Annotated in this window: 43 protein-coding genes (1 of these 43 cut by a window edge); 19 read left to right on the top strand and 24 right to left on the bottom strand. The window is 63.9% G+C overall.

Features of this window, described 5'->3' with window-relative positions:
• Positions 1-109: 109 nt before the first annotated feature.
• The 8 genes from PQR32_RS02270 to phnS all read right to left on the bottom strand — a co-directional run bounded on the left by PQR32_RS02270 (position 110) and on the right by phnS (position 8,364).
• Positions 110-670, bottom strand: coding sequence for a phosphonate degradation HD-domain oxygenase (locus PQR32_RS02270; RefSeq protein ID WP_408221944.1), 561 nt, complete (start codon positions 668-670; stop codon positions 110-112).
• Between the two features lie 4 nt (positions 671-674).
• A complete protein-coding gene (gene phnY, locus PQR32_RS02265) occupies positions 675-2,126 on the bottom strand; it encodes a phosphonoacetaldehyde dehydrogenase (protein ID WP_408221943.1) in 1,452 nt (483 codons plus the stop codon).
• Complete coding sequence (phnA, locus tag PQR32_RS02260) at positions 2,123-3,406, bottom strand: phosphonoacetate hydrolase (RefSeq protein ID WP_408221942.1); 1,284 nt, start codon at positions 3,404-3,406, stop codon at positions 2,123-2,125. Before phnA ends, phnY begins: the two co-directional genes overlap by 4 nt.
• A gap of 56 nt (positions 3,407-3,462) precedes the next feature.
• Positions 3,463-4,197 (bottom strand): phosphonate utilization associated transcriptional regulator, encoded by a 735-nt coding sequence (locus tag PQR32_RS02255; RefSeq protein ID WP_408221941.1) that lies wholly within the window; start codon positions 4,195-4,197, stop codon positions 3,463-3,465.
• Between the two features lie 76 nt (positions 4,198-4,273).
• Positions 4,274-5,137 carry a 2-aminoethylphosphonate ABC transport system, membrane component PhnV gene (gene phnV / locus PQR32_RS02250; RefSeq protein WP_408221940.1) on the bottom strand — a complete coding sequence of 288 codons (864 nt, stop codon included), beginning with the start codon at positions 5,135-5,137 and terminating at the stop codon, positions 4,274-4,276.
• Complete coding sequence (locus PQR32_RS02245) at positions 5,127-6,071, bottom strand: 2-aminoethylphosphonate ABC transporter permease subunit (RefSeq protein WP_408221939.1); 945 nt, start codon at positions 6,069-6,071, stop codon at positions 5,127-5,129. Before PQR32_RS02245 ends, phnV begins: the two co-directional genes overlap by 11 nt.
• Entirely contained in the window at positions 6,049-7,149 is a 1,101-nt protein-coding gene (gene phnT / locus PQR32_RS02240) for a 2-aminoethylphosphonate ABC transport system ATP-binding subunit PhnT (RefSeq protein WP_408221938.1), read from the bottom strand. Before phnT ends, PQR32_RS02245 begins: the two co-directional genes overlap by 23 nt.
• 126 nt (positions 7,150-7,275) lie before the next feature.
• Complete coding sequence (gene phnS / locus PQR32_RS02235) at positions 7,276-8,364, bottom strand: 2-aminoethylphosphonate ABC transporter substrate-binding protein (protein WP_408221937.1); 1,089 nt, start codon at positions 8,362-8,364, stop codon at positions 7,276-7,278.
• A 373-nt stretch (positions 8,365-8,737) separates the two neighbouring features.
• Here phnS and PQR32_RS02230 point away from each other — a divergent pair, with 373 nt between their 5' ends.
• Positions 8,738-9,850 (top strand): 2-aminoethylphosphonate--pyruvate transaminase, encoded by a 1,113-nt coding sequence (locus PQR32_RS02230; RefSeq protein WP_408221936.1) that lies wholly within the window; start codon positions 8,738-8,740, stop codon positions 9,848-9,850.
• Positions 9,851-9,870: 20 nt separating this feature from the next.
• Here the strand turns inward: PQR32_RS02230 and PQR32_RS02225 are convergent, their stop codons facing one another.
• Positions 9,871-10,626, bottom strand: a complete 756-nt coding sequence (locus PQR32_RS02225; RefSeq protein WP_106286413.1) for a DeoR/GlpR family DNA-binding transcription regulator — start codon at positions 10,624-10,626, stop codon at positions 9,871-9,873.
• A gap of 185 nt (positions 10,627-10,811) precedes the next feature.
• Here PQR32_RS02225 and PQR32_RS02220 point away from each other — a divergent pair, with 185 nt between their 5' ends.
• The gene (locus tag PQR32_RS02220) at positions 10,812-12,371 is read left to right on the top strand and encodes an ABC1 kinase family protein (RefSeq protein ID WP_408221935.1); all 1,560 of its coding nucleotides are present in this window, start codon (positions 10,812-10,814) and stop codon (positions 12,369-12,371) included.
• A gap of 119 nt (positions 12,372-12,490) precedes the next feature.
• Positions 12,491-13,363 (top strand): DMT family transporter, encoded by an 873-nt coding sequence (locus tag PQR32_RS02215; protein WP_408221934.1) that lies wholly within the window; start codon positions 12,491-12,493, stop codon positions 13,361-13,363.
• A gap of 91 nt (positions 13,364-13,454) precedes the next feature.
• Here PQR32_RS02215 and PQR32_RS02210 read toward each other — a convergent pair whose 3' ends face one another.
• Positions 13,455-14,354 carry a L,D-transpeptidase gene (locus tag PQR32_RS02210; protein ID WP_408221963.1) on the bottom strand — a complete coding sequence of 300 codons (900 nt, stop codon included), beginning with the start codon at positions 14,352-14,354 and terminating at the stop codon, positions 13,455-13,457.
• Here PQR32_RS02210 and PQR32_RS02205 point away from each other — a divergent pair.
• Both PQR32_RS02205 and nadE read left to right on the top strand, forming a co-directional pair.
• Complete coding sequence (locus tag PQR32_RS02205; protein WP_408221964.1) at positions 14,266-14,556, top strand: hypothetical protein; 291 nt, start codon at positions 14,266-14,268, stop codon at positions 14,554-14,556. The two genes, PQR32_RS02210 and PQR32_RS02205, sit on opposite strands and share 89 nt — an antisense overlap.
• 214 nt (positions 14,557-14,770) lie before the next feature.
• Entirely contained in the window at positions 14,771-15,631 is an 861-nt protein-coding gene (gene nadE, locus PQR32_RS02200; protein ID WP_408221933.1) for an NAD(+) synthase, read from the top strand.
• A 117-nt stretch (positions 15,632-15,748) separates the two neighbouring features.
• On the opposite strand, the gene PQR32_RS02195 is transcribed toward nadE, so the two are convergent.
• The 6 genes from PQR32_RS02195 to PQR32_RS02170 all read right to left on the bottom strand — a co-directional run bounded on the left by PQR32_RS02195 (position 15,749) and on the right by PQR32_RS02170 (position 21,147).
• Positions 15,749-16,015 carry an RNA recognition motif domain-containing protein gene (locus tag PQR32_RS02195; RefSeq protein ID WP_408209259.1) on the bottom strand — a complete coding sequence of 89 codons (267 nt, stop codon included), beginning with the start codon at positions 16,013-16,015 and terminating at the stop codon, positions 15,749-15,751.
• 5 nt (positions 16,016-16,020) lie between these two features.
• Positions 16,021-16,179, bottom strand: coding sequence for a hypothetical protein (locus tag PQR32_RS02190; protein WP_408221932.1), 159 nt, complete (start codon positions 16,177-16,179; stop codon positions 16,021-16,023).
• Positions 16,180-16,458: 279 nt separating this feature from the next.
• Complete coding sequence (locus tag PQR32_RS02185) at positions 16,459-16,809, bottom strand: hypothetical protein (RefSeq protein WP_408221931.1); 351 nt, start codon at positions 16,807-16,809, stop codon at positions 16,459-16,461.
• A 106-nt stretch (positions 16,810-16,915) separates the two neighbouring features.
• Positions 16,916-17,569, bottom strand: a complete 654-nt coding sequence (locus PQR32_RS02180; protein ID WP_408221930.1) for a hypothetical protein — start codon at positions 17,567-17,569, stop codon at positions 16,916-16,918.
• A gap of 253 nt (positions 17,570-17,822) precedes the next feature.
• Positions 17,823-19,502, bottom strand: coding sequence for a S10 family peptidase (locus PQR32_RS02175; protein WP_408221929.1), 1,680 nt, complete (start codon positions 19,500-19,502; stop codon positions 17,823-17,825).
• A gap of 85 nt (positions 19,503-19,587) precedes the next feature.
• Entirely contained in the window at positions 19,588-21,147 is a 1,560-nt protein-coding gene (locus tag PQR32_RS02170) for a S53 family peptidase (protein WP_408221928.1), read from the bottom strand.
• A gap of 288 nt (positions 21,148-21,435) precedes the next feature.
• Between PQR32_RS02170 and PQR32_RS02165 the strand changes: the two genes are divergently transcribed.
• On the top strand, positions 21,436-21,945 hold the full coding sequence (locus tag PQR32_RS02165; protein ID WP_408221927.1) for a DUF1993 domain-containing protein: 510 nt from the start codon (positions 21,436-21,438) through the stop codon (positions 21,943-21,945).
• A 99-nt stretch (positions 21,946-22,044) separates the two neighbouring features.
• Here the strand turns inward: PQR32_RS02165 and PQR32_RS02160 are convergent, their stop codons facing one another.
• Positions 22,045-22,365: a YnfA family protein gene (locus PQR32_RS02160; protein WP_116121219.1), complete on the bottom strand. Its 321-nt coding sequence runs from the start codon at positions 22,363-22,365 to the stop codon at positions 22,045-22,047.
• Positions 22,366-22,497: 132 nt separating this feature from the next.
• Between PQR32_RS02160 and PQR32_RS02155 the strand changes: the two genes are divergently transcribed.
• The gene (locus tag PQR32_RS02155) at positions 22,498-22,671 is read left to right on the top strand and encodes a DUF1289 domain-containing protein (RefSeq protein ID WP_408221926.1); all 174 of its coding nucleotides are present in this window, start codon (positions 22,498-22,500) and stop codon (positions 22,669-22,671) included.
• A gap of 67 nt (positions 22,672-22,738) precedes the next feature.
• On the opposite strand, the gene PQR32_RS02150 is transcribed toward PQR32_RS02155, so the two are convergent.
• Entirely contained in the window at positions 22,739-23,380 is a 642-nt protein-coding gene (locus PQR32_RS02150; RefSeq protein WP_408221925.1) for a LysE family translocator, read from the bottom strand.
• Between the two features lie 154 nt (positions 23,381-23,534).
• Between PQR32_RS02150 and PQR32_RS02145 the strand changes: the two genes are divergently transcribed.
• From PQR32_RS02145 to PQR32_RS02130, 4 genes are all read left to right on the top strand, one after another.
• Positions 23,535-24,002, top strand: a complete 468-nt coding sequence (locus PQR32_RS02145) for an Lrp/AsnC family transcriptional regulator (protein ID WP_408221924.1) — start codon at positions 23,535-23,537, stop codon at positions 24,000-24,002.
• 66 nt (positions 24,003-24,068) lie between these two features.
• The gene (locus PQR32_RS02140) at positions 24,069-24,302 is read left to right on the top strand and encodes a hypothetical protein (RefSeq protein ID WP_012426650.1); all 234 of its coding nucleotides are present in this window, start codon (positions 24,069-24,071) and stop codon (positions 24,300-24,302) included.
• 883 nt (positions 24,303-25,185) lie between these two features.
• Entirely contained in the window at positions 25,186-25,401 is a 216-nt protein-coding gene (locus PQR32_RS02135; protein WP_408221923.1) for a hypothetical protein, read from the top strand.
• A gap of 123 nt (positions 25,402-25,524) precedes the next feature.
• Positions 25,525-27,183 carry an NRAMP family divalent metal transporter gene (locus PQR32_RS02130; protein WP_408221922.1) on the top strand — a complete coding sequence of 553 codons (1,659 nt, stop codon included), beginning with the start codon at positions 25,525-25,527 and terminating at the stop codon, positions 27,181-27,183.
• 60 nt (positions 27,184-27,243) lie between these two features.
• Here the strand turns inward: PQR32_RS02130 and PQR32_RS02125 are convergent, their stop codons facing one another.
• Both PQR32_RS02125 and PQR32_RS02120 read right to left on the bottom strand, forming a co-directional pair.
• On the bottom strand, positions 27,244-27,720 hold the full coding sequence (locus tag PQR32_RS02125) for an OsmC family protein (protein ID WP_408221921.1): 477 nt from the start codon (positions 27,718-27,720) through the stop codon (positions 27,244-27,246).
• Positions 27,721-27,810: 90 nt separating this feature from the next.
• Positions 27,811-28,143, bottom strand: a complete 333-nt coding sequence (locus tag PQR32_RS02120) for a hypothetical protein (protein ID WP_408221920.1) — start codon at positions 28,141-28,143, stop codon at positions 27,811-27,813.
• 160 nt (positions 28,144-28,303) lie between these two features.
• On the opposite strand from PQR32_RS02120, the gene PQR32_RS02115 reads away from it, so the two are divergent.
• The 6 genes from PQR32_RS02115 to PQR32_RS02090 all read left to right on the top strand — a co-directional run bounded on the left by PQR32_RS02115 (position 28,304) and on the right by PQR32_RS02090 (position 34,306).
• Entirely contained in the window at positions 28,304-28,948 is a 645-nt protein-coding gene (locus PQR32_RS02115) for an HD domain-containing protein (protein WP_408221919.1), read from the top strand.
• Positions 28,949-29,120: 172 nt separating this feature from the next.
• Positions 29,121-31,127, top strand: a complete 2,007-nt coding sequence (locus PQR32_RS02110; RefSeq protein WP_408221918.1) for a bifunctional DedA family/phosphatase PAP2 family protein — start codon at positions 29,121-29,123, stop codon at positions 31,125-31,127.
• Between the two features lie 354 nt (positions 31,128-31,481).
• On the top strand, positions 31,482-32,036 hold the full coding sequence (locus PQR32_RS02105) for a DUF3159 domain-containing protein (protein WP_408221917.1): 555 nt from the start codon (positions 31,482-31,484) through the stop codon (positions 32,034-32,036).
• Between the two features lie 156 nt (positions 32,037-32,192).
• Positions 32,193-32,336 (top strand): hypothetical protein, encoded by a 144-nt coding sequence (locus PQR32_RS02100; RefSeq protein ID WP_408221916.1) that lies wholly within the window; start codon positions 32,193-32,195, stop codon positions 32,334-32,336.
• Positions 32,337-32,639: 303 nt separating this feature from the next.
• On the top strand, positions 32,640-33,323 hold the full coding sequence (locus tag PQR32_RS02095; RefSeq protein ID WP_408221915.1) for a response regulator transcription factor: 684 nt from the start codon (positions 32,640-32,642) through the stop codon (positions 33,321-33,323).
• The gene (locus PQR32_RS02090; RefSeq protein ID WP_408221914.1) at positions 33,320-34,306 is read left to right on the top strand and encodes an alpha/beta fold hydrolase; all 987 of its coding nucleotides are present in this window, start codon (positions 33,320-33,322) and stop codon (positions 34,304-34,306) included. The genes PQR32_RS02095 and PQR32_RS02090 overlap by 4 nt, the downstream gene beginning before the upstream one ends.
• Here the strand turns inward: PQR32_RS02090 and PQR32_RS02085 are convergent.
• The 4 genes from PQR32_RS02085 to PQR32_RS02070 all read right to left on the bottom strand — a co-directional run bounded on the left by PQR32_RS02085 (position 34,269) and on the right by PQR32_RS02070 (position 37,850).
• The gene (locus tag PQR32_RS02085) at positions 34,269-35,273 is read right to left on the bottom strand and encodes an alpha/beta hydrolase (protein ID WP_408221913.1); all 1,005 of its coding nucleotides are present in this window, start codon (positions 35,271-35,273) and stop codon (positions 34,269-34,271) included. The two genes, PQR32_RS02090 and PQR32_RS02085, sit on opposite strands and share 38 nt — an antisense overlap.
• A gap of 71 nt (positions 35,274-35,344) precedes the next feature.
• Positions 35,345-35,626, bottom strand: a complete 282-nt coding sequence (locus PQR32_RS02080; protein WP_408221912.1) for a hypothetical protein — start codon at positions 35,624-35,626, stop codon at positions 35,345-35,347.
• A gap of 62 nt (positions 35,627-35,688) precedes the next feature.
• On the bottom strand, positions 35,689-35,976 hold the full coding sequence (locus PQR32_RS02075) for a hypothetical protein (RefSeq protein WP_408221911.1): 288 nt from the start codon (positions 35,974-35,976) through the stop codon (positions 35,689-35,691).
• Positions 35,977-36,461: 485 nt separating this feature from the next.
• Positions 36,462-37,850 carry a carotenoid oxygenase family protein gene (locus PQR32_RS02070; RefSeq protein WP_408221910.1) on the bottom strand — a complete coding sequence of 463 codons (1,389 nt, stop codon included), beginning with the start codon at positions 37,848-37,850 and terminating at the stop codon, positions 36,462-36,464.
• 378 nt (positions 37,851-38,228) lie between these two features.
• Here PQR32_RS02070 and PQR32_RS02065 point away from each other — a divergent pair, with 378 nt between their 5' ends.
• Together PQR32_RS02065 and PQR32_RS02060 are read left to right on the top strand one after the other, a co-directional pair.
• On the top strand, positions 38,229-39,428 hold the full coding sequence (locus PQR32_RS02065; protein ID WP_408221909.1) for a hypothetical protein: 1,200 nt from the start codon (positions 38,229-38,231) through the stop codon (positions 39,426-39,428).
• A gap of 17 nt (positions 39,429-39,445) precedes the next feature.
• Positions 39,446-40,441, top strand: the beginning of a protein-coding gene (locus PQR32_RS02060) for an ATP-binding response regulator (RefSeq protein WP_408221908.1). Its footprint extends 1,590 nt past the window's final position; 996 of the gene's 2,586 nt are visible here — the first part of the coding sequence; it begins with the start codon at positions 39,446-39,448; its stop codon lies beyond the right edge, outside the window.

Raw genomic sequence — 40,441 nt, 5'->3', positions numbered from 1 at the left:
TGATACGCATGGATTGCGCCAGAAACGGCGCGAGGACAACAACAAAATCGGAAGACCAGCGCGAGAAGGACCGAACACCGCGCTACCGATAACGGCCCTGAAAACACAATCAAACAGCCGCGTGTTTAAGCATCACTCGTTCGACCACACCTAAATAGTGATCAAGGTCCGGCGTCGCGCGATTCTCTTCCTTGGCGAGATCGTCCCACCTGCGCAGGCGCGTTGCGTCTTCCGCGTAGGGCTTTTGCAGGAACGCTTCAGCCTCCTCCTTGCTGAAGATGCCACCCTGCAATTCCAGACTTCGCACCGAATCGGCGGAAAGCTGGCCGAAATACGTGTCGTCGATCGCGCACAGGCAGCGCTTGGCGTCGACGTGCAAACGGATCGGCTCCAACACCGCATTCGACAAAACCGGCCGAAGGAACGGTAGCGCGAAATACTGATGCAGATCGTCGATGCCCCGCTCCGTCGGCGTCTCTCCCTGCAGATTGAGCAGGTGGCCGAGGTCGTGCAGAAACGCTGCGGCGACCAGCTCGTCGTCAGCGCCAGCCTCTTCCGCCAACAAGCCACTCTGCAATGCATGTTCGAGCTGCGTCACCGGCTCGCCGCTGTAAGCCATATTGCCGTATTGCTCGAACAGGGAACGGATATCCTTCAAACTCAATGCCACGCTATTACTCCCACGGTAATGAAAAGGTCTTCAGATTGGTGAAGCTCTTCATGGCTTCCTGAACACCTTCCTTATAGCCAAGCCCGGAGTCCTTGATGCCGCCGAACGGTGTCAACTCGATCCGGTAGCCCGGCACTTCCCACACGTTGACCGTCCCCACGCGCAATTCATTGATGAAGCGCGTGATCGCATCCTGCCGGTTCGTGCACACGCCCGACGACAAGCCGAACGCCGTGCCGTTGCTGATGCGGATGGCGTCGTCGAGCGTGTCGAAGGTGATGATCGGCGACACCGGCCCGAAGGTCTCTTCGCGCACCAGCGTCATCGACGGATCGACGCCGTCCAGCACCGTCGGCGCATACAACGCGCCCTTGCGCTGGTTGCCGATCCGCAGACGCGCCCCGCTCGCCACCGCCTCATTCACGCGCGCCTCGAAAAGCTGCGCGGCGGCGACGTCGATCACGGTGCCCATCTGATTCGATGCATCGAACGGATCGCCGAAGGACCAGGCGCGCGTCTTCTCGACGACCAGATCGGTGAAATCCGCGGCCACGCTTTTCTGCACCAGCATCCGCTTGACCGCGGTACAGCGCTGCCCGGAGTTCTTATACGAACCCTGCACGGCGAGCGTCGCCGCGCGTTCGAGATCGGCGTCGTCGAGCACGATCAGCGGATCGTTGCCGCCCAGTTCCAGCACCACGCGCCGGTACGCCGCCTTGCCCGCGATGTATTTGCCGATCGCCACGCCGCCCGTGAACGTGACGAGCTCCGCCAACGGATGCGTGATCAGCTCATCGGCGATTTCGCGCGGATCGCCGGTCAGAACCTGCAGCATCGGCGCGGGCAAGCCGGCTTCGTACAGAACGTCGGCGAGATACAGCGCCGACAGCGGCACCTTTTCCGACTGCTTCAGCACCACGCGATTGTTCGTCGCGATGGCCGGCGCGATCTTGTGCGCGACCTGGTTCATCGGATGGTTGAACGGCGTAATCGCGACGATCACGCCCGCCAGCGGCTCGCGCTGCGAAAACACGCGCCGTTTCTTGCCATGCGGCGTCAGATCGCAGGAGAAGCTCTGCCCGTCGTCACGCAATGCCTCGATCGACGCGAACTTCAACACATCGGCGACGCGGCCGATCTCATAACGCGAGTCCTGCTTCGACAAACCGGACTCGAGCGAAATCAGATCCGACGCCTCTTCCGTCCGCTCGCGCATGAGCGCCGCCGCGCGCTCGAGAATCTGCGAGCGTTCGTAGCGCGTGAGTTGCGCCTGATACGCCGCCGCGTATTCGAACGCGGCGCGCACGTCATCGACGCTCGCCAACGGGACCGTGCCCACGCGCGTTCCCGTATAAGGATCGAACACGTCGAGCGTGCGCGAGCGCGTCACGCGCTCGCCTTTGAGCCGCAGCGCTTCCGCCCGAAAAGCCGGATGGTCCCGCAGCACGGCGTTCATGATGACGACACGCGATTCAAGGCGATGTCGAAGATATCGAAGTTACGCAGCCTCTTGCCACCATTGCCGCCGCTGGACGGCAACGCTTCGACATGCCGGTTGAACAGCAGCGGCACTTCCTGTTCGGAAATCCCGCCATGCGAGCGCAACGGCACGGTCAGTCCGGACAGATCGTGGTCAGCGCGCCGCGTGCCGAGCACGACATGTTTCGTGCTGACCACGACGATATCGCCGACGCGGTCGTTCGGCAGTTCGAAGCGCTCGCACGCCGCCTGGTTGTCCAGCACGGTATCGATTCCCTGCAAGCCGCCGATCCGCTCGATCACCTGCGCGACGCTGACATCGCGCGGCAGATAAATCGTCGCGAACGAGCCGAGCGCGCCGTGATGCACCACATACGGATCCGTGATCGGCAGAATGACGCGCGCGCGGCCGGCGCCGAGCCAGTCGTCCAGCACGTCCTGCAAATAGATCACGTTCGGCTCGCCGGTCTGCGGATCGTGCTTGGCGTTCATGCCGTGGTCGGCGGTCAAGCCGATCACCCAGCCGAGCGCGTCGAGCTTCGCGAGGTAGCCGTCCATCATCGCGTAGAAGGCGTTCGCGCCCTCGGTGCCCGGCGCCCATTTGTGCTGGATGTAGTCGGTCGTCGACAGATACATCAGGTCGAGTTGGCGCGTTTGCGCGAGCCGCACACCAGCGGCGAATACGAATTCGGACAGTCCCGCGCTATACACGTCAGGCACCGGCAAGCCGACCAGATCGAGTACTTCGCCGATGCCGTTTTCCTCGAACGTCACCTTGTCGGCTTTCTCCGCCGAGAAGCAGATGCCCTTCAACTGCCAGCCGAGCAGCCGGCGCAACTTGTCTTTCGCGGTGACCACAGCGACCGCGGCGCCGGCTTCGGCGGCAGCAGCGAGCAAGGTGCCCGCGCGCAGATAAGCGGGGTCGTTCATCATCACTTCCGCGCCCTCGCCGCCGTTCGCGTCCGGATCCCAGAAGTAGTTACCGCAGATGCCGTGCACCGAAGGCGGCACACCGCACACGATCGACAGATTGTTCGGGTTGGTGAAAGACGGGATCACGCAGTCACCCTTGAAGGCGCCGCCGCCCTTGAGTATCTTGCCGATGAACGGCGCGACGCCCGCCGCGACCGCAGCTTCAAGATAATCGAATTCGCAACCGTCGACGCACACCACCACCGTCGGTTGCGAGGGCAGCCGGTAGCTGCGGCCGTTGACTTCGATCGTACGTTCGCTCGTGCTCATGTTTGTATTCACCATCGTTACCTTCCATGCGTGCCGGGCACGCGCGTTGTAGTCAGTTCGTTGCAACCATCTCAATCGTTCGACGCCGCCGGCATCCGCACGACGCTCAACGGCCCCGCCGGTTCGCACGCCGCGTGAGCGCGCTGCAAGCCGCCGTTCACGTGCGCCTGCATCAGCGCCGCGGCATGTGGGGCGTCGCGCGAAGCCAGCGCCGTCAAGATCGCGCGATGCTCGGCGAGCGAGCGCTCCATCGCATCGGCATGCACCACCAGCGCGGCACGTCGAAACAGGCTCAATTCGCACACCAGCCTGCGGTACGTCTCATACAGCTTCGAATTGCCCGATGCCGCCACCAGCGCGTCGTGAAACGCCACATTCGCGCGTGCATAAGCATCGTGATCCTGGGCGTCGAGCGCCGCGCGCATCGCGTCGAGCCAGTCGCGCAACACCGCGAGCTTGCGGGCATCGATACTCGCCGCCAGCATCCGGCACGCCGCCTCTTCGAGCACCGCGCGCACCGCGTAAATCTCGTCCGCCTCCGCCAGCGACACCGTCCGCACGAACACGCCGCGGTTCTTCTCGGTACGCACGAGGCCGGCCTGCTCCAGCGCGCGAAACGCCTCGCGCACCGGACCGCGCGACACCTGCAGACGCGTCGCCCAGTCGGCTTCGTTGAGCTTGTCGCCGGGCGCGAGCGCCCCCTCGATGATGTGCCGTTCGATTTCGTCGCGAACCAGCGTCGTCAGCGAATGCCTGCGCACAACCTCAATCGGATCGACAGAAGCAGTTTGCATATATTCGGTCATTTTGACAAATTTTGCCACATCGATATGGGCAGGCGCGCCGCCACGGCATGCCTGCACAGGCATCAGAAGTTGCGCGTCAGTCCACCCGACGGCGCGGGACGCGCGCGGCGATCAGCAGCAGCGCAGCGAGCGAAACCAGCAGAAGAATCAGCGACAGCGCGGAGGCCGGCAGGTAATAGCCGCGCTCCACCTGGCCGACGACCACGATCGGCACCGTCGCGAAGCCCGGCGGATACACCGTGAGCGTGGCGCCGAGCTCACCGAGCGAGAGCGCGAAGCCGAGCGCAAGACTCGCGCGAATCGCCGGCACCAGTTGTGGCAGCACGACGCGGCGCAACACCATCGAAGGCGGCGCACCGAGACTCGCCGCCGCTTCGCGCAAAATCGTCAGCTCCGGGCGCAACGCGGCGGCCGCGCACCGGTAGCAGAACGGCAGCACCAGCGCGAGTTGCACGAACACGACGATCGCCGCGGAGCTCGACAGATCGAACGGCCGCTTGTGATACGCGATCAGCACCGCGAGCCCGAGCACCACGCTCGGCACGCCGTTGGGCATCATCGCAATGGTGTCGACGATGGCGCCGAGCCCGCGGCGGTCGCGCCCTTCCAGCGCCAGCGCGAGCCACAGGCCGAGAATCGTGCCGAGCACCGCGACGCCCATGCCGATTTCGAGGCTCGTGGCGATTGCATCGAAGTCGCTCGAACCGAGACGCTCGAACCAGCGCATGCTGAAGCCGTCGGGCAGGATCGTGCCGGACCAGTGCGCAGCCACGCTCGACAGTGCGACGACCAGCACCGGCAACACGAACAGCCAGAAGCACAGCAACGCGGAAAAACCGAGAAACGCGCCGCCGAGCATGCGCACCACCAGACTGCGGCGCACCGGCCGCGCTTTCTTGTGCATGACCGGCAAAACGGTCGGGTCGAGTTCAACGGCCATGGCCCGCTCCTTTCACCTTGCGACGGTTGACCTGGCGGTACAACGCGTACAGCGACAAAGACATGATCAGCATCACGACCGCGCCGGCGGCGGCGGTCGGCAGATCGAGATCGACGGTGGCGGAACTGTAGATCGCCACCGGCAGCGTGATCAGATGCGCGCTGCCGAGCACGAGCAGAATGCCGAACTCATTGAGCGTCAGCAGAAAACACAGGATCGTGCCCGCGGCGATGCCCGGCCACGCGAGCGGCAGGATCACCTTGAACGCGACCATCCAGCCGCTCGCGCCGAGACTGCGGGCGGCTTCGATCAGTCGCATGTCGAGCGTGGCGAACGAAGCCAGCGTGGGACGCACGACGAACGGCGCGTAGAAAACCACTTCCGCGAGAATCACGCCGCCCACGCCGAACAGGAAATCGAGCGGCGGCGCCTGCAGATGAAAGAGCCGCTGCAAGCCGATGCTGACGGAACCTTGCGAGCCGTACAGAAAGATCAGCGTGAACGCGACCAGAAACGACGGGAACGCGACGAACAGTTCGAGAAAGCGCGTGATCATCCGCGCGCCGGGAAACGGCTTGAAGAACAGGATCGACGCCAGCGCGACGCCGAGCAGCGACGCGAGCCCGGCGCTGGCAAACAGGATCCACAGGGTCGTGCCGATCACGCCGCTGGTTTCCGGATTGCCGAAGAACGCCGAATAAGCGTGCAGGCTCAAGCCATGCGGACCGGTCAGACTCAGCAGCACGAGACGCACGAGCGGATAGACGACCAGCGGCCCGAGCACCACCACGGCGAGGAACAGCAGATGCCATTGCGCAACGCGTTCGCGGCGCTTCACCGCGGCCGTATGCGAGGCGGCGCTGGCGCTGCGGCGCGCGTCGGCGGCGGACGCGCCGAGCGGATTGGGCGTATCAGGGGTTGATAAGGACGACATCGTCAGCCTCGTAACGCAGGGAAATACGCGCGCCCCTCTCCGGCATCATGCCGTGGCCGCGCTGCATGGTGACGTGCACCGGTTCGTTGGGCATCGCGTCCAATACGACGGATACCGACAACACCGCGCCATACCATTCGACCGAGGTGATCGCGCCATGCAACTGCCCTTCGCCGAGCGGCACGATACGCAGCGCCTCCGGACGCAGACAGGCCACGCGATCGCGTTCGTTGTAGCGTGCGTCGCCCATGCTGAAGGCGACCTGCGGCGGCAGCAGATTGGCCGCGCCCAGATAACGCGCGACGAAGCCATCGGCCGGCGTGTCGTACAACTGTTGCGGCGTGCCGAGTTGGGCAATGCGGCCTTCGCGCATCAGCAGCGTGCGGTCGGACAGCACCAGCGCGTCGTCCTGATCGTGCGTCACGCAGACGATCGTCAGATTCGGCAGGCGCTCATGCAAGGACTTGAGTTCGGAACGCACCGATGCGCGCAGATTGGCGTCGAGTGCGGAAAGCGGTTCGTCGAGCAGCAGCACGTCGGGCTCGATCACGAGGGCGCGCGCGAGCGCCACGCGCTGCTGCATGCCGCCCGACAACTGCGCGGGCATCACGTGGCCGGCGTCGCCGAGTTGCACCAGCTTCAACGCGTCGGCGACGCGTCGCGCGACATCCTTGGACGGCGTGCGGCGCGCGCGCAATCCGAAAGCCACGTTCTCGAACACCGACAGATGGGGAAACAGCGCATAGCTCTGGAACAGCAGACCGAGATTGCGCTTGTGCGGCGGCACGTGCGTGAGATCGTGACCGGCCACGGTCAGCGTGCCGGCCAGTCCGTCGGCTTCGATAAACCCGGCGATGAAACGCAACAACGTCGTCTTGCCGCAACCGCTGCGGCCGAGCACGGTGAGCAATTCGCCGCGCTGGATGGTCAACGACAGATCGTCGAGCACCGTGCGCGAACCGAAGCGCACCGTCAGATGATCGATCTGCACGCCGCCCGGCGTAGTCGAACGCGCGGCATCGAGCGCGTCCGGTGAGGCGCCGAGCGCGCCTGGTTGAGCAAGACTGGCGGTATTCACCGGGTTCATCCTCCAACTGGATTAATGCTGATGCAGCGCCTCGGAGAGTCCCGCAGGCGCCGCCTGATTCCGTGACGTCACCCAGTTACCTGACTGAGTGAAGTCAATGACGCTACGAACGACGGCTTACTTCGGCTTGACCACTTCGAGCTGCTTGCCCGACGAACCGATCACGTCATTCTTCCAGCGCGCCGTCCAGTCGGCTTTCTTCGCCATCACCTGATTCCAGTCCACCGGAATCAGCTTCACGCCCGCGATAGCCTGCTTGACCGCTTCGCCGTTCTTGCCAGTGAGCGGCACGTCGGTGCGGCCCGGAATACCGAAGATGTCCGGCACCTTCGCCTGCACTTCCTTCGACATCAGGTAGTCGATCAGCTTCTTGCCTTCAGCCTGGTTCGGGCCATTCTTGATCAGGCCGATTGCGTACGGCAGTTGGAACGTGGTCGGCTGGCCGCCTTCGTGCGCGAGGAAAATCGGCTTGAGCGACAGGCCGCCGTTGGCCGCGTCGTCCAGGTCCATTTGCAGGTCGCCGTTGGCGACCGCGATTTCGTTGCGCGAGAGCAGCACGTCGAGGTAGCCCGTGCCCTTGGTGTGGAACTTGGCGCTGTTTTCGAGCTTCTTCAGATAGTCGAACGCCTTGTCCTCGCCCATCAGCGACGAGGTCAGGATGATCACCGCCATGCCGTCGCCCGCCGTGGCCGGGTTTGAGTAGGCGACCTTGCCGCTAAAGTCGGGGTGCAGCAGGTCGGCGAAGGTCTTCGGCTGGGTCTTGGTGACTTCCGGGTTGATCGCGAACGAGAAATAGTTGTTCACGAACGTCGCCCACGCGCCGTTCGACGCCTTGGCGATCGCCGGCACGTTCTTGTAGTTGGCGCTCTGATAAGCCTGCAGCAGGCCGCTCTGGTCGGCTTGCTGGATGAACGGCGGCAGCGTGACGAGCACGTCGGCCTTCGGCTGATCCTTTTCGATGGTGGCGCGGTTCACCACTTCGCCGCTACCCGCCGTGACGATGTTGACCTTCACGCCTTCCTTCTTTTCGAAGGCCGGCAGCACATCCTTATAGAGGTTCTCGAGGCCGTCGGCGGTGTACAGCACCACTGCGTCGGCCGCGTGCGCCTGCATGGCCGTGGCGCCGAATGCTGCCGCGGCGACCAGTGCCGGCAGCAGTTTGCGTACGAGGCCGGCCGTGGCGTGAAGGGAATTCGTCTTTGTCATGTCGCTTTCTCCGAAAGGCAAAAAACCAGACGGTCGGGAGATCCCGATACCTGTTGTGATTGAACGGCGGTAGCGCCGCGCCGCTTGCGTGTTGCCCGCATCAAGCTGTCGTGCAGATTCATGCGGATTGCAGATTGCCAACAACTTTGCTGCCTCTTATTGCCTCTTTTCCAGCCTGACTCACAGCCCGGCTACGTCACTCGCGCTGCCGGCCATGCGTGAATGGGCACGGCAAGGATCACAGGTTTCCGTGACAACGCCATGACGATTCTGCAGAGTTCCAAAAAATGACACAATTCGCCAATAATATCCAAATCAATCTTTTCGTCGTCCGGTCTGGGCGGCGCTCGTTCAGATAACGACGGAGGCTCGTGTGATCCTTGGAAACGACCCAATCCTGTTGACCCCGGGGCCGCTCACCACCTCACCCCGGACGCGCGAAGCGATGCTGCGCGACTGGGGTTCGTGGGACGCCGCGTTCAACCGCATGACCGACAGCGTGTGCGCCGACCTCCTGACGATCGTACATGGCGAAAATGACTATGTATGCGTCCCGCTTCAAGGCAGCGGGACGTTCGCGGTCGAAGCGGCCCTCGGCACGCTGGTGCCGCGCCAAGGCTGTGTGCTGGTTCCGAACAACGGCGCGTATTGTGCCCGGCTGATCAAAATATTGCAGCGAATGGGCATCGCCTACATCGAATTGGCGTTGCGCGAGGACGAACCGGTGAGCGCCGCCGCCATCGAAGGCGCCTTCAATCTCGATTCGTGCATCAGCCACGTCGCGCAAGTGCATCTGGAAACGAGCGCCGGCCTGCTCAATCCGCTCGACGATATCGCCGCGGTATGTCAGCGACACGGCAAGAGCCTGATTGTCGACGCCATGAGTTCGTTCGGCGCGTTGCCGATCGACCTGCGCCGCGGCGGCATCGACGCGCTGATCTCGGCGAGCGGCAAGTGCCTCGAAGGCGTGCCGGGCATGGGCTTCGTGATTGTCCGGCGCAGCGTGCTGGAGGACAGCGAAGGCCGCTCGCCGTCGCTCGCGCTCGATCTGCACGACCAATACGTCTATATGCAGAAGACGACGCAGTGGCGCTTCACGCCACCGACCCATGTGTTGGCCGCGTTGCGCGAAGCACTCGACCAGTTCAGCGCCGAGGGCGGCCAGCCGGCGCGTGGCGCGCGTTACGCGCGCAACTGCGCGGCGTTGGTCAGCGGAATGAAAGCGCTCGGCTTCGAGCCGTTTCTGAAGCCCGAGGTGCAGGCGCCGGTGATCGTCACCTTCCACGCGCCGCGCGATCCGGCGTGGCAATTCGCGGCGTTCTATGCCGCCGTGCGCGAGGCCGGCTACGTGCTGTATCCGGGCAAGCTGACGCAAGTGGAAACGTTTCGCGTGGGTTGCATCGGCGCGATCGACGCGAACGAACTTCACAACGCGGTGGCCGCGATCGGCCGCACGCTCGAGCGGCTGGGCATCCGTGTGAAATAGTCGGGCAAGCCGGGGCGCGCTCAGGCGATCAGGATTTCCGGGCCATGCGCCGTGATCGCCTTGCCGAGCGTGCGCTCGGGAGCCAGCTCGGTCACCAGATAACGCGCCGACTCGATCCCGTTGATGCGCACCGGCGTCACGCGGCCAAACTTCGAATGATCGGCGACGACCACCACCATGTCCGCCGCGGCGATCATGCGGCTGCGCACCTCGGCGGCCATGCGGCTGTAGTCGGTCAGATAGCCGTCCGGCGAAATCCCGCCCGCGCCGATGAAGGCGAAGTCCGCGTGGTACTGCGTCAATTGATGGACCGTATCGAGCCCGAAGGTGGCGTCTTCGATGTCGGACAGCTCGCCGCCCAACAGCGTGATGCGGTTGTCGTTGCGGCGGCCGAGCAGCAGCGCGATCCGCCAGTCGTTCGTGTACACCGACAGACGATGCCGGTCGAGCAACGCCCGCGCCACCGCCTGCGTGGTGCTGCCCGAATCGATGATCAGGGACGCGCCGTCCGGCACGAACTCCGCTGCGCGTTCGCCGATGGCGCGTTTCGCGCCGGCATTGGCGGCTTCGCGGGTATCGAGGTCGGGCTCGCGCCGGTCGCTCGACAGCGCGCCGCCGTGCGTGGTGACCAGCAGGCCGCGCCCGGCCAGCGCGTTCAGATCACGGCGAATGGTCTCGCGCGACACGTTCAGTTCGCGCACCAGCTCCGCGACCGAGAGCGCGCCGGTTTTGGCGACTTGCGCCAGGATGTATTGGTGACGTTGTTCTGCGAGCATCGATGAAAGGCCGGAAGCCGGCACGCTTGGGTTTCGCCACGGTTGGAGAAGGCCGGCGTATTGTATTACGCGTGGCGCGGCAATGCTCCTCTTGGCGCGCTTACCTGCTAACCTGAACGCCCTGGCCGTGCGTGAATGTCCTCCGATAGTTGTGGACGCCACATGGCCCGTCAACCGAACTGCCGATGCCGCCACTGTTTCGCCGTCTACTGTTGCTGTTCCACGCGCTGCGTTACGGCGCGCGCCTGATCTGGCTTGCCGCGCCGGCAGACCACAAACTGCACTGGATGATCGAGCTGGTCGGCCGTTTGCACGCGGCCGAACGTAGTGGCAAGAGCCTGAGCGGTGTGCTGCCGGCGCTCGGGCCGCTGGCGGGCCGCTTCGCGCAAACGCTGGCCGAACGGCCCGAACTCGCGACCGGCACCTTGCACGACGCCATCGACGCGATCGATCACATGGAAGCCCCGCTGCCGCCGCACGAGTCCGAGCAGGCGCTGGCGCGTGCTTTCGGCAGGCCGCTCGCCACGCTCTTCAGCGCCGTGGATCTGGTGCCGCTGCGCGGCGGCTTCGCCGAACAGACGCATCTCGCGCGGCTGCTGCTGCCGGTGAACGGCCATCACGAGGTAGCAATCAAGCTGGTGCGCGCCGACCAGTTGCAACAGATCGGCGACGAACTCGCGCTGCTGCGCTGGGTCGCGCGCTGGCTGGAGAAGTTCTCCGGTACCGCGCGCCGCCTGCAACTGCGCACGCTGGCGCAGACCTTCACGGACGACATCCTGCGCCGCTTCGATCTGCGCGCCGAAGCCGCCAATCTTAGCCAGACCGGCCATCATTTCGACAGCGACAAGCGCATCGTCGTGCCGGACGTAATCTGGGACCTCTGCACCCAGTACACGCTGACGATGCAACGCGTCAGCACCTTGTCGGCGAGCGATCTGCCCGGCCTGCACGCACATCACATCAAGCTCGCGCCGCTGGCCGCACATATCGTCGAAGTGGTGACCGAGCAGGCGTTCGAGCATGGCTTCTTTCACGCCACGCTCGACGCCCGCCGCGTGCGCGTGAGCATCGAACCGGACACGCTCGGGCGCCTCGTGCTGGCGGAATTTTCGATCATGTCGAGCCTCTCGACCGACGAGCGCGAGTTCTTCGTGCACGGCGCGACCGCGCTGTTCGACCAGGACTACGGGCGGCTCGCCGAAATGCATCGCGATGCCGGGCATGTGCCTCACGACACGCGCGCCGAGGTGCTCGAAGCCGAATTGCGCACGCGCGCCGAAGCGCATTTCGCGGCCGAGCCGGAAGACCGTTCGGCGGGTTCGCTGTTTCATCATCTGCTGCATGCGGTGCATCCGTTCGAGGGCGCGGTGCCCGGCCGGCTCGCGACCGCACAGCGCTCGTTTCATCAAGCGGAAACGCTGGCGCGCGCGCTGCATCCCGGCATCGACACGTGGAATATCACCCGCGGCGTGCTGGCGGATATCGCGCGGCGCGACATCGATCACCGCGGCTGGATCAAACGGATCGGGCGCGAGTTGCCGCATCTCGCGCATATGCTGCCGCGTGTGCCGCAACTGGCGGTTCGCTATCTGCAACACGAACATGATCGCACGCGCTCGCCACAGCAGAATGCGCAACTGATGGCGGAGATCGGCCGCGAATACCGGCGCACGCGTGTGCTGCTGTGGGCGTGTGCGGTGTGTGGCGGCGTGCTCGGCGCGGGCACTGTGCTGCTGATGTGGTGATTTGCGTCGGTTCGCGGTTCAAACCACACTCTGCCACCGCGTTCGGCCGATTGCAGCTTCGAGCAAGACGCGCGTTGCGCCTCCCGACAAGATGGCGACTTTTCCCGTAACGCTTTCCGATGCTCGCTTCCTTTATCGCCGCTGTTTTTGTCGTGTTGTGGTCGACCGGTTTCGTGGTCGCCCGCGCGATCACGCCGTACGCGGATCCCAACCTCTTCCTGCTGGCACGCTTCGGCGGCACGGCGCTGATATTCGCGCTCGCCGCGCTGATTGCCCGCGCCACGTGGCCGAGTGGGCGCGACCTCGGCAAACATCTGGTAGCGGGCGCGCTGCTGCAAGGCGTCTATCTCGGCGCCGGTTACTGGGCCGTGGCCCAAGGCTTGAGTGCCGGCGTGATGGCGTTGCTCGGCGCGCTGCAACCGCTTGCGACGGCCGCGGTCGCGGCGCCGCTGTTCGGCGAGCGGCTGTCGCGGCGCGGCTGGACCGGCATGGCGCTCGGCCTTGCCGGCGTCGTGCTGGTGCTCGAACCGAAGCTGACCGCGGCCACGGCGCCGACGCCGCACGGCAGCGCGCCCGCGTGGCTGGTCGTGCTGATCTCGATCGCCGCGATCGGCGCGATTACAGCGGGCACGTTGTTTCAGAAGACTTCGCTGGCCAAGGCCGATATCCGCAGCGCGAGCGCGGTGCAGAACTTCGGCGCCGCGCTCGTCGCGGCCGTGCTTGCGCTGGCGCTCGGCGAACATCGCTGGATTGCGTCTGCCACGCTATGGGGCTCGCTCGCGTGGGGGATCGTGATGCTCTCCGGCATCAGCGTCACGTTGCTGGTGTGGATGGTCAGGCGCGGCGACGCGGCGCGCGCGACCGCGCTGATGTTTCTCGCGCCGCCGCTCGCCGCGCTTCAGGGTTATGTGGGGTTCGGTGAGACGCTGGTGCCGTTGCAGATCGCCGGGTTTGTCGTTGCGTTGCTGGGGGTGTTGCTGGCGCGGTCGTGATGGGTGGCGTGGTCGCGATAAGCGGCGCGCTCGCGATGAGCGGCGCGGTCGTGATGGGTAACGCGCTCACAATAAGCGGCGCCGCCGCGAATCAATCCGCCGTGTCCGCCCCGGCCGGCACTTTGGCGCGCGCCTTGCTGCCGGGCGCGGGCGCCCACGCCGGGCGGCTCTTGCGCGCCGAATCCACCACGGCGATGTAGCGCCCGGCCCACGGCGTCACCTGTCGATCGCTTTTCAACACCCACAGCGATTTACCCGACTCGACGAGCGCCGCATATTCAGCATCGAGAATACCGTAGTGATCGATAAACGAATTGAGCGACGCGGGAATGCGCACGCAGCCCTTCGAATGACGAATGCCGAGCAGCGATTCGAGGCGGTCGGGGTCGGTGGCGTGCATCTGGAAGCGCATCTGCGACATGCCGCCCTTGCCCCAGCCGCGCTCGCCCTGGGCCCAGCCGAGGTCGAAGATCCGCATGTCGCGCTTGCCGTAGCCGCGAATACGGTTTTCGTTCTGCGTGCCTTCCGAACGAAAATCCATGTTGGCCGGCGTATGTTCGAACACGCCGAGCGGCGTGATGAAGTGATCGTACTCGCCTGGCCGCCCCGTCGAAACCGGCGACGCGCCGATCATCTGCCAGCTATCGGCCGGCGCGGCGCGAAAATAGATGAAGAGCGCCTGCACGTTGGCATTGCGATCGACCAGCACGACATACTCGCCCGACAGATCGCCGAGCGTGTGTGCGCTGAGCGCGGCTTGCAGCAGACCCGCATAGACTCGCTGATCCGCCGCGGACACTTTCAGCTTGCGCGTGACGTTTTGCGCGAACACGTCGCGCAGCAGGAACGCGCGACGCGGATCGACTACGCCGGCGGCATCGGGCGCCGCGACAGCGGACGCATTGACGTCGGCCATCGCGCGACTCGCCGGCTTTGGCGCCGATGCCGCAACGGGTGTCGAGGCTGCGATCGCCGCACCGCATGACAACATGCAAAACGCGGCGCTCAACGCACGAGTCAAACGGCGAAAAGAAGGCAATGCGCGTGCGATGCTCCGCACGGAAAGTCGATACGACAGATACGACATGTCGCGCGGACGATTGACCGACGCGAAAGTCAGACGGTCCAGTACAGGCTGGCCAGGCCGGTTGCGGTGGTTCATCGCGTGTTTGAGCAAACCTGATTATTATTGACTGCTCGCCGGCTCATGCGGCGCTCTCGGAACGAGGATGTTACTAAGCACATTGCGATCTGTCGATGAACATTGGACGATTCATTGATATCGTCGTAATAACCGGGCACCTTTGCCGATCAATGCGGCAGATTGAAAGCGGCGCAGAGGTGAATTGAACCCACGCCGGTAACGGTTCGACATTTGCGCGAGCGCGCAAGGAGTAAAGAGCAATCATGACGCAACAGGATCCAGTCGCACGCCAGGCAAGCATTTCTGAAGAAATGCACATCAGCGCCGAGTTCGACGCTGCGTATGAAATCGAGCGCCGGGTCGCTTTTCTCGCGAACTATCTGCGCAGCAGCGGCCTGAAAACGTATGTGCTCGGAATCAGCGGCGGCGTCGACTCGACGACTGCCGGCCGGCTTGCGCAACTCGCGGTCGAACGGTTGCGCGCCGAACATTACGACGCGCACTTCGTCGCAATACGTCTGCCTTACGGTGAACAGAAAGACGAAGCCGACGCGCAGCAGGCATTGCGCTTTATTCGCGCGGACGAAAATCTCGCCATCGATATCAAACCCGCGGCCGATGCCATGCTCGCCGCGCTGGATCATAGCGGCGTGCCATACAAGGACGAATCGCAACAGGACTTCGTGCACGGCAATATCAAGGCGCGACAGCGCATGATCGCGCAATACGCGGTGGCCAGTGCGCGGGCCGGCGTGGTGATCGGCACGGATCACGCGGCCGAATCGGTGATGGGCTTCTTCACGAAGTTCGGCGACGGCGGCGCCGATGTGCTGCCGCTCGCCGGACTCAACAAGCGTCGCGTGCGCGCCGTGGCCAAAGCGCTGGGCGCACCGGAAGCATTAGCGCACAAGGTGCCGACCGCCGACCTCGAAATGTTGCGTCCGCAACGGCCCGATGAGGATGCCTATGGCATTCCGTACGATGCCATCGATGACTTTCTGGAGCGCAAACCCGTGGGCGATGCGGCACGCGCGACCATCTTGCGCTTTTACGACGTCACGCGTCACAAGCGCGCGTTGCCGTACACGCCGTTCGATTGGCCGGTGCAGGCAAGCGGAGATTGAGGAAGGGATGGGTGCGCAGATGATGCGCTGAATGCGGCGACGTCGGCGCGTCGGCAATGCACAGCTCGGGCGCGCTCTTGTCACGCGCCGCGTACGGGGTGAATCGACAGCGTCAGGTTACTGAGCCGCCGGCGGTTCGTCGGTGAACAGATCGGCGCTGGCTTCCAGCGTCTGCCCGCCTAACTGCTTGCCGTGAATCTGCCGCGCGATCACGTCGCCCACATAGGGCACCTCGGCGTCCAGTTCGACCGTGGCGTAGGCGCTGGGCTTACCGGCGTCGACCACCTCGATGTTTTTCGCGTAATGTCCAAGTTCGTGCTTCAGGAATTCCCGCACTTCCTGCTCGCTGCACGATTCCGCGATATTGCGCACGATCAGGTTCATGCGGCCTACCCTTTGCGCGCGTTGCGGCCTGTGCCGCGATCCGCGGATTGCACGCGCACAGGGCGCAATGCGGCACGCTGTTTCGCCTGCGCGGCAGCGAGTTGGCGGATCAATGCAGCGCCGGCGGCGCCCAAAGCGGCCAATGACAAATAGAAGGCGATCATTTAATTCTCCCCTGCGAATTTCGTCCTGTACTCAGGATAGCCACAAACGACAATAAAAGCGATGCAACACAGTATCGTCAAAAAACGGACTTAAATATCTCCGTTAATGCACTGTACCTGATTAAGCGGCGTCAAAAATAGCAAAACAGCTGTTCATTTCCCGCTACAGGCCCGGCAAACGCATCAAACGCGGACGCTGGACGCAGAAACCGGGCCGCGACAGACATCGCCACGGCATCCTGCGGGGGACCCGCGCGAGAGGCGGACGGGTCGTCGCGATCAGTCTGCCGCTTGCACGTTGGCCGAACTCACCCACCATGCGTTCTTGCCCCGCGGCAGCTGAACCAGCACCGCGGACGGATCGTCGACGCCGTCGTCGGCGACTTCGCATACCGCGAGACCGTCGGGCAGGCGCTTGACCTCGCCGGCCGACTGGAACAGCGCAACACGTTGCGCGCTCAACGGCCGCAACTGGCGGTACACGTCGAAGCTGATGGCCGCGGGCACATCGCCGCGAATCTTCAGCGTGTCGGCCTGGCCGCAGCGCACCGGCTCCGCGGCGAACCCGGCGGTGCTGCCGAACAGGCAGCCGATAGAAAGCGCCATCGCGGCAAGACGTGAATGGATCATGATGATTCTCCGAAAACTAGATGGGGCCACGGCCTGCGAGTTGCAAGCCGCGCGACTGAATAGATGCAAATGAACGAAGCAGGCGCCACAGACGAGGCAGCGGGCTTCACGGCGGGTTGTCGCGGCCGGCGCCGTGGCCGTTGTCGCCACCGGTGGCCACGTCGAGCCGGCTCACATCGCAAGACGTTTGACTGAAGCCCGAATAAACCACCGACCAGTTGCCGACAATCGCGGCTTGCGCTTCGGCGAGGCTCAGTTTGCCTTCGCAGACGCAGCGTTTGAGCATGACCGCCGCGCGCGCCTTGCGGCGCTCGCCCTGGTGGCCCGCCCACGGCAGAAGATCGAGATTGGCGGGAGCGTCCGGCGAACCGCCGAGCACGATCGGCACACGCCGGTCGAGCGCGAAGGCAGCGCCGTTGTCCGCATCGATGCCGCGCGCGGCGAGCATGCGGTCTTTGTGCGCCATCAGTTCGTCGAACGGCGGCGCAACGGTGTCCGCGTAACCGGGGCGGCAAATCGTGTCCCCCACCGATTGCTGCGTGACCCGCTCGTCGAGCATGCCGAGGTCCTGCGCGTGGGCGTCGCCCATGCGCAACGTGAGCAGCGCCGTGAAGCCGAGCGCGAGCGCAAAGCGCGTATTGCCGAGGGGACGCGCAACGCCGCACCGGCGCGCGAGCGCCGGCGGAGCCGTGTCATACGTACTGCTGGTCGGGTCGCTGGAATGGTCGGTGCGACGCCTGTCTGCAATGCCTGCGTTCATTCGTCGGCGCGCCGGGAGCGGCACGCAATAGTTCAATTCGCAGACTAATTAAAACACATTCAATATGCTTAAGTAAAAAAAGCCTGCCTATGCGCGCCACGCGCATAGGCCGCATTTGGCGGATTTCCCAGGCTGCGGGAACCGGCGACGCCACGACTCAGACGTCGCCAATCCCAATGCCGCCCTACGCACCCTGCCCGCTGACCCCGCGATGCCCGGCATTCCGCGCGCGTCCCGTCTGCAACGCGACGCGTCAATCCGCCGCTACTCTCGGCACGCGCGCCTGCAGAGCGCGGATCCGGAATAGCGCCTGCGTGTTGGACACCGTCGTGTCGTACATCTTCGCGAGATCGGCCTTCAGCGCGGTGCGCGATCCGCCGTCGAGATAGATCATATGGCCCGACGGATAAAAGCGCGCCGACAGGTTCTGCCGGACCTGCTGGCTGAGCAGCGGCATTTGCTGCAGATCGAGCACGGTCTGATAAAACGGCGTCACGTAATCGAAGAAGCCGTTCGCCGACAGCACCTTCAGATCGGGATTGAGCGCCATCACGGCGGCCAGGTCGCCGGCGGTGTACAGAATGATGTTGCCCTTCGAGTCGACGCCCTTCTGCGCGCCGGTCGGATCGATGTGGCTGAAGTCCCAGTACTGGAAAGCCTGGTCGTTCAGATCCGTGAACGACGAATTCGACGTGTACTTCAACTGCTCGTTCAGATACACGTTCCACATCGTCGTGTAGACGCCGGTCACCGCCGTCATGGTCGGGTCGTTGCCGCCGGAATTCGGGTCGATCTTGCCGGCAATGCCCGTGCCGATCGCTGTGACGCGACCGTCATACTCGCCGAGCGCCAGACCTTTGGATTTCAGCAGCGTGGTCAGGAAGAGCGAATTGCCCCGGCTGTCGTACGACGCGATATCCAGACTCCACGCGAGCAAGGTCGTTTTGTCGATGCCGGTGTATTCACTGAGCTTTTCGACCGTTGCCGTGTCGGTGGTCGGAAATTTGCGCAGCGCGGCCAGATAGTCGGTGCGCGCGAACTGCGCCACTTCTTCGGCGAACGTGCCGAGATCGGTCGGCCGCGGCGCGATGCCTAGCTTCTTGTGATACCACGCGTCCGCGGCCGCCGTGGGCAGCGCGCCGACCGGGTTGCCGGCCTGCGTGTAATCGAGAATCGACGATTGCAGCGTGATGCCGTTCAAATCCACGCCGTCTTCGTGCAAGCGGTACGCCAGCACGCAACTGCGCGCCGTGCCATACGACTCGCCGAACAGGTACTTCGGCGAATTCCAGCGGTTGTTCTTCGTCAGGAAGCGCTTGATGAACTGCTTGATCGAGTCCGCGTCCTGGTCGACGCCCCAGAAGTTGCGGTTCTTCTTCGGCGCGATCGCCGCCGAGTAGCCAGTGCCGACCGGGTTGATGAAGACGAGGTCGCTCTTGTCGAGCAGACTGTCCGGATTGTCTTCCATCGAATACGGCGCGGGCGGCGTGAAGCTCGGCATCGACGTCTTGATGCGGCGCGGCGCGAACGAGCCGAGCAGCACGAACACCGACGACGACCCCGGCCCGCCGTTATAGAAGAACGTCACCGGCCGGGCTTCTTCCTTTTGCTTGTCCTGCGTGAACGCCACGTAGAACATCCGGGCTTCCGGCTGCGAACTGCTCGGGTCGACGATGACGAGGTGGCCCGCCGTCGCCGTGTAGTTGATCTTGTGCCCGCCGATGGTGATCGAGTGATGCGTGATCGCGGCGCTTTCATCGGTTGCGGTGACGGAATCGTCCGGCCCGTTGCCGTAGGCGACTGGATCGAAGAACGGCTGATCGCCGGCTTTGTGCGGCGCGCTGGCGGGCGCTGGCGTGGCTGCCGGTGCGCCCGAAGCATGAGAATTGTGCGACGGCTGCGGACTAACAGAAGCTGAGTCGGTATTTGTCATGATCGCTCCATGGGTTCGTTCACGTCTTCGTTCACGTCTTTTATGCCGCCCCGAAGGGGATTTCCTGCGGGGCGTGTGTTGCAGACTATAGTGCGGCCGCGACCTTCTGACCATTGGGACTGCCGAGCCCCGTGCACGCATCCCAGCCCGCGGATGCCGCGAAACTGCCGTTGTTGCCTTGCGTGATGTCGTTGCACGCGCCGCTCGCCTTGTACAGCTTGGGGTTGATAAAGCCGGCGGGCTGCCCTTTCGCCGCATTGATGCGCGCGATCAGCGCGGCCCACAGCGGCGCGACCGCGCTGGTGCCGCCGACCACCGTCTGCGTGCCGTCGATCAATACACTGTAGCCGGTCACCGGCGAAGCGTCGCCCGCCACGTCCGGCACGCCGCGCCCGCTGAGCGCCTTCTTGCCGCCGCTCGTCGAGGTGGCGGACAAGCCCTTCTGCCACACCGGCACCGGGAAGGCCTGGCTCACGCCGCCACCGGTCGCGCCGCCCTGTGCACCGTCGTTCCAGACCGCCTCATGCGAGATCGAGGTGCCCGACGCAGTGAGGCTCGTGCCGCCGCAGGCTAGTACATACGGACTCGACGCCGGGAAGTCGACCTGGTCGCCGCTGCCCACGCCGTCGCTCGAACCGCTGTCGCCCGACGCCGCGCAGACCGTCACGCCGAGGGTCGCCGCCGACTGCAGCACGCTGTTGAAGGCCTGCAACGACTGGCTGGTCCAGTTCGACTCCGGGCCGCCCCAACTGATCGAAATCACCGATGGCTTGTTGGTCGTGTCGTGCACCGCACGGCTCACCGCGTCGATGAAGCCGGCGTCGCTGTTCTGCGTGAAATACACCGCGATGTTCGCGCCGGGCGCGATCGCGCCGACGATTTCGATGTCGAGCGTCACTTCGCCGTCCGGCCCGTTCGGATCGCCGGTCGGCTGGTTGCTGCCTTGATCGACGCCGACCGACTTCACCTTGGGCGATGCGACGCCGAGGCTTGCGAAGTAGGACTTGAGGTCGTTGGTGTTATACCCGCCGCCCAGTTCGATGATGCCGACGCACTGACCGCCGCCGTCACCTTGCGGAAAGTGGTAGAGCGACGCGAGCTGCGGCGGCGTGAACGACACCTGATGCCCGCGGGCCGGCTGGAATGGCGGCCGGATGCGAAAGTGCGGACGCGCCTGCGGGCGGTTATCGAGGCCGAGCACGGCTTGCACCACGCCGTGCAGATCGTCGGGCACGCTGATCGTGCCCGTGCGGCCGCGGAACTGGCCGGCCGAGTGATGTTCGTAGTGCTCCAGCTTGACGGCGAACGCGTCCTGGAACTGGGCGATCGTGCCGCTCAGCAGCACCGTGCGCGCGGCCGGATCTTCGCGCACCACCGTCAAACCGTGTGCGGTGGCGAAGGCCTTGACCTTGGCGATGTCGTCGGGCGCGGCGCCGTAATCTTTGGCCAGCGTCTCGCGCGACAGCGGCTTGACGCCGGGATCGCCGGCTTCGATCTTGCTCATCAGCGCGTCGAACTGCGCCTGCTGCTGACGGCGCAGCATGACAAACACTTCGATCCGCTGCGCCGGATCGCATTGCCCCACGACTTTCGAACCCTGTTCCACTGTGCGTTCACTGCCAGGCAGCGGGTGCTTATTGACCATGGTGTCGATTCTCCGGTTAGCGTGGCGGCGCGCTCCACGGGGTGGAAGCAGCATGCCACGCGCCTGCACAACCTCATTGCCTGAAGCCGGCGGCAAGTTTGCTGACCAAGGACGTCAAACTGTCCGACCAATCCATTCAAACACAGTTCCGGCGCGCGTGGCAGTTGTCCGAATGGCTAACATGCGCATCCTTTATCGTTGGCGCTATGATGCTGCAGCGGCAATCCAGCCGTTACGTTGCCTCGCGCGCCATCCGCGTGCACGATCAAAAGAATCAGAGGAAGCCCCATGTCAATTTCGATGTATCAAGCATCACTGCCCGTGTTGATCCGCGGCCTGACCAACCTGCAGGTCATTCTGGGCAAAGCCGAAGCCCACGCCGCCGCGAAACAGATCGAGCCCACGGTGTTCACCACCGGCCGGCTCGCACCGGACATGCTGCCGCTGACGCGCCAGGTCTATATCGCGAGCGACACCGCGAAGGGCTGCGCCGCGCGTCTGGCCGGCGTCGAAGCGCCGAAGTACGAAGACGTCGAACAGACTTTTGAAGAACTGATTGCCCGCCTTCAAAAGACGATCGATTATCTGAAGGAATTCAATGCGGAGCAGATCGACGGCTCGGAAGAACGCGCGATCACGCTGAAAATGCGCACGGGCCCGATCGAGTTCACGGGCCTGTCGTATCTGCTCGGTTTCGTGTTGCCGAACTTCTATTTTCACGTCACGACGGCGTATGACATTCTGCGTCACAACGGTGTCGAACTCGGCAAGCTCGACTATCTCGGCGGCATCAAGTAAAGGGCGTGCCTGCGTGGGCTCGAGGTTGGCGCGGATGCGGCAATGAGCACTCAGAAAGAGATGCATTTGGGAGCGGCAAAAATCCGCGCCCCGGTCCGTTCAAACGCGCGGCTGGAATGCGATGATTGCCATGCCCGCCAGTGTAAAGGCCACGCCGGCGGCGTCCCACAGCGTGGGCCGCACCTTGTCGACGCACCATAGCCAGGCTATCGCCACCGCCACATACACACCGCCGTAAGCCGCATACACGCGGCCTGCGGCGGTGCCGTGCAGGGTCAGGAGCCAGGCGAACAGCGCGAGGCTGAGCGCGCCCGGCACCAGTAGCCAGATCGAACCGCCCTCTTTCAGCCACCGCCACGGCAAATAGCAACCGACGATTTCAGCAATGGCGGTCACGGCATAGAGCAGAAAAGTTTTCATTGAGAGTGAAAGCAGGTGATTGTGTTGCCACGAATAAGGTGTGGCTCTCTATTGGCTTTATTAACACAATCACTTTGCGTGCGGGCATGGCCCATGCGAGAGTCCTCGCATTGACTTTAATTGCCATTCGCCATGAGCATCGCGTCACCCTGCATCGACATCTGCAAGTTCGACAGCAAAACCGGCTTTTGCATCGGCTGCCTGCGCACACGCGACGAATGCAAAAGCTGGAAGAAGACGAAAGACAAGCATCGCAGGAAAATCATCGAAGACCGCTCGCGGCGCGAGCATAAGCTGAGCAAGTAAGCGGTCCCTCTTGCGCGGTTGGCCGCGTGGCGGTCTTAAAGACCCGCCGCGCCGTATCCGGCCAGAATCAGTCCAGCGAGAGCCGCAGCGCGAAGCCGATCAGCGCCGCCGAGAAAGTCCAGCGCTGCAGCGTTTGCGCGAGCGGATGGGCTCGCATCCAGCCAGCGATCCGCGCGGCGCCGATTGCATACATCACGTCGAAACAGGCGCCGATAGCGAGCAGCACCAGACCGAGCTCGACCATCTGCAAGGCCACCGGCCCCGCCTCCGGGCGCACGAACTGCGGCAGCAGCACCGAGCAGAACAGCAGCGCTTTCGGGTTCAGCAAGTTGGTCAGCAGGCCTTTGACAAAAGCGGCCCGCAGCGGGCGTGACTCGATGCTCGCGGTAGCACCCGCAGTCGAGCCATCCGGCAGCGCGAACACCGGTGAACGAAAAATCTGAATACCCACCCACGCGAGATAGACCGCGCCGCCATAGCGCACCACGTCGTACAGCCAGGGCGCGCTGCGCAACAGCGCGGCCACCCCGCATGCCGAGAGCGTGACGTGCGTCGCGCGCGCGAGACCGAGGCCGCCGGCAGCCGCGAAACCACTGCGCACGCCGCGTCCGATACTGGTTTGCAGCACCAGTGCCATGTCCGGTCCGGGCACGGCATAGACGACGAAAAGCGCTGCGATATACACGGCCAGCAGATGTGCGGAAATCATGAAGGTCTCCTGTTTTCAAGGCTCTATCTTGCTATCGTCGGCGGAGGGTTTGCTGGCGATTTACCGGCCTCTTGACTTCATGTTTGGAGGAATGCGCTAACATTGCGGCTTCAGCCTATGCTTTCCTCCAATCCGCGATCAGCACCACTGAGCCATGTCAACCGACCTCGATAAAACAGACCGCGCGATCCTCGCCGCGCTGCAGAAAGATGGTCGCATGTCGAACGCGCGGCTGGCCGAAACGGTCGGCTTGAGCGAAACGCCGTGCGCGCGCCGTCTCAAGCGCCTCGAAAACGACGGCTATATCGACCAATACCGCGCGATGCTGTCACGCTCCGCGCTCGGCTTCGGCGTGGTCGCGTTCGTCTACGTGCGTTTTGCCGTGCACGACCGCACGGTGGCGACGCGCTTCGAGCGCGAGGTGCAGGCCATCCCGCGAATCCTTGCGTGTCACAACGTGTCGGGCAGCGCCGATTACATCCTGCAGGTGGTGGCACGCGACCTCGACGACTACGGCACCTTCATGCGCGACGAGATGCGCAGCCTGCCAGGCGTGACGTCGGTGGAATCGGCGCTTTCATTGCGCGAAATAAAGGCCAATGGCGGCTTGCCGCTGTCCTGAACGCGAACGTGGCATAGTCACCCCTTTGAAAACGGCGCGAGCCGACCAGACGAATACGGAGTTCTCATGGATCACGAACAGGCGCGAGCCGAAGAAACCGCGGCGATGCAACGCGTATTGACCGCGACGCAGCGGGTGCAGTCGGCGTTCGCGTCGCTGCAATCGCAATTCCCGCCGGCCGGCAGCGGCAAGCCTTCGCAGTTCGCGCTGCAAACGTTCGACGCCGCGCTGCAGGAACTCGAAGACGCGCAAGCCGCGTTCGACGAACTGCTTGGCGATCTGCTCGACGGCAATCGTTGAGACACCGCGAAGCCAGCTTCGCGGTGTAGCAAGGGCGAAGCGCGCCCGAAGATCGACTCCATCGACTGGGCACGCTCGCGTGGAGCCGCGAGTCACAAACGCGCGGCGACCGCCTCGTGTTTATTGCCAGTGCGGGCGTCGGACCAGGCCGAGTTGCACATGGAACCCGGCCCGTGATATCAGCCCAACCCGCTCTGCGGCGGCGGCGAAAAACACACCCTTCATTAACCTTTCTTTCCTGTCGCAACTGAAAGACAGGATGCCTCCGGCAACCACAACGTGGCCTACCCCACGCCCCATAAAAGAATATTTGCTTCGCTTAACGAAGCATGTTGACTTCCTCTTGCCGGAGTGCCTAAAATTCGCCGTCTTCACAAACGGGGCTCATGCCTTGGACACCAGCAGTAGTCGACTTTCGAACAGCTTCACTGCCTGACCGGCCCGACGCCCGCGCTCTCTTTTTCTCAGCCGCCGTCTTGCCAGCAGGCAGACGGTGCGCGCCGCAGTAACCCTCTCCGTGCATCTTGATTAGCGCCATCCGGCCGCGTCGTGCTTGCGCACGTGCGTCTCGCCGAATGGCATCGCGTCGCGAGCCTCGGCTTGCGGCAGCGTTCGCTCGCGCCGTTTCGATTCGTTCGATGCGGCGCGGCCGGGCGCGTGGACAAACACGTGCGTACTGAACGCCGATAAGGAGCCGCCATGGACAGTGACAGTTATCCCATATGCCGCTTAAGTGCCGCTCAGTCACGACCGAGCTGGCACGCAAAGCTTTATTTGCCTAAGGAAAGCAGTTAGACGTCCTTCGCCGCGCGCCTGATGCGCCGCGCTCCGTGTCTGCTGGCTTTCCGCAATCCGCGTCAAGCCATACGCCCGGAGAAATAACATGTACTTCGCCATCCTCGTACCGCCCCTGCAGCAAACCCACACCCACAGCGACGCCGCTCTCGCGCTGCACGGCGTCAAGCCGCACTGGCTCGCCGTAGCCTGGCAACGCCTCAAGGCGCTCGCGTCGCGCCGCGCTTCACAGCCCGCTTCACAGCCCGCGTCGCATCCCGCTTCACAGCCCGCGTCACATTCCGTTTCGCACACCGCTTCGTAACTACGCACGCCCAGCTCAGCGCGCCTTCGCGATCCGCCTGCGCCACCGTCATTCGACCGCGCACGCCCTGCGAATCCAGAAGGCGCACCGCTCAATCCAATCAAACCTACTCAGGCGGCTAGCATGTCCACTCCAATCAACGTCTCACCACCGCGCAGCGCCGTTCTCGACGACGCGCACCTCGGCGACATCAAGGGCGCGCTCGGCACCATCGCCCATCACGACACGGGTGCGCGCAACAGTTGGTGGGCCCGCGTGCGCACGCTACTCGCGATTCTCGGGCCCGGCCTCATCGTGATGGTCGGCGATAACGATGCCGGCGCCTTCGGCACCTACACGCAAGCGGGACAGAACTACGGCACCACCTTGTTGTGGACCATGCTGCTGCTCGTGCCCGTGCTGTTCGTCAATCAGGAGATGGTGCTGCGTCTGGGAGCCGTGACCGGCGTCGGTCACGCACGGCTGATCTTCGAGCGCTTCGGCAAGTTCTGGGGCGCCTTCAGCGTCGTGGATCTGTTCATCCTGAACGCGCTCACGATCGTGACCGAGTTCATCGGCATTACATTCGTGCTGCAGTTTTTCGGCATTTCGAAAGTGGCCGGCGTTTGCATCGCCGCGGCGGTGACCATGGCTGCGGTCAGCACGGGCAACTTCCGGCGCTTCGAACGCTTCGCTGTGGTGCTGTGCCTGATGAGCCTGTTGCTGGTGCCCGTGCTGGTGTCGATTCACCCGCCGGCCGCCCAGATGGCGCACGACTTTCTGATTCCGGGCTGGCCCGCCCATTCGAAACTAAGCGACGTGATGCTGCTCGTGATCGGCATTGTCGGCACCACCGTCGCGCCGTGGCAGTTGTTTTTCCAGCAGAGCTACATCGTCGATAAACGCATCACGCCGCGCTTCATGAAGTACGAAAAAGCCGACCTGTGGATCGGTATCGTCTTCGTGATGATCGGCGCCGTGGCCATGATCTCGTTCTGCGCGGCGCTTTACGCGGGCAAGCCGGAATCCGGCAATTTCACCGATGCGGGCGGCGTGATCGCCGACCTCGAAAGATATGCCGGCCGCACGCCCGCCGTGCTGTTCGCCGTGGCGCTGCTCGACGCGTGCATCATCGGCGCGGCGGCGGTGTCGTTGTCCACCGCCTACGCGATCGGCGACGTATTCAAGATTCGCCACTCGCTGCATCGCGGTGTGTCGGACGCGAAGGGCTTCTACCTCGTCTACTTCGGCATCGTGGCGGCCGCGGCGACGCTGGTGCTGATTCCGGGCAGCCCGCTCGGTCTTCTGACGGAAGCCGTGCAGACGCTCGCAGGCGTGCTGCTGCCGAGCGCGACCGTGTTTCTGCTGCTGTTGTGTAACGACCGCGCGGTCCTCGGACCGTGGGTGAACTCGAAGAAGCTCAACGTCTTTACAGGCGCAGTGGTCTGGGTGCTCGTCATGCTATCCATCATTCTCACGGCATCGGTGATGTATCCGGACATCACGGGCGAAGCGATTCTTGAAGTGCTCGCAGGCGGCACGCTGATGGCCGTGGCAGGCTACGCGGCCACCGTCGTGGTCCGCAAGCTGCGGCAGCACTCAGAGAACTCTGTGGCTCATGAAAGCGAGTTCAGCCTGTCGAAGGAAACCCGCGCTGCCTGGCGCATGCCGCCTCTGGACGAACTGCCTGCGCCGCAATTGACGATGTCCAAGCGTGTCTGGATGGGCGTGCTGCGTGGCTATCTGATCGTGGCAGTCGTGCTGGTGATCGTGAAGGTCGTGCAGATGACGCTGCTGCATTGAATCGATGGCGCGGCGCTGCCGCCCGCTCCTCCGGCGAGCGGCGGCCGGGGCGTGCCTCGCTCATTGCGTATCCGTTTCGATGACCGGCTCGCACAGAATCGGAAAATTGACCGAGTTCGCGATATAACATTTCTCGTGCGCGACGTGATGCAAGTGCGCAGCGAGTTCGACATCGCCGCCCGCTCGAATCACGACGCGCGGACGCAGAACGATCTGTGAAAAACGGCCTTGCTTCGGATCGTCGAGCATGGTGCCTTCGGCGTCGTCGCGATACGCGGTCACCACGATGCCGGCATCCGCGCATAGATGCAGATACCAGAGTTTGTGGCAGGCGCTGGCCGAGGCGACCAGCAGATCTTCCGGATTCCAGCGATTGGCTTCGCCGAGAAAGGCCGCATCCGATGAACCTGGAATTTCGGGTTTGCCGCCCGCGGCAATCACATGATCGCGCCCGTAGTCGCGGTAGCCGGAAGTGCCGCTTCCGCGATTGCCGGTCCACTGCACGGATACCTTGTATTTGTGCTCGCCGTACGCCATACCCATCTCCTTGCTGTCGAATCGGATCCGCCTGCCGAGCCGTGCATTTTATACGCGGCCATCACGCGATGGACGCGCGCGGCTTGCTGACTAATTCCGCGGCGGCATGCCCTTGCCGGCGAGATTCGGCACGCGCGGGTCCGGGTTCATGTTCAGGCTCGTGCCGTTTGCGCGCATGGTGTTGAGCGCGGGACCGCCGCCCGCGCCGCCCATCGTTCCCACGCCCGCTGTCGGACTCGTGCCGGCCCCCGTCCCCAGCCCCGTACCTGCCGCGGCGCCCATGTTATTGATCCCGCCGGACTGCACGCCATTCACGCCACCCGCGCCGGTATTGCCCGGCTGACCGACCGACTGCCCATACGCCGCCGCGGCAACACCCATCACGAGTGCCGACGCCGCGATACTGCCCTTTACGATCTTCATAGCCCACTCCGTTACATCGTCGAATTGCGCGGCCGCGGTGTCCGCATTGCAGGCCGCTCAAATAGTATGACGACGCCCGGCCCGCTTCGTTCACCGCCGCCAAACCAGAACTCGACGAACGATGCGCGATAATCGACGGCTTTCTTCACAGACTGCACCGATGACACAAGCCGCCTTCGCCCCCTTTCAGGATCTGGCCCGCACCCTCCTGCCGCACGCCGACGACGACAACGGCGACGGTTCGCACGACACCTCGCATCTGCAACGCGTCTGGAAAAACGCCGCGGCCATTCAGGCGGAAGAAGGTGGCGACGCGCAGGTGCTGTTCGCCGCCACGCTGCTGCACGATTGCGTAGCGGTCGAAAAAAACTCGCCGCTGCGCGCGCAGGCGTCGCGCCTGTCCGCGGACAAAGCGGCACGCGTGCTGGCCTCGCTCGGCTGGCCGCAAGCGCAAGTCGAAGCCGCGGCTCACGCAATCGAGGCGCACAGTTTTTCAGCCGGTGTCACGCCGACCACGCTCGAAGCGAAAACGCTGCAGGACGCCGACCGGCTCGACGCGCTCGGCATGCTGGGCGTGGCGCGCTGCTTCTACGTCGCCGGACGCATGGGCCGCGCCTTGTACGACCCGGCCGATCCGCACGCAACACAGCGTCCGTTGGATGACACGCGCTACACGCTCGACCATTTCCACACCAAGCTGCTGAAACTGTCCGCGGGTTTTCAGACGGCGACCGGCGCGCGTCTGGCTAGCCTCCGCCATGACCGCCTGCAACGTTTCCTCGACGAATTCAGCGACGAGATCTGAACGTGTGACTCAACCATCAGACGCAACCGGCGGTACAGATCGGCGAACACATTCACGTCTGCGGCGATTCGCTTAGCGCTTCGTGAACATGCCGCCGCTGCCCAAAAAGGAATAAGACGGCTCCCTCGCGCGTTATGATCAATCGTTACGCCAGAACGGCTGATCGCGCACGATGGAGCACGCCTACATCCACCTCTTGCATCTGTTAGCCGGTCATCCCGGCTGGACGCTCACGGTCATCTTCCTGGCGGCCTTTCTGGAGTCTCTCGCCGTCATCGGCACTTTCATTCCGGGCAGCACCGCCATGTTCCTCGCCGGCGCGCTGATCGGCACCGGCTCGCTGAGTCTCGGCTGGGCACTCGTGTGGGCGATCGCGGGCGCCATCGCCGGCGACGGCATGAGCTTCTGGATCGGCAGCCGCTACAAGGACCGGATCGTCCAGTTCTGGCCGTTCTGCAAACATCCCGAAGTGCTCGAGGCAGGCCACCGCTTCTTCCGCAAACATGGCGCGAAGAGTGTCGTGCTGGCGCGCTTCATCGGCCCCTTGCGGGCGATCGTGCCGGTGGTGGCGGGCATGCTGGGCATGTCGCCGCTGCGCTTCTACGCGATGAACGTGCTGTCGGCGCTGATCTGGGCGCCCGCCCATATCCTGCCGGGCATGATATTCGGCGCCTCCGTGCTGCTGGCCGGCGCGGTCTCGTTCCGGCTCGTCGTCATCATCGCGCTGCTGGTGGGGATCGTCTGGCTGAGCTTTCGCGCCGCGCGCTTTCTGCTCTCGCATGCGAATGCGTGGTCGAGCGCGGCGGGCCGCCAGGTGGGCAGCTGGGCCTGCGGCCATCCGGGGCCGTTCGGCCGTTTCGCGCGCAAGATGCTCGACCCCGGCACACCCGACGCCAGCAGCATCCTGCTGACGTCGCTGGTCGTACTCGTGTCGGGCGCGCTTTTTTTCGGCGTGCTCGACGACGTCATCAGCGGCGATCCGCTGACGCAAGTGGACCTCTCCGTCTATCACTTCCTGCAATCGGTACGCACGCCCTGGAGCGACACCGTTCTCGCCGGGCTCTCGACGCTCGGCAGCAGCTTCACGCTCGCGGCGCTGGTCGTGACGGTCGCGGTGTGGATGCTGCTGGAGCGGCGCTGGCGCACCGTCGGCTACTGGCTCGCGGCGGTGGTGTTTTCCCAATTGTTGATCTACGTGCTGCAGTTCGCGATGCGCCGCGCGCCGCCCAATGCGTTGATGGTCGGCGCCTATGTGTTTCCGAGCAATCACGTCGCCGCGACCGTCATCGTGTACGGTTTCCTCGCGTTTCTGCTGGCGCGCCGGGTCGGCAGGCTGGAGGGGGTGCTGGTGGCGGCCGCGAGTGCAATCGTGGTGATCGTGGTCGCGCTCGCCGGACTGTACTTCGGCAGGTACTGGGTGTCCGACGCGATCGGCGGCGCCGCGCTCGCCTACATCTGGGTGGCGATCGTCGCGTTGACCGCGATGTGGCGGCACCCGGAAGCGCCGCCCGAACGCGCATTCATGCCCGTCGTGGTGCTGGTGGTCGTGCTGGTCAGCGTGGGCACGCAGGTCAGCTTCGACATGCCCACTCCGCCGCCGGACAGCGCGCTGCGTCCGCCACCCGTGCTGGTCACGCAATCGGAGTGGGCGCTCTCGGTGTGGAAGCGCCTGCCGTGCTACCGCTCGGACATGGGCGGCGACCGCAAGGAGCCGCTCACGCTGCAGTGGGTCTCGAACCTCGATTCGATCCGCGGACAGTTGCGCGCCCAGGGGTGGGTCGAGGGCACGGACGTCTCGGCGCACAGCCTGCTCTCGCTGGCCTCGCCCAACGTGGCCGCCGTGTCGCTGCCGGTTTTGCCGAAGCTCAACAACGGCGTGCCTTCCTCGGTGGTCTTCATGCGTCCGGGCGACACGCGCGACGAACGCGACGTGCTGCGTTTCTGGCCCAGCGGTTACGCGGTGGCGAACGGCATGTCCGTCACACCGTTATGGGTCGGCGCTTTCGCGCACGAACGGCTGTCCCGGCGGTCGTGGCCCATCAACATTCTGCGGGTCGACCGGGAGATGACCTCGTTCGATGCGCACGAGAAGTCGAGTGCGGGCCTGGACGCGGCGCTCGTCGCCCGGGTCAGTTGCCATGGCGTGCCAGTGTCGTTGCTCGCCTCGCCGATGGAGTGAGCGCGTTCGCTGCTCCCGCGAAGAAATCCTTCTGCACTCAATCAGTTATCTCGCTTGGCCAGGACTTGTCCACAGGGTTGCGAACATTTTCTGTGGATAAGGTCTGCGCCCGCTCATTGCCACCCGCCATTCGGCAGGCGACCGTGATACGGCGTATCCCGGCAATGACCCCACGGGCCCAGCCAGTAGCCGGGAGGGCATTTCCACTTGACGCGCGCCGAAAATTTAGGCAATATCTTTCCAATGTAAACATATCGACATCTGGCTTCGCATGGCCGCCATGCGCAGTCCGCGTTATGCGAAACGCGCGGCCGGCTGTCATCACGCGAACCTCTCCTTACTCTGGAGTCCACGATGAATCTCTTACTGAGCTTTGCCCCATTCCTGGCCTTTGCGGTAATCGAACGCCTTGCCGGCGCGCAGGCGGGACTGATTGCCGGTGCGCTCGTCGCCGCCGCGCTGCTGGCGCGCGATTTCGTGAGCCCGGCGCGCCACGTCAAGCTGCTGGAAGTCGGTACCGTCCTGCTATTTGGGGCGTTGGCCATCTATGCGCTGACCAGTGACGTGCACTGGTCGATCGCCGCGGTTCGGCTGCGCGTGGACGCGGGGCTTGCGCTGATCGTGCTCACATCGATCGCATTGCGGCGCCCATTCACGCTGCAATACGCACGCGAGAGCGTCGGTCGCGAGCATTGGAACAGCGCGCGTTTCATCCACGTCAACTATGTGATCAGCGCGGCCTGGGCGCTCGCGTTCGGCATGCTGGTGCTCGCGGATATCGTGATGGTGTATGCGCCGGCGCTGCCGCATTCGGTGGGCGTGATGGCGACCGTGGCCGCGCTGATCGCCGCGGTCAAGTTCACGTCGTGGTATCCGGAGCAGCACGCGGCCGGGCAGGCATCGCGCTAGCAGCGGCGTTTCGCGGCGCTGCGCTTCTCCATCGCGGCGCTCGGAACATCGACTAATTTCACGCTAATTCACGAGGATCACGATGACTCTGTACCGCACGGAAAGACCCTTTCGGATCTCCGCAGATGCGGTTCGATCATCACGAGGATTAGCATCATGGACACGCAAACCGCCCTTTCCACCCAGTCCGACGACACCGCCAACGCAACCGCTGACGCATCCGGCGTAGCGCTGGAGCCGCCGCTGTCGAACGAAGACCTGCTGCCGTTCTATCTGCTCGCCATGGCCGGCGCTTATTGACGAGGCCGCGAGACGCCACAGCGTCACGTGGCGGCTCGATCCGCCACCCGCGCCAGCGGGATTTGGGCACGCCACGAGTCCCGGCCACCCATCGCTGTGCGCGCAGTAGAGTCTTCGAATCGTCCCAAGTCCACGATTGCGTCGGCACGCGCAAGCCTCCTCATTCGTTCGAGCAGATCGGCACGCCGGATCATGCCACCGCGCGTGCGTCGGTTATCATTCAATCGCTCGCCTACCGTGGCCCGGCCACGCACCCGCGAGCTGCGAGTCAGGCATAACCTGACTGCTGCCGACAGGACGATCATGAGAATTCTCCTCGTTGAAGACGACCTGCAGATTGGTCAAAGTCTGCTGCGTGCGCTCAAGGACGCCGACTATAGCGTCGACTGGGTCAGGGACGGCATCGCCGGGCGCGACGCCATCGCCAACGCCGAATATACCGTCGTGCTGCTCGATCTGGGCTTGCCCGGCTTGAGCGGCATCGAGTTGCTGAAGTCGTCGCGCGCGGCCGGCAACGCGGTTCCCGTGCTGATCCTGACCGCCCGCGACGATCTCGATTCGCGCGTACAGGGTCTCGATGTCGGCGCCGACGATTACCTGCTCAAGCCTTTCGACGTCCCCGAACTGCTCGCCCGCATCCGTGCAGTGATCCGCCGCAAGGCCGGCTACGCGTCGTCGCGTCTGGGCGACGAATCGCTCAGCCTCGATCTCGACAAACGCACGCTGACCTGCAACGGCACCACGACCGTGCTCTCCGCGCGCGAATTCGCGTTGATGCTCGCGTTTCTCGAACGCCCCGGCACGATCCTGTCGCGCGAACAGCTCGAAGACCGTTTGTACGGCTGGGGCAAAGAGGTCGAAAGCAATGCGGTGGACGTGCTGATCCATTCGGTGCGCAAGAAGTTCGGGCTCACCGTGATTCGCAACGTGCGAGGACTTGGCTGGACCGTCATGCTCGGCGAAGCCGGCAAAGGACCGGCTTCATGACACGTCTGCGCAGTCTCATCGCGGCGACTTCGCTGCTGGCGCTATTTGGCGCCACGCAGGCCGCGCTCGTCGAAGCGAAAACCGTCCACTACGCGAACGAGAAAGCCTGCCCTGTCGTTGCCGATCGCCCGGACCACAAGCCGTCGATTCGCGAGCAGATCGCGCATACGGTGAACGGCGATATCGCGTACTACCGTTTCGGCCACGGCACGCCGATCGTGCTGCAAACCGGTTTTCGCGCGACGATCGCCGAATGGGACGCGGCCTTTCTGACCGATCTCGCCAGGCGGCACGAAGTGATCGTCTTCGACAACCGCGGCATCGGCCGCTCCGAACCGGCGGCGTCCAGTTTTTCCGCGCGGGACATGACGCTCGACGCGGCCGCGCTGATCGACACACTGCGGCTCTCCGACGTCACCTTCGTCGGCTGGTCGATGGGCGGCGCCATTGCCCAGCAACTCGCGTTCGACCCGCCGCTCGCCGTGCGGCGCATCGTGCTCATGAGCGCGCCCGCGCCGGGATCGCTCGGCGTGCCGGTGACGCCCGACGTCGAAGCCACCCTGTCCGGCAAACCGGGCACGACCTTCGTGGACGTCATGCGCGTTCTGTTTCCGCCCGCTGCCGTGGACGCAGCGCAACGGTGCTTCCGCAAGAATATGTTCCAGCCGGCCGGCTATCAGTCGCCCGCCATTTCGGCGACGGTAACCGAAGGCCAGTCCGCGCTGCTGCACGATTGGGCCGGCGACGAGGCCGCCGCAGCAGCGCTGAAAAACGGGCGCCTCGCTACCCTGGTCCTGACGGGCGCCGACGATCAGGTCTTGCCGAAGCAGAACTCGGAAGCGCTTGCCGAGCAAATTCCGCATGCGCAACTGCTCGTCGTGCGCTCGGCGGGCCACGCGATGATGTATCAGTACCCGCACGCGCTCGCCGCCGCGATCAACACGTTCATCGCAACGTCGCGCCCGCCCAACAGCGGCGAATAAATCGCGAAGCCTCGGCCAGCGCCGCACGCGCTTCCGGCACGAACGGCGAGAAGCACTGCCACGCGTGCGGCATGGCATGCCATTGCGCGAACTCCACTGCATTGCCTGCGCGTTGCAGTCTTGCCGCGAGCTCGCGCGCGTCGACGCTCAGCGCCTCGGCGTCGCTGGTCTGTACGTGAATGGGCGGCAAGCCATGCAGCTTCGCGCGCGCGGGCGACGCCAGCGGCTCGAAGCGCCTGACGTTGCGCAGATACATGTCGGCGGCCGCTTCCATCGCGGTGCGGTTCATTGACAACGCGTTGTGGCTCGCGCGCCAGATCGTCGTCAGATCCGCCCAGGGCGAGAACAGCACGGCCCCGGCGGGCAGCGGCTCGCCCGCGTCGCGCAACGCGACCAGCGCGGCGAGCGCGAGCCCGGCGCCCGCGGAGTCGCCGGCGAACACGATCGAACGCGGCGCGATGCGGCGCGCCAGCAGCGCCCGATAGGCGCGCAAGGTGTCCTCCAGCGCGGCGGGAAACGGATGTTCGGGCGCGAGGCTGTAGTCCAGCGCGAACACGGCCGATTGCGTCGAGTGAGCCAGTTCGACGGTCAACGCACGGTGCGTCGCGGGGGAGCCGAAATAGTACGCGCCGCCATGCAGGTAGAGCACGACTGTCTGCTCCGACTCCTGTGAAGCGCCGCGCGGACGAATCCATTCGCCCTTCAGTTCGGCATCGGCGTGACGGCGCATACGCGGATAAAGGCATGCCGCGGCGAGCCGGCCAGGCAAGGCGTAGCGATGCGCGCGCAAGCGCAGCGCATGCACGTCGGGCGCCGGGCGGCGGCTCGAACTGAAATGCAGCGCCATCACCAGCGGAATCGCGCGTCGCACCCAGGCGGCCTGCCAGCTTTCGGCACATGGTCGCGTAAGCGTGTCGAGCGGCACGCCATGATCGGTCGAAGTGGGTTGGGTTGGCTGAACGTTCATGATGATGATCTGATCGGAAAGAAATAGCCGATGCCATGGTCAGCGCGAATCGGCGATGCGAGCGGGGCTGTTTACCGCGTCGCCATTTCGGCGGAGACCTGCATCTCGGCGCGAGCCTGCTGCATTAAAGCAATCGCCCGGCCGGCATGGCCGCCCATGTCGTAGCCGTTGGCGCGCTGCGCGGCGCGCATCCGCTCGATCGCCTGCTGCGCGTTGAAGTCCGCGGCTTCGATGTTCGGATGACGACTCATGTAGTAGCTGTAGCCGTAACCATCGTCGGCGACGGCACAACCGGATACGAGTGAAAGCGCCAGCGCGGTAGCGGCGACAAAAGCCAATTGACGTTGCTTCATGACTGAAAATCCTCTTGATGGTTGATTGCTGGTTCGTGGTACTGCCGGTTCAGGCCCGCGCCTCAACGGCGCCAGTAGCCATAGCCGTAACCCCAGCCGCCGTAATAGCGCGGATACTGCGGATGCCCGTAGTACCCGATCACGACAGGCGCCGTGTACACCGGCGGCGGAGGTGGCGGCGGTGGTGCGTAGTAGACCGGCGGCGGCACGTAAGCCGGTACTACCGGCATCACCGGAAACGCCGGCGCACCGACACCTACGCCCACACCGACAAACACATGCGCTTCGGCGCAACTCACCAAGCCGACGCCGAGCGCCGCAGCGACTACCAGATGGCGAATGACTTTCATTTTCTGTTCCCCTTATCGATCGGTGCGAGTCGGTTGGCTGCATCGAATGACTGCATTGTGGTCACGCAGAATGAGGGGGAAATTAGCGGCGTGTCAGTTCGAAATTCGCGCCATGTCGAAGTGTGAATCGCCGGTTTCGAGCGCTCATTTCCGGCTCATTCTTCGCGCCTAAGCTTCATTCCATCGACGGGCAACGCCGGCTCCCACAGCCGGACCGAAGCAGCTCGTTGCAATACGGACTGGAGAAAATCATGTTTGCTGAACTTACGAAGAAATTGGGCGCCTTGCTGATCAACACCGAGGCATGAAAGTCGTCGAAACGCATGCGGATCCGGCACGCTGGTATGTGTCCAGCACGCCGCATGAATGGAGGATTTGAAGCGCGTGTTCCCGCCCACGCAGGAATGCGTGGCTCGTACAAACGTTGCCAATGCTTGTGGATCGACAAGCTCGCGTGCTCCGGCGTAACACGCCGTGCACACGGGCTATTGGCGCGCCGCCACCCAGTTGCCGTGAAAACCGTTCGGCACGCGGTGCGGAATTTCCACCGTTGCAAGCGGCCCCGCCGCGAGCTGCAACGCGTCGAACACCAGCAGGTCGCTGCGCTGCCCAGCGCCGCGGTAGACCACGACGAGAATCCATCCGTCGCCCTCGGCGGCATCGATCGTGCGCGGTACGAAGACCGGCTCCGATGTCGCGTCGCCGTCCGCAAGCCGATAGATGTCGAGCGCTCGCGAGTTCGCATGATCGACATGGGCGATTTGCGAGAAGGGTTCGCCGCCGTCGTCCGGATGCGCGGCCAGCCATCCATGACGATACGGCGCACCGGCGAAACGCTCGTCGATGCGGGGAAATTCGCCGCTCACAACGGCAATGATCCCGCTCGTGAAGACGCGCTCACGGCCGCGCCGGTCGAGCGTCCAGCGGCACAGGCGCGCGTGGCCCGCGCCGTCGATCGCGCGGCCGTCGGGCCAGGTGAAGTTCGGCGGGACGTCGAACTGCATTACGTCGATGTAAATGCAATCGTCGTCCTCCCATGCGTTCATCACGTGAAAGACAAAGCACGCCGGTCCTTTCCACCAGTCGACTTCACCACTGCCGTCGCGCCGCAAGACACCGACGAAGCTGCCAAATTGCGGCTCCCAGGCATAGGGCGGCAAGCCCGCGAGCATCCGCGCCTTGCTTGCCGTGAGCGGCGTCACCGGAAAGAGCAGATGCCCTGCGCTAAACGCGAAGTCGTGGATCATGCTCGCGTAGGGCGCATCGAAGCGCTTCAGATGCGTCACGCGCCCACCCGTATCGATGCTGCCGGCCGTCATGCCCGCCCCCAAACCATCGGGCCCGCCATAGCCGAAAAACAGCAGCTCGCCGGTATCCGGATCGACCTTGGGATGCGCGGTGAACGCACCCTGCAACTCGCCGCCGAAGTCGACCTGGCCGAGCGTGTCCAGCGTCCGCGCGTGCAACTCCACCGGCAGATGCGCCTCCTCCAGTGCAAGCAGGCGGTTGCCGTGCATCAGCACATTGGTATTGGCGACGCCGTCATCGCCCGGCATCTCTTTCTCCGGCCGCGCGCCGAAGGCGGTGACGTCGGCGGCCACGCCTGCCCGTTCGGCAAGCCAGCGCTGCGTGCGTACCCAGCGGTTCCGGTATGTCACGCCGCCGTTCGCGAACTCGAAGCAATGGACCATGCCATGCCCCGCAAACCAGTGTTGCGCCGGATCGGGATGAAGCGGGTTGGGGCCGTTGCGGACCAGCACGCCCGCAAGCCCGGATGGCAACTCGCCGCGCACAGGCAGCGGGCCGCAGTCGACTTCGAAATCAATCGGCGCCAGGTTGGCGCGGTACCCATTCATGTTCAAACGTTCGTTCATACGCCCGCCTAAAATTTTTCCAATGGAAAGATTTTGACTTCAGCGACCCGTTTGGTCAACCCATCTTCTCATTGGGAATATCTGCCAGATCGATGGGCTGTCATGCGAGACGCGGCTGGCGTGCTGGCGCACCCTGTCGCCAGCGGCGCTCGGCCGACCGTCAAGAAGCCGAATGCACATGCAACCGTGTTCGACCTGGTCGCGAGACGGCTCCCATTCTCGGCAATGCGAACCAACAGACGGGCACATCGCATCAGTTTTCTCTAGAGTTGAAGGGTCGACCATCCAACACGCCGGTCGGCCTTGTCGCGCTAATCGTTCAGCGTGAGTTTCAATCAAAGGGAAAATCAAATGAGAACTTCTGTTCACCACGAAGTAATGACCTATTCCGACGAGCAAACCGGGGTTCGTCAACTTCAAACGGGCGCCCCCTTGGCACTTAAACACATCATCAGCCCGGACGAGATCCGGGATAACCTGCCCGCCGGTCAAGGCGGCGTCGGGTTTTTATTTCACGCTACCGACTGGGAGACACTTTCCTTTTCATTTCACAATGTGAAGCATCGAAACGCGTCATTCGAAGAAGAACTTTGGAACACCAAGCCTTTCATTGCCTCACCGATCTATTCGGGCTCCCAGATCATCGGGGCCAATATTGCCTGCCCGGTTCCGCTCGAGCTGTGGCTCGGCAGCCCGCGCGGCATCAAGCGATTCCGCGAGACGCAATTTTTCCCGGCACTGGAGCTGGCAAGACAGGCAGGCCTGAATATGGTGGCAATGGGCGCCTCCACGCCTTACGCCTGCAACTACGGAGCACTGCCGCGCGATACCAAGCCGCCGCATATCACCACGGGTCACGCCGCGACCGCTGCGATGCTGAAAGACTGGGCCATGCACTGCTGCAATGAACTCGATCTCGAGTTCGGCAAGACCAAGCTTGCTCTATTCGGCGCGGCCGGCCGGCTCGGCACGACGGTGGCCAAATACGCGCTCTACAAAGATGCACCGCGCGAGCTTGTTCTGATCGATCTGCCCGACAAGGTGAACCTGCTCACGGAGCAAGCCAGGGAGTTGATGGCGTCGGACCTGCTCGGTAAAACCCGGGTTTCCGTGCACACCTTCAGTCCGAACACCCCATTGCCGGACTTCGATGGCGCCATTCTGGCGAGCAGCACCAGCGTGCCCTACCTCACCGCGGCCGACCTCAAGCGCGCGCAGTTCTGGATCGACGACTCGCACCCCCGGGCGGCGAGCGTCGAGGCTGAACTCGCGTCACGCGGTCATACGCTATATATTGAGTGCTTCGCGCGTGGCCCGGCCGGACTCAATACCACCTTCCCGTTCCGGCTGCCGACCACGCGCGATTGCTATACCTGTTTCGCCGAAGGCTACTCCGCCTGGCAGGAAGGCATTGCGTCCGACTTCATTATCGGCAGCCCGCCCGTGTGGTCCGTCTCCTACACGCACAGCCTGCTGAAGAAGTACGGCTTTGCGGTCGGCCCTTTTCATGGGAAAAACGGCTCGCCGATCGAGCTGGACGCACAACTTCGCGGCAAGCGAGAATTGATGGGCTCGTAAACGGCATTGGAGGCCTGATGGTAATACCGCGCGAGAGCATGCGGGACGTGCTGGAACGAAGCCGGTTTGCAATACGATGGGGCGGCGCGCTGGGCCTCCTGTGCCACCCCATCTACTACGTAGTCTGGACCTATGTCCTGCCGCAACCTTACGACAACCTCTCCCTTCGATTGAGTGCGGCGCTCGTCTGCATTCCATTGATTTTCCAGGCGCATTGGCCGAAGCGATTCAACCACTACCTGCTGATTTATTGGCATTGCTGCCTGATCTACGTACTGCCATTCGTTTGCACATTTCTCGCGATCAGAAATTCATTCTCCACCATGTGGATGATGACCGAGGTCATGATGATCTTCATCATGGCGCTGTGCATCGACAATCCGCTATTGCTGATGGGCTGCATCGGCATTGGCGTGTTTTCCGGGGCGCTCGCCGCGGTGATCAGCTCGCCGGTTCCGATTGTCGTGACCGCGGCCGATCAATCGAATCTCGCCTTGCTGCCGGTCGTCGTCCTGTGCAGCATGGCCTTCAGCCATGCGATCAGCAAAGGGCGCATCTTCGTCGAAAAGAACCGCGCGTTGCAGGCTCTCGCGGGGTCGATCGCTCACGAAATGCGCAACCCCCTCAGCCAGTTGCGCTACGTGCTGGACCGCGTGGAAGAAGCCCTGCCCGCGACGATGGGATCCAGCCGGCCGCTGGCACTCACGCACGACAGGCACGATAAAAACGATAGGAACGACAGGAACGAGAGCACCGCGGGGCTTTATCGTCATCTTGCCCAAGGGCAGTTGTCGATCGAGCGTGGCCTGCGCATCATCGCCATGACACTCGACGAAGTCAGCGCCAAACCCATCCGCCCGGATTGCCTCACTTATCTGAGTGCGACGAGTACCACGCGTAAGGCGCTGGAAGAATACGGCTTCGGCGACGAAAAGGAACGCGACAAGGTCAGGCTCGTGGTGCGGGAAGACTTCACCTTCAAGGTCGACGAAACCGTCTATCTGTTCACCCTG

Origin of the sequence: Paraburkholderia dipogonis (assembly GCF_046027395.1) — a bacterium.
GTDB lineage: Bacteria > Pseudomonadota > Gammaproteobacteria > Burkholderiales > Burkholderiaceae > Paraburkholderia > Paraburkholderia dipogonis_A.
This window is presented reverse-complemented; position numbering and strand designations above follow the sequence as displayed.

Excerpts from the sequence above, each read along its gene's own strand:
- PQR32_RS02135 (WP_408221923.1), top strand. The coding sequence starts at position 25,186 with ATGTACTTCGCCATCCTCGTACCGCCCCTGCAGCAAACCCACACCCAC.
- PQR32_RS02145 (WP_408221924.1), top strand. The coding sequence starts at position 23,535 with ATGTCAACCGACCTCGATAAAACAGACCGCGCGATCCTCGCCGCGCTG.
- PQR32_RS02160 (WP_116121219.1), bottom strand. The coding sequence starts at position 22,365 with ATGAAAACTTTTCTGCTCTATGCCGTGACCGCCATTGCTGAAATCGTC.
- PQR32_RS02210 (WP_408221963.1), bottom strand. The coding sequence starts at position 14,354 with ATGTTGTCATGCGGTGCGGCGATCGCAGCCTCGACACCCGTTGCGGCA.
- PQR32_RS02065 (WP_408221909.1), top strand. The coding sequence starts at position 38,229 with ATGACCTATTCCGACGAGCAAACCGGGGTTCGTCAACTTCAAACGGGC.
- PQR32_RS02155 (WP_408221926.1), top strand. The coding sequence starts at position 22,498 with ATGAGCATCGCGTCACCCTGCATCGACATCTGCAAGTTCGACAGCAAA.
- PQR32_RS02130 (WP_408221922.1), top strand. The coding sequence starts at position 25,525 with ATGTCCACTCCAATCAACGTCTCACCACCGCGCAGCGCCGTTCTCGAC.
- phnA (WP_408221942.1), bottom strand. The coding sequence starts at position 3,406 with ATGGTGAATACAAACATGAGCACGAGCGAACGTACGATCGAAGTCAAC.
- PQR32_RS02190 (WP_408221932.1), bottom strand. The coding sequence starts at position 16,179 with ATGATCGCCTTCTATTTGTCATTGGCCGCTTTGGGCGCCGCCGGCGCT.
- PQR32_RS02090 (WP_408221914.1), top strand. The coding sequence starts at position 33,320 with ATGACACGTCTGCGCAGTCTCATCGCGGCGACTTCGCTGCTGGCGCTA.
- PQR32_RS02165 (WP_408221927.1), top strand. The coding sequence starts at position 21,436 with ATGTCAATTTCGATGTATCAAGCATCACTGCCCGTGTTGATCCGCGGC.
- PQR32_RS02085 (WP_408221913.1), bottom strand. The coding sequence starts at position 35,273 with ATGAACGTTCAGCCAACCCAACCCACTTCGACCGATCATGGCGTGCCG.
- PQR32_RS02245 (WP_408221939.1), bottom strand. The coding sequence starts at position 6,071 with ATGTCGTCCTTATCAACCCCTGATACGCCCAATCCGCTCGGCGCGTCC.
- PQR32_RS02100 (WP_408221916.1), top strand. The coding sequence starts at position 32,193 with ATGGACACGCAAACCGCCCTTTCCACCCAGTCCGACGACACCGCCAAC.
- PQR32_RS02175 (WP_408221929.1), bottom strand. The coding sequence starts at position 19,502 with ATGACAAATACCGACTCAGCTTCTGTTAGTCCGCAGCCGTCGCACAAT.
- phnV (WP_408221940.1), bottom strand. The coding sequence starts at position 5,137 with ATGGCCGTTGAACTCGACCCGACCGTTTTGCCGGTCATGCACAAGAAA.
- PQR32_RS02195 (WP_408209259.1), bottom strand. The coding sequence starts at position 16,015 with ATGAACCTGATCGTGCGCAATATCGCGGAATCGTGCAGCGAGCAGGAA.
- PQR32_RS02075 (WP_408221911.1), bottom strand. The coding sequence starts at position 35,976 with ATGAAAGTCATTCGCCATCTGGTAGTCGCTGCGGCGCTCGGCGTCGGC.
- PQR32_RS02225 (WP_106286413.1), bottom strand. The coding sequence starts at position 10,626 with ATGCTCGCAGAACAACGTCACCAATACATCCTGGCGCAAGTCGCCAAA.
- PQR32_RS02095 (WP_408221915.1), top strand. The coding sequence starts at position 32,640 with ATGAGAATTCTCCTCGTTGAAGACGACCTGCAGATTGGTCAAAGTCTG.
- PQR32_RS02125 (WP_408221921.1), bottom strand. The coding sequence starts at position 27,720 with ATGGCGTACGGCGAGCACAAATACAAGGTATCCGTGCAGTGGACCGGC.
- PQR32_RS02220 (WP_408221935.1), top strand. The coding sequence starts at position 10,812 with ATGCCGCCACTGTTTCGCCGTCTACTGTTGCTGTTCCACGCGCTGCGT.
- PQR32_RS02120 (WP_408221920.1), bottom strand. The coding sequence starts at position 28,143 with ATGAAGATCGTAAAGGGCAGTATCGCGGCGTCGGCACTCGTGATGGGT.
- PQR32_RS02180 (WP_408221930.1), bottom strand. The coding sequence starts at position 17,569 with ATGAACGCAGGCATTGCAGACAGGCGTCGCACCGACCATTCCAGCGAC.
- PQR32_RS02255 (WP_408221941.1), bottom strand. The coding sequence starts at position 4,197 with ATGACCGAATATATGCAAACTGCTTCTGTCGATCCGATTGAGGTTGTG.
- PQR32_RS02170 (WP_408221928.1), bottom strand. The coding sequence starts at position 21,147 with ATGGTCAATAAGCACCCGCTGCCTGGCAGTGAACGCACAGTGGAACAG.
- PQR32_RS02070 (WP_408221910.1), bottom strand. The coding sequence starts at position 37,850 with ATGAACGAACGTTTGAACATGAATGGGTACCGCGCCAACCTGGCGCCG.
- PQR32_RS02150 (WP_408221925.1), bottom strand. The coding sequence starts at position 23,380 with ATGATTTCCGCACATCTGCTGGCCGTGTATATCGCAGCGCTTTTCGTC.
- PQR32_RS02080 (WP_408221912.1), bottom strand. The coding sequence starts at position 35,626 with ATGAAGCAACGTCAATTGGCTTTTGTCGCCGCTACCGCGCTGGCGCTT.
- phnY (WP_408221943.1), bottom strand. The coding sequence starts at position 2,126 with ATGAACGCCGTGCTGCGGGACCATCCGGCTTTTCGGGCGGAAGCGCTG.
- PQR32_RS02115 (WP_408221919.1), top strand. The coding sequence starts at position 28,304 with ATGACACAAGCCGCCTTCGCCCCCTTTCAGGATCTGGCCCGCACCCTC.
- PQR32_RS02105 (WP_408221917.1), top strand. The coding sequence starts at position 31,482 with ATGAATCTCTTACTGAGCTTTGCCCCATTCCTGGCCTTTGCGGTAATC.
- PQR32_RS02185 (WP_408221931.1), bottom strand. The coding sequence starts at position 16,809 with ATGATCCATTCACGTCTTGCCGCGATGGCGCTTTCTATCGGCTGCCTG.
- phnS (WP_408221937.1), bottom strand. The coding sequence starts at position 8,364 with ATGACAAAGACGAATTCCCTTCACGCCACGGCCGGCCTCGTACGCAAA.
- nadE (WP_408221933.1), top strand. The coding sequence starts at position 14,771 with ATGACGCAACAGGATCCAGTCGCACGCCAGGCAAGCATTTCTGAAGAA.
- PQR32_RS02140 (WP_012426650.1), top strand. The coding sequence starts at position 24,069 with ATGGATCACGAACAGGCGCGAGCCGAAGAAACCGCGGCGATGCAACGC.
- PQR32_RS02110 (WP_408221918.1), top strand. The coding sequence starts at position 29,121 with ATGGAGCACGCCTACATCCACCTCTTGCATCTGTTAGCCGGTCATCCC.
- PQR32_RS02215 (WP_408221934.1), top strand. The coding sequence starts at position 12,491 with ATGCTCGCTTCCTTTATCGCCGCTGTTTTTGTCGTGTTGTGGTCGACC.